We start from the raw sequence: 57,487 nt of genomic DNA on the forward strand, positions 1-57,487 counted from the left end.
CGAAAAGGCCGCGCCGGGCGCCGTGATTGCGGAATGCGCCAGCTTGGCCGAGGTTCAGGCGCGACTGATCGAGGGCGCGACGGATCTGCTGTTGCTGGACCTGAAGCTGTCGGACAGCGAGGGGATGGCGGGCCTGACTCGCATCCGCGCCGAGCACCCGGCCGTACCCGTGGCGGTGGTCTCCGCCAGCGAGGAGCCGCCGACCGTGCGTCGCGCCCTGGCGCTGGGGGCGTCGGGCTTCATTCCCAAATCGGCCGCCCTGCCCGAAATGGTCGAGGCCATCGCGGCCATGCTGGAGGGCGAGACCTGGGCCCCCGAGGTCGGGCCTCCCGACCCGGAGGAGGCCGATCTCCAGGCCCGCATCGCCAGCCTGACGCCGTCGCAGCTGCGCATCCTCGAAGGGCTGAAGGCCGGGCGGTTGAACAAGCAGATCGCCTTCGACCTGGGCGTCACCGAGGCCACCATCAAGGCGCACCTGACCAGCGTCTTCCGCAAGCTGGGGGTGCAGAACCGGACCCAGGCGGTGATCCTGGCGCAGTCGCTGGATCTCTGAACCCATCTCCCTCCCCATGAAGGGGAGGGAGAAAGTCCGGTCAGCTTCTCAGGAACGCCTTCAGCGCCGCCGGCTTGACCGGCTTGGGCAGCAGGGTCGCGCCCGCCGCCGTGGCGGTGTCTTTCAGCCCCTCGCGCGTGTCGGCGGTGACCAGGGCGATGCGGCGCACGCCGCGCGCACGCAGCCAGTCGACGGCGGCCAGGCCGTCCGGCTCGTCGTCGCCCAGATGCAGGTCGATCAGGGCCGCGTCGAAGGAGCCGGCCGCGGCGCACGCGTCCGCCACGGAGCGGGCGGTGACGGCCTGGGCCCCCCAGCGGGTCAGCAGCGCCGTCAGGGCGTCCAGGATGACCGGCTCATTGTCCACGCACAGCACCCGCAGCCCCGCCAGCGGCAGGCGGCGGTCGTCGGTCGCGGTGTCGGGCTCGGGCCGGACGGCGGCGCGCGGCACGGCGACGCGGAAGGCGCTCCCGCGTCCGACGCGCGAGGCCAGGGACAGGGGGTGGCCCAGCAGGTCCGACAGCTTGTGCACGATGGCCAGGCCCAGGCCCGCGCCCGGCTCGTCCACCGGGGCGCCGGGCAGGCGCACGAACTCGCCGAAGACGTGGTCCCGATCCGCGTCGGCGATGCCGCGCCCGGTGTCGCAGACCAGCAGCTGGACCGTCTCGCCGTCCCGTCGCGCCCCGACCAGGACCCGGCCCTGGTCGGTGTAGCGGATGGCGTTGGCGACCAGGTTCTGCAGCATGGAGCGCAGCAGGTCCCGGTCCGAGGCGACCCACAGGCGCGACGGCACGACCGTCAGCCGCAGCCCCTTGGCGCGGGCCATGGGCGCGAACTCGCGGCGCAGGTCGGCGAACAGCCCTTCCAGGGCCAGGGGCGCCACGGCGGGCCGCACGCCGCCCGCCTCGAGTCTGGACAGGTTGAGCAGGGCGGTCAACAGGCGGTGGGCGCTGTCGATGGCGCGGTCGGCATTGGTCGCGAGGCCGCGCGCGCTGGAGCCCTCCAGCGCCGGGTCCTCCTTCAAGGCGGCGATGAACAGGCGGGCGGCGTGCAAGGGCTGCAGCAGGTCGTGGCTGGCCGCCGCCAGGAAGCGGGTCTTGGAGGCGGTGGCCTCCTCGGCCTGCCGACGGGCCTCGTCGAGGCGTCGGGTGCGGTCGGCGACGCGCGCCTCCAGCCGTTCGTTGGCCTCTTCCAGATCGCGCGCGGCGCGGCGCAGGGCGGTGATGTCGGTGTAGCTGGTGGCGTAGCCGCCGCCGGGGATGGGCGCGCCGGATGAGCGCAGGATGCGGCCGTCGGGCTGCTCGCGCTCATGGTCGTGGGGGATGCGGCGGGCCAGGGCCTCCAGCCGCCGCTCGACCCAGGCGTCGATCTCGTGAGCCGGTACGCCCGCCTCGCCGCGCTCGGCGTTCAGGCGATAGACGGCGGCGATGGGCAGGCCGACGTGGACGAAGCCGGCGGGCAGGTCGAACATCTCGACATAGCGGCGGTTCCAGGCGGTCAGGCGCAGGTCTTCGTCGACGACGCTGACGCCCTGATCGATGTTGTCGAGCGTGGTCTGCAGCAGGTCGCGGTTGAACTGGACCGCCTGGGAGGCCTCGTCGAGCATCCGCACCACGTCCTCGGGCGCGCGGCCTCCGGCGGCCAGGGCCGCAGCCAGAACGCGGCGGGCGGCGGCGGCCCCGACGGCCCCCGCCAGCATCCGCTCGGCGGCGCGGGCCAGCGTCGCGTCGGCGGGATCGGCGTCCTTGAGCCTGATATCGGTTTCGCGCGCCCAGGCGGCGAAGGCGCGCTCGGCCCGCTCGTCGCCGATGAAGCGGGCGACCAGGGCGCGCAGGTCGCCGACCGAGGCCCCGGCCGAGCCGCCGCGCCCCTCCATCCAGTCCGGTCCCAGGCGGTCGACGAAGGCGCGGGCCTGGACCCGGTCTATCAGGCGCGGCGGCCGCGCCCGCGACACCAGGACGAAGACGCCGAGGTTCAGCGACAGGCTGAGGAAGACGCCCGCCGCGAACGGGTCTTCCAGCCCCAGCATGGCCGGGACGTTCAGGCCGAAGCCGGGCGCCAACTGCGGCGCGGCCAGCAGCACGGCCCAGACCGCCATCCCCGCCGCCAGGCCCGCCAGGGCGCCGCCGGCGCGCCCGCCGCGCCACAGCACCGCTCCGAACAGGGCGGGCGCCAGCTGGGCCAGGGCGGCGAAGGACACCAGGCCCATGGCCGCCAGCCCGCTGGTCCGGTCCATCGCCAGATAGTAGAGCCAGGCCAGCAGCAGCAGGGCGACGATGGCCAGGCGGCGGATGTTCAGCAGGGTCCGCGCCATGTCCGGCGGCGCCGCGCCGCGCCGCCGTCCGGCGCCCATCAGCGGCAGGACCAGGTTGTTGGACACCATGGCCGACAGGGCCACGGCCTCGACGATGACCATGGCGGTGGCGGCCGAGAAGCCGCCGACGAAGACCACGGCGGTCAACAGGCTCTGCCGCGCGCCGAGCGGCAGGGCCAGCACCAGCAGGTCGGGGTTGGTCCGGGGCGTGAACAGTCCGCCCGCCGCCACCAGCGGCAGCACCGCCAGACTGGTCAGCAGCAGATAGACGGGGAAGATCCAGCGCGCCCGGCGCACCTGGGCCGGGTCGCCGCCTTCGACGAAGGCGACGTGGAACTGACGCGGCAGGCAGAAGATGGCCAGGGTCGCCACCAGGGTGATGGCCATGAAGCGGGCGTCGATCCGGGGCCAGGCGCCCAGCTGGCCCAGGCTGTCGACCACGGCCTGCCGCGACGGCGAGGCGGCCAGCAGGAAGACGGCGAAGACGGCGACCGCCAGCAGGGCGGCCAGTTTGACAATGGACTCGATGCCGATTGCCTGGATCAGGCCACGGTTGTGCTCCGTCAGGTCGGGGCGTCGCGCGCCGAACAGGATGGCGAAGCCCGCCAGCACGGCCGCCATGACCAGGACGGTCAGGCTCTCGGACCCGGCGACGGGGGTGCCGGCCGTGATCATCTCCCCGGCCATCGACAGGGACTTGAGCTGCAGCGCGATGTAGGGGACCGAGCCCAGGATGGCGACGCCCGCCACCGCCGCGCCCAGGGCCGGGCTCTTGCCGTAGCGGGAGGAGATGAAGTCGGCCATGGAGCCGACGTTCTCGCGCCGCGCGGCCGAGGCGACGCGCCGCCACAGCGGCAGCAGCAGGGTCATGCCCAGCACAGGGCCGATGTAGATGGGCAGATAGTCCCACCCGTCGCGCGCCGCCGTCCCCACCGCGCCGTAATAGGTCCAGGAGGTGCAGTAGATGGCCAGCGACAGGGCGTAGAGCGACGGACCCAGCATCCCGCCGCGCGCCTTGATCTGCGGCCGTTCGTACCACCAGGCGATGGCGAACAGGGCGGCCATGTAGAGGGCCGTCAGGGCCAGGGTGGCGAGGCTGAACATGGGCGTCATCTGGGCCGGGCGCGATCGCGCGGGCAAGTGAAAAAAGGGCGGCCCGGCCGAAGCCGGACCGCCCTCGGGTTGGCGAAAGTCACAACCTTTCCTTCCCCTTCATGGGGAGGGTGGTCGTAGCGAAGCGGAGAACGGGTGGGGAGGGCTTGGCGATCCTGGCCTCGGCGCCTGAATAGCCTGGCCGCCCCACCCGGCTTCGCCCTGACGGGTTCAGCCACCCTCCCCATGAAGGGGAGGGAGAGCGTCGCGCCTCAGTCGTGGATGTTCACGTCCTTGCCTTCCTTCACGAAGAGGACGCCCACCACCAGGGTCAGCACGGCGATGACGATCGGATACCAGAGGCCGTTGTAGATGTTGCCCGAGGCCGCGACCATGGCGAAGGCCGTGGTCGGCAGGAAGCCGCCGAACCAGCCGTTGCCGATGTGATAGGGCAGGGACATGGAGGTGTAGCGCACCTTGGTCGGGAACATCTCGACCAGGGCGGCGGCGATCGGGCCGTAGACCATGGTCACATAGAGGACCAGCAGGAACAGGATGCCGATCACCATGGGCTTGTTGACCAGGGCGTTGTCGGCCTTGGCCGGATAGCCGGCCTCGGTCAGGGCGGCGGTCAGGCCCGCGTCCCAGGTCTTCTTCTGCGCGTCGAAGTCGGCCTTGGCCAGCACCTTGCCGTTGAAGGACTCCACCACCCGGTCGCCGATGCGGACCTGGGCGACGGTTCCGGCGGGGGCGGCTTCATTGACGTAGGTGACGCCGGCCTTGGCCAGGTGGGTCTTGGCCAGGTCGCACGAGCTGTTGAAGACGGTCTTGCCGACCGGGTCGAACTGGAAGTGGCAGTCGGCCGGGTTGGCGACGACGGTGACCGGCGCCGAGGCCACGGCGGCGGCGAGGCGCGGGTTGGCCGCGACCGTCAGCCCCTGGAACAGCGGGAAGTAGGTCAGGGCCGCCAGCAGGCAGCCGGTCAGGATGATGGGCTTGCGGCCGATCTTGTCGGACAGCCAGCCGAAGATGACGAAGAAGGGCGTCGCCAGCGCCAGGGCGGCGGCGATCAGGATGTTGGCCAGGGCCGGATCGACCTTGAGCGTCTTCTCGAGGAAGAAGAGGGCGTAGAACTGGCCCGTGTACCAGACCACGGCCTGACCGGCGGCGAGGCCGAACAGGGCGATCAGCACCAGCTTCAGGTTCGGCCACATCAGGAAGCTGTCCTTCAGGGGGGTGGTCGAGCCCTTGCCCTCGGCCTTCATGCGTTTGAACGCCGGGCTTTCCGACAGCTTCAGGCGGATCCACAGGGACACGCCCAGCAGCAGGATCGAAACCAGGAAGGGGATGCGCCAGCCCCATTCGACGAAGGCGTCCTCGCCCACGGTGAAGCGCACGCCCAGGATCACCATCAGGCTGAGCAGCAGGCCCACGGTGGCGGTGATCTGGATGAAGGAGGTGTAGAAGCCGCGCTTGCCGTTGGGAGCGTGCTCGGCGACGTAGGTGGCGGCGCCGCCGTATTCCCCGCCCAGGGCCAGGCCCTGGATCAGGCGCATCAGCACCAGGGTGATCGGCGCGGCGATGCCGATGGCGGCGTAGGGCGGCAACAGGCCGACCACGAAGGTCGAGATGCCCATCAGCAGCATGGTCACCAGGAAGGTGTTCTTGCGCCCCCACAGGTCGCCCATGCGGCCGAAGACGACGGCCCCGAACGGCCGGATGGCGAAGCCCGCGGCGAAGGCCATCAGGGCGAAGATGAAGCCGGTGGTCTCGTTCACGCCCGAGAAGAACTGGGCGGAGATGATCGCGGCCAGCGAGCCGTAGAGATAGAAGTCGTACCATTCGATGACGGTGCCGACGGAGGAGGCGAGAATCACCAGCCGGTCGTTCTTGTCGACCGTGTGCTCCACGCCCTCCGCCGCATCCATGGTGCGGTCGGTCATGGGCAGTCCCTTCCTGTGCAGCCGCGAGGCGCGGCGCTTTCCCTCGCGCCCGGCGTGCTTTGCGCCGAGCGTCGGAAGGGAGAGTGACAGCAGGAAACCGGGTTTGCGGAGAGCGACCTTGGTCGAATAATCCGGCTTGGGAGCCCTCTCCCGGCGGGAGAGGGATCAAAGACCCATGCAGAGATACTTGATCTCCAGATAGTCCTCGATGCCGTGGCGGGAGCCTTCGCGGCCGAGGCCCGATTGCTTGACGCCGCCGAAGGGGGCGCCCTCGGTGGAGATCAGGCCGGTGTTGACGCCGATCATCCCCGTTTCCAGCGCCTCGGCGACGCGCCAGACGCGGCTCAAGTCGCGGGCGTAGAAATAGCCGGCCAGGCCGAAGACGGTGTCGTTGGCCAAGGCGATCCCTTCCTCCTCGGTCTCGAAGCGGACGACGCCGGAGACGGGGCCGAAGGTCTCCTCGCGGCACATCTGCATGTCCTGGCTCACGCTCGACAGGACCGTCGGCTGGAAGAAGGTTCCGCCCAGGTCGTGGCGCCCGCCGCCGGTCAAAAGGGTCGCGCCCTTGGCCAGGGCGTCGGCGACGTGGGCCTCGACCTTCTTCACGGCCTTTTCGTCGATCAGGGGGCCGATCTGGACGCCGTCGTCCAGGCCGTTTCCGACCTTCAGCGCCTGCGTGGCCTTGGTCAGCTTGGCGACGAACTCGTCGTGGACGGCAGACTGCACATAGAAGCGGTTGGTGCAGACGCAGGTCTGGCCCGCGTTGCGATATTTGGAGGCGACGGCGCCCGCCACGGCGGCGTCCACATCGGCGTCGTCGAAGACCAGGAAGGGGGCGTTGCCGCCCAGCTCCAGGCTCATCTTCTTGATGGTCTGCGACGACTGTTCCATCAGCAGGCGGCCGATCTCGGTCGAGCCGGTGAAGCTGATCTTGCGCACCGTTTCATTCGACGTCAGCTCGCCGCCGATGGCCGAGGCCGAGCCGGTGACGACGTTGAACAGACCGGGCGGCAGGCCCGCCTCTTCCGCCAGAACGGCCAGCGCCAGAGCCGACAGCGGCGTCTGGCTGGCCGGCTTCAGCACCACGGCGCAGCCGGCGGCCAGGGCCGGGCCGACCTTGCGGGTGATCATGGCGGCGGGGAAGTTCCACGGCGTGATCGCCCCCACCACCCCGACCGGCTGGCGCAGGGTCACGATCCGCTTGGCGGCGTCATGGGAAGGGATGACCTCGCCATAGGTGCGTTTGCCCTCCTCGGCGAACCATTCGATGAAGCTGGCGGCATAGGCGATCTCGCCCCTGGCCTCGGTCAGGCTCTTGCCCTGCTCGCGGGTCAGCAGGCGGCCCAGCGCCTCCTGCTCGCTCATCATCAGGTCGAACCAGCGGCGAAGGATGCGGGCCCGTTCGCCCGCCGTCCTGGCGGCCCAGGGCTTCATCGCGGCCTCGGCGGCGGCGATAGCGCGGCGGGTCTCAGGGGCGCTCATGTCGGGCACGGTCGCCAGCACCTCGCCCGTGGCGGGGTTGGTCACGTCGAGGGTTCCGCCGCCGTCGGCGTCGATCCAGCGGCCGTCGACATAGGCCTGATGACGCAGCAGGCGGGCGGGGTCGGACATGGGGGCTCCTGGGAAGGCGGGGGCGGGAAGCCCGCATAACGCGCCGAGGGCGGCCCGGCTGCAAGACGGCGAAACGCCCGGGCGCCGATCCTAGGCCAGCATCAGCCCCATGCGGACCAGGGCCGACAGGCTGTCGGCCTCCATCTTGGCCATGACCTTGGCGCGGAAGACCTCGACGGTGCGCGGGCTGATCTTCAGCTCCAGGGCGATCTCCTTGTTGGAGGCGCCGGCGACCAGGGCGTCGAAGACCTGGCGCTCGCGCGGGGTCAGGCGGCCGAGCCGCAGCCGGGCGGCCTGGCGCGCCTGCTGCCGGGCGTCGAGGTCGCTGAGGCGGGCCAGGCAGCCGCGCACCACCTCGACCAGGCGGACGGGATCGAAGGGCTTTTCGATGAAGTCGACGATGCCCGCCTTCATCATCTGCACGGCCATGGGCACGTCGGCGTGGCCGGTGATGACGATGACCGGCCACGCCTCGCCGCGCAGCTCGGCCAGACGCCGCACGACCTCGGCGCCGTCCATGCCGGGCATGCGCACGTCGGTGATGACGCAGGCCGCGGGGTCCTCGGGCAGGCCGGCGAAAAACTCCGAGCCGCTGGCGAAGCCGCGCGCGCGCACGCCCCGACCGCGCAGGACGCGCAGCAGGGAATCGCGCACGGCGGAGTCGTCGTCGATGACGAAGACGGAATGGTCGCTCATGCGGCGCGGGCCTCCTCGTCCCGCGGAAGGGTGAAGTAGAAGGCGGCTCCGCCCAGCATCTCGCTGCGGCCCGCCTGCAGGCCGGCGCGGTGCCGCTCGACGATGGTGCGCGTCACCGAAAGCCCCAGGCCCAGGCCGCCCGCCTTGGTGCTGGTCATGGGCTGGAAGATGCGGTCGAGTTGATCGTCGGACACGCCCGGCCCGTTATCCTCGACGCTGAGCCGATAGCCGTCGGCGTCGGCGCGGCCCAGGACGCGCACCTCGGCCCCTGCGCGGCCCGCCGCCGCCTCCACGCCGTTGCGGACCAGATTGACCACGGCCTGCTGGAACTGGATGCGGTCGGCCTGCACCTCGTCGTCCTCGGCCGCGACCTCGATGCGGAGCGCCACGCCTCGGGCCCGGCCGATCATGGCCAGCACCTCGCCCAGGTCCTGGACCATGGCGGCGGCGCGCTCGCGGCTCAGGCCGCCCGTCTCCTGGGTCAGGAAGGCGCGCATGCGGCGGATGATCTGGCCCGCGCGCAACAACTGGCCCTGGGCCAGGTCCAGGGTGCGGCCGGCGCTGTCGCCCAGGGGGCCGGCCTTTTCCATGTCGACCCGGCTGGCGTGCAGATAGGCGGTGGCCGCGCTGAGCGGCTGGTTCAGCTCATGGGCCAGGGTGGCGGCCATTTCGCCCAGGGAGTTCAGCCGCCAGACGGTGTTCAACTGGGCGTGCAGTTCCCGCGCCTGGGCCTCGGCGGCGTGGCGCAGCGTCAGGTCGATCAGGCCCAGGGCCAGGTGCTCGTCGTCCGGGGCGCCGGGGGCCAGGCCGAAGCGGATGGCGAGGGGAAAGGTCGCGCCGTCGGAGCGGCGTCCCGTCCAGTGGCCGCCGGGGGGCTGCAACTGGCCGGTCTCGACGCCGGCGGCGGCGACCGCCGCCACGTCGAAGCCGGGAACCAGGTCCGCGAAGGGACGGCCGCGCACGGCCGTCTCGGCGACGTCGAACAGGGCGGCCGCCGCGCTGTTCAGCCGTCGGATCGCTCCATCGCGCGTCAGCGTCAGCGCCGGGGTCGACAGGAAGGCGGCGTTCAGCATGGCGTCGCGGGCGGCCAGCCTGTCCATCAGCCGACGGGCCTGCACCCACGCCAGGATCAGGGCCGCCGTCGCCGCCAGCACCAGGACCAGGGCCGCGACCGCCAGCGGCCGGGGCGCGAGCGGCGTGGCCACCGCCAGGATCAGGACCCCAGAGGCGCAGACGGCGCAAAGCACGGCCGTCGCCGCCGCCAGGGGGCGGCGGCGCGACAGGACGTCAGGCGCGCAACGGTCCAATACTGAGTAAATCGAACTCTCCCTCGGCGCCTTGCAGATCAGGAGCCGAGTCCTCCCGTGGCGTCACCGTCAGAACCCAGACGAGGGCGCGTCTTTAAATAGTTCTTCCTGGCCATGCAATTGTCGCTTTCAGTCACTGGTCGATGACAAAAAGCAAGGTTTCTGTCGTAACGACGATATCTGTGAGGGTCGGCGGCATGGTTACTTCACTGTTAAGCTTAAGTCCTTGAATGGCTAAGCTTGAGACCTGCGCGGCGGGAGCGCTTCGTTCCAGTGCGGGTTTCTACGTATGGCCGAATTTACGATTGCCTACCCTTGTTCCGACCAGAAGGGGGCAGTCTCAAAGAGGTCTGAATGTCCTTTAGTTCAATCGCCCGGCGCCAGAAGAGCGGCCGAGCGCTTCTCCGGCCGGCCCTGGCCGGTCTGGCGTTCGTCCTGTCGGCGGCCGTCGCCGCGCCGGCCGCGGCTCAATCCCTCGGCGTCCAGCTGGGCGTCGCCAGCGAATACATCGGCAAGGGCGCGGGCAAGAGCGCCGGGGATCCCAGCGTCAACGGAACCGTGGAGGTGTCTCAGGGCGCCTTCTACGGCAGCGTCTTCGCCTCGACGGCCAAGCTGTCGCAAGGCTCGGACGCCGAGATCATCGCCGCCCTGGGCTGGCGGCCCAAGGCGGCGGGATTCGCCTTCGACCTGTCGGTGATGAACCGGGACCTGCCCGGCACGCGCGCCGGCGTGGACGCCAACTACTGGGAATATCAGGCCGACGCCTCGCGCAAGCTCGGGCCGGTCGCCACGCGCCTGAGGGTCAACTATTCGCCGGACGGCTTCGCCGCGACCCGTGAGGCCTGGTGGGTCGAGCTGCAGGGCGCGGTGGCCGTCGGCCCGCGCACGCGCCTGTCGGCGGCGATCGGCGACCGCAGCGCCGACGGTGGCGCCGACTACGCCGCCTGGAACCTGGGCCTGAAGCATGGCTTGGCGGAGGGTCTGGCGGTCGACCTGCGCTGGTACGACACCGATCGTCATGACCTGGGCGCCAGCTATGACGGCCGCCTGGTCGGCGCGCTGACCTTTTCATTCTGAGGCGCGCCGTCGCGGCGCCGGCCTCAAGACTAAATTCACGCGGGAGGGGGATAGATGGTCACCATGTTGAGCGACCTGAAGATCGAAAAGAAGCTGCTGGCGGCCTTCGCGGCCGTCATCTTGGCCATCGTGGCCATGGGGGGGATGGTCTTCATGCAGATCAACGCCCTGGACCGTGCCCGCATCGACCGCGCGCGCGCCTCGGCGGTTCAGCAGGAAGTTGAATCCGCTCAATTCTATCTGGCGCGCCAGGAGGCGAGCTATCGCGGCTTCCTGGTGTCCCGCGACCCCTATTACCTGGAGCGCCTGGCCGCGCACCGGAAGAATTTCGACAAGAATCTGGATCGCGTGCGCCAGCTGGATCCCGGCAGCGCCGCTGACGTGAAGGCCGCGCGCGCCGGCCTTGATGAGTGGACGCGCCAGGTCGTCGAGCCGGGCCGGACCATGGTGGCGGAACCCTCCACCTGGATGCAGGCCATCGCCGTCGTCGGCCGCGACGGCGCCGCCGACAAGCTGATCGAGCCGGCCGAGGCCGCTCTGGAGCGCCTGGAGGCCAAGAAGACGCAGGAAAGCAAGCGCCATGGCGAGAAGCAGGTCGCGGCGGCCAAGACCGCGCGGGGCGTCCTGATCGGCGGCCTGCTGCTGGCGCTGGCCATGGCCGGCGCCATGGCGGTGATGCTGGCCAACGTCCTGGCCAAGCCCCTGGTCGCCATGACCGCGGCCATGCGCCGCCTGGCCTCGGGCGACACGACCGTCGCGGTGCCCGCCGTCGGCCGCAAGGATGAGGTCGGCCAGATGGCCGCCGCCGTCCTGGCCTTCAAGGACGCCGCCATCGCCAAGGAGGGCCTGGAGGCCGAGGCCGCCGCCCAACGCCAGGCCGCCGAGGAGGAGCGCGCCCGCGTCGAGGCCGAGAAGGCCAAGGCCGCCGAAGAGGACCGCGTCGCCATCACCGCCCTGGGCGAAGGCCTCAACGCCATGGCCAACGGCGACCTGACGCATCGGATGACGGTGGCCGTCGCGCCCAAGGCCGAGCAGTTGAAGGCCGACTTCAACGCCGCCGTCAGCCAACTGGAACAGGCCATCGCCGCCGTGGCGGCCAACGTCGCCGCCATCCGTTCGGGCTCGGGCGAGATCAGCCAGGCCTCCGACGACCTGTCGCGCCGCACCGAGCAGCAGGCCGCCAGCCTGGAGGAGACCGCCGCCGCCCTGGACGAGATCACCGCCACGGTGAACCGCACGGCCGACGGCGCCCGTCAGGCGTCCGGCGTGGTGCAGCGCGCGCGCGGCGAGGCCGAGGCCTCGGGCGCGGTGGTCAGCGACGCCGTCAGCGCCATGACCGCCATCGAACAGTCGTCCAGCCAGATCGGCGCCATCATCGGCGTGATCGACGAGATCGCCTTCCAGACCAATCTTCTGGCCCTGAACGCGGGCGTCGAGGCGGCGCGCGCGGGCGACGCGGGCCGCGGCTTCGCCGTCGTCGCTTCGGAAGTGCGGGCCCTGGCCCAGCGCTCGGCCGAAGCGGCCAAGGAGATCAAGACCCTGATCACCGCCTCGGGCCGTCAGGTGGAGCAGGGCGTGGCCCTGGTCGGCCAGACGGGCGAGGCGCTCGGCCGCATCGTCGCCGGCGTGGCCGAAATCGACGGCCTGATGGCGGAAATCTCGGCCTCGGCCCAGGAGCAGGCGACCGGCCTGCAGCAGGTCAACTCGGCCGTGAACCAGATGGATCAGGTCACCCAGCAGAATGCGGCGATGGTCGAGGAATCGACCGCCGCCAGCCACTCCCTGGCTCAGGAGGCCGACGTCCTGGCCGCCTCGGTGGCGCACTTCAAGGTGGCCCAGGCGGCTGCGCCCGCCCGCGCCCCCGCCCCCGCCCGCGCCGCGACGCCGGCGCCCAAGGCCAAGCCCGTTGCGGCGCCCGCGTTCGCGCCGGCGCCGGCCGAGGCCGCCGCGCCCGCCCGAACGCCGCAGCCGGTGGCCGAGACGGTCGCCGCCCTGAAGACGATGGGGCGCGGCGGCGCGGCGCTGAAGACTGAGGTCGTCGAGGACGGCTGGGAGGAGTTCTGATGACGGCCACGGTCGTTCTGGCCCCTGTTCTGGACCTGCGCGCCGCCGCCCCGCTGAAGGCGGAGCTGATGGCCGTGCGGGGCCAGGCCCTGACGCTCGACGCCTCGGCGGTCGAGCGGCTGGGCGGGCAGGGCCTGCAGGTGTTGCTGGCGGCCATCCGCACCTGGCGGGCCGACGGCTGCGCCTTGACCTTCCTCAATGTGTCGGAGGCGCTGGCGGTGCAATGGCGCCAGTTCGGGGCCTCTCCCGACGACCTTTCCGCAGACGACCTTTCCGTTTTGGGCGAACCCGCATGATCAAGACCGTTCTGACCGTCGACGACTCGCGCACCATGCGCGAGATGCTGATGCTGGCCCTGCAGGACGCGGGCTATCGGGTGGTGCAGGCCGAGGACGGCGTCCACGGCCTGGAGGTGCTGCAGGCCGAGAGCCCGGACATCGTCATCACCGACATCAACATGCCGCGCATGGACGGCTTCGGCTTCATCGAGGGCATGCGCGCCGACCCGGCCTTCAGCGGCGTCCCCGTGCTGGTCCTGACCACTGAGAGCGACGCGGCCAAGAAGCAGCGCGCGCGCGAGGCGGGCGCCACCGGCTGGATCGTCAAGCCGTTCGATCCCGCGCGTCTGGTCGACGCCGTGCGCCGCGTGGCGGCTTAAAGGAATAGGGGCCGAGGCCAGACGATGAGCGACGATCCGTTCGAGGCGATCAAGGCGACCTTCTTCCAGGAGTGCGAGGAGCTGCTCGGCGACCTGGAGAGCAATCTGCTGGCGCTGGAGTCCGGTTCGACGGACATCGAGGTCATCAACGCCGTCTTCCGCGCCGTCCATTCGGTGAAGGGCGGGGCGGGGGCCTTCGGCCTGGAGGACCTGGTGCGTTTCGCCCACGTCTTCGAGACCCTGATGGACGAGCTGCGTTCGGGCCGGAAGGCCTGCGACGAGCCGACGGTGCGGACCCTGCTGCGGGCCGCCGACGTCCTGGCCGACCATGTGGCGGCGGCGCGCGGCGCCGGGGCGCCGGTCGATCCGGCGCGCTCGGCCGGCCTGGTCGCCGAGCTGGAGACCCTGACCCACGGCGGGGCGGCCCCGGCCGCGACGACGGACCTGGCCGAGGACGACGACTTCGGCTTCACCCCCATCGCCCTGGATCTGGCGGCGTTCGAGGCGCCAGCCGGCCTGTCTGATCTGCCCGACCTGCCGCCTCTGCCGGACCTCGCCGCCCTGGCCCCGCTCGAGGCGCCGATGGCCGCCGTCGAGGGCGGATGGAAGATCGTCTTCCGCCCGCATCCGCGCCTCTACGCCAGCGCCAATGAGACGGGCCTGCTGCTGCGCGAGCTGGCGCGCCTGGGGCCGACGCGCGTGGAATTGGACGACAGCGGCCTGCCGACGCTGGACGCCCTGGACCCGAACGACAGCCACCTGATCTGGACCATCGAACTGGACGGCGACGCCAGCGAGGCCGAGGTGCGCGACGTGTTCGATTTCGTGGAAATGGATTGCGACCTGAGCATCACCCCCCTGAACGCCGCCGCCTCGACTGAGGCCCCGGCGGCCGTCGAGGACGACGAGGAAGCCCCGGCCGAAGCCCTGGCCCAGGCGGCCGCCGCCGATCTGGACATCGCCGCCCTGCTGGCCTCGGTGGGCGCGGCCCCGGCGGCCGAGCCTGTAGCGCCTGAGCCTGCCGTTCCTGAACCTGTCGTCGCCGCTCCGGCCCCCGCGCCTGTCGCCGTTGCGCCTGTCGCGCCCGCTGCGCCTGCGGCCCCTCCGGCTCCGACTCCGACCCCTTCGGCGCCCGCTCCGGCCGCCGCTGCGCCGGTGACCATCCGCGTCGACCTGGAGCGGGTGGACCGGATGATCAACGCCGTCGGCGAGCTGGTCATCCAGCAGGCCATGCTGGCCCAGCGCGTGACCGAGAGCGGCCTGGCCCGCTCGTCCGACATCGCCCTCGGCCTCGAAGACCTCGAACTGCTGACGCGCGAGATTCAGGACAGCGTCATGGCCATCCGCGCCCAGCCGGTGAAGTCGGTGTTCCAGCGGATGCCCCGCCTGGTGCGCGAATGCGCCGAGATGACCGGCAAGAAGGTGCGTCTGGTCACTTCGGGCGAGGACACCGAGGTCGACAAGACGGTGATCGAACGCCTGTCCGAACCGATCACCCACATGCTGCGCAACGCCATCGACCACGGGCTGGAAGGCCCCGACGAGCGGCTGGCGGCGGGCAAGCCGGCCGAGGGCACGGTGCGCCTGGCGGCCCTGCACCGCTCGGGCCGGATCGTCATCGAGATCGCCGACGACGGCAAGGGCATCAACCGCCAGCGCGTGAAGGGCATCGCCGTCGAGCGCGGCCTGATCGCCGAGGACGCGGCCCTGTCGGACGAGGAGATCGACAACCTGATCTTCATGCCCGGCTTCTCGACCGCGACCGAGGTGTCCGACCTGTCGGGACGCGGCGTCGGCATGGACGTGGTGCGCCGCTCGATCCAGTCTCTGGGCGGCCGCATCTCGATCAGCTCGGTTCCCGGCAAGGGCTCGACCTTCACCCTCAGCCTGCCGCTGACCCTGGCGGTGCTGGACGGCATGGTGGTGGGGGCCGCCGAACAGACCCTGGTCGCGCCCCTGGCCGCCATCGTCGAGAGCCTGACGCCGGACGCGGCCGACATCCATCACGTGGGCGGCGTCGATCCGGTGCTGCGCTTCCGCGAGGCCTTCCTGCCCCTGGTCGACGTGGCCTGGTGCATGGGCTTCAGCGACCAGCCGACCGCGCTCAAGGGCGGGGTGGTGATGATCGTCGAGACCGAGAGCGGCCAGCGCGCCGCCCTGCTGGTCGACGCCATCCACGGCCAGCGCCAGGTGGTCATCAAGAGCCTGGAAGCCAACTATCGCCACGTCGAGGGCGTGGCCGCCGCGACCATCCTGGGCGACGGGCGCGTGGCCCTGATCCTGGACATCGACGCCCTGGTCTCGACCGGGCGCGCCCGATCCCCTTCTCGAGCCGAAATGCAGATGGCGAGCTGACCATGACCCACTCCGTCACCCCCAATGTCGCCGGCGCCGACCGCGAACTGATCGCCTTCCGCATCGGCGAGCAGGAGTTCTGCGTCGACATCATGAGCGTGCGCGAGATCCGCGGCTGGAGCCCGGCTACGCCCCTGCCGCGCTCGCCCGCCTATATGAAGGGCGTTATCAACCTGCGCGGCGCCGTCCTGCCGATCATCGACCTGGGCGCGCGCTTCGGCCTGAAGACCGGCGAGCCGACCGAACGGCACGTCATCATGGTGGCTCATGTGGGCTCGCGTCTGGTCGGCCTCCTGGTCGACGCGGTGTCGGACATCGTCCAGCTGTCGGACGCGGCCATCCAGCCGACCCCCGACGTGGCCAGCGACCAGGTGAAGTCCTTCGTGAAGGGCATCTTCGCCGTCGAGGGCGGCCGCATGATCAGCCTGATCGACCTGGACCACGTCCTGCCGGAAGGCGAGGCCGAAGCGGCATGACGAACGTCGCCGGACGGGAGGCCCTGGTCGAAGGCGAGTTCGTCTTCACCGCCGAGGACTTCCGTCACATCGCCCAGACCCTGCACGCGCACGCGGGCATCGCCCTCAGCGAGGGCAAGGCGGCGCTGGTCTATTCGCGCCTGGCCAAGCGTCTGCGCCTGCTCGGCCTGCGCAGCTTCCGCGACTATTGCGCCCTGATCGACGGGGCCGAGGGCGTGGACGAGCGCCAGGCGATGATGGCGGCCCTGACCACCAACGTCACCCGCTTCTACCGCGAGCCGCACCACTTCGATCACCTGCGCGATCGGGTCATGCCGGAGCTGGCCGCAAAGGCGCGGGCGGGCGGGCGCGTGCGCCTGTGGTCCGCCGCCTGCTCGAACGGGCAGGAGCCTTACTCCATGGCCCTGACGGTGCTGGACGTCCTGCCCGAGGCTGCTGATCTGGACGTGCGCATCCTGGCCACCGACATCGACCCCAACATGGTCGCCGAGGGCGCGGCGGGCGTCTATGCCGAGGAGCTGCTGAACCCGGTTCCGGCGGCGTCGCGCAAGCATTTCGAGCCGGTCGCCGGCGCGCCCGGCCGCTTCTCGGCCGACGCGACCCTGCGGCGGCTGGTGACGTTCAAGGAGCTGAACCTGATCGGCGACTGGCCGATGCGCGGCCGCTTCGACGTCATCTTCTGCCGCAACGTCGTGATCTATTTCGACGACGTGACCCAGGCGCGGGTCTGGAGCCGCTTCACCCCGATCATGAACCCCGGCGGGGTTCTATACATCGGTCATTCCGAGCGCGTGACGGGGCCGGCCGCGGCCGAACTGCAGCCCGCCGGCCTGACCACCTACGTCAAGGGAGCGGCGGCATGAGCGCGGTCTCGGTCCTGGTGGTGGACGACAGCGCCACCATGCGCAGCCTGATCAGCGCCGTCCTGCGGCGCGATCCGGAGATCAACGTGGTCGGCACGGCCGCCGACCCGCTGGAGGCGCGCGCCAAGATCAAGGAGCTTAATCCCGACGTCATCACCCTGGACGTCGAGATGCCCAACATGAACGGGCTGGAGTTCCTCGAGAAGATCATGCGGCTGCGGCCCATGCCGGTGGTCATGGTCTCGACCCTGACACAGGCGGGAACCGACGTGACCCTGGCGGCGCTGGAGGTCGGGGCCGTCGACGCCGTGGCCAAGCCCGCGCCGGGCGTGCCGGCCCAGGAGGCTTTCGGCGACCTGGCGGAGAAGGTGAAGATCGCCGCGCGCTCTCGTGTTCGCCCGCTGGAAGCCCGCGCGGCCCAGGGGCATGAGGGCGCCTATCACGCCGATCCGAACCATGTGCTGGCCATCGGCTCCTCCACGGGCGGGGTCGAGGCCCTGCTGACCATCCTGTCGGCCTTCCCCGCCGACTGCCCGGCGACGGTCGTCACCCAGCACATGCCCGCCAGCTTCACCAAGAGCTTCGCCGCCCGCCTGAACAAGGCTTCGGCCGCCCAGGTCAGCGAGGCCGAGGACGGGGCGCCGCTGAAGCCCGGCCATGTCTATATCGCCCCGGGCGGAGACGCCCACCTGGCGGTGTCGGGCGGACGCTGTCGCCTGGTCGCGGCCGATCCGGTCAACGGCCACCGTCCGTCGGTCGATGTGCTGTTCGGCTCGGTCGCCCAAATGGGGCGGCCGATGACGGGCGTGATCCTGACCGGCATGGGCAAGGACGGGGCCAAGGGCCTGCTGGCGATGCGCCAGGCCGGCGCCCGCACCCTGGGCCAGGACGAGGCCTCCTGCGTCGTCTATGGGATGCCCCGCGCCGCCTTCGAAGCGGGCGCCGTCGAGCGCCAGTTGCCCCTGTCCCGCATGGCCCCGGCCATCCTCGAATCTTGCGCCGCCCGCTCGGCCGCGCCCCAGTCAGTCGCGTAAGGACGCCCATGCCCGCCGCTTCCGCCATCCGCACCCTTGTCGTCGACGACCAGCTGACGATGCGTTCCCTGGTCCGCGCCAGCCTGCATCAAATCGGCATGCGCGAGATCGACGAAGCGCCCGACGGGGAGGCGGCCCTGCGCTTCCTGCTGGCCCAGCCGGTCCATCTGGTGATCTCGGACTTCAACATGCCCAACCTGGACGGGCTGAGCCTGTTGCGCGCCATCCGCGCCCACCCGCCCCTGTCCAAGACGGCCTTCATCATGCTGACGGGCCGGGCCGACCGCGAACTGGTGCAGCGCGCCGTGCAGTTCGGCGTGAACAACTATCTGGTGAAGCCCTTCACCACCGCCCAGCTGAAGGACAAGCTGGAAGCGGTCTTCGGCCCGCTGACGTGACCGACGCGGCGGTCCAGGAGCCGGTCGAGCGGCGCGTGCACGTGGGGCAGGGCGAACACCATGTGTCGTCCGATCCCGACGTCGTGCTGACGACCATCCTGGGCAGCTGCGTCGCCCTGTGCCTGCGCGACCCCGTGGCCGGGGTGGGCGGCATGAACCACTTCCTTCTGCCGGAAGGGGCGGGGACCGGCGAAACGTCCGGCACGGGCGCGGGCCGCCGCTACGGCGCTTATCTGATGGAAATTCTGATCAACGACGTGCTCAAGGCCGGCGGGCGCCGTGACCGGCTGGAGGCCAAGCTGTTCGGCGGCGGCCGCATGTTCGACGTCCTGACCGACGTGGGCGCCGCCAACGTCGAATTCGCCGAACGTTTTCTGGCCGACGAGGGCATTTCCGTGCTCGGCGGCAGTTTGGGGGGCGTCGGGGGGCGCCGACTACACTATTGGCCGGTCAGCGGCCGGGCGCGGCAACGCGTGGTGACCGATCGGGCGGCCCTGCCGCCCTCGACGCCGCCGCCGCCTCCGGCGGCCGGAGAACTGGAGCTCTTCTGAAATGGGCGAGAACGACAATCGCGACCTGCTGGCCGCCATGGCGGCGGAACTGGCCGACATCCGCGGCGAGATCGAGGTGGCCGGCGGACTGGTGTCCGAGGTCCTGCGCCTGCTGCCGCCCGAAACGCGGCTGGGGTATCTGACGCGCAGTCAGACCTTCGACGTCCTGGTCCAGCGGGTCGAGGCCCTGGCGGGCCTGGCCCAGGCCGTGGCCGACGACCAGCCCATGGACACCGCCCTGGCGGCCCTGCCCCTGGCCGAGATGGCCGAGCGGATGCAGGAGACGGCCCACCGCGCCCGTCCGGCGACCGCCGCCGCCGACCCCGCCGACGACGCGCCCGCCGCAGCGGCAGGCGTGCTGCACCTGTTCTGAGCGTATGGCCGAAGACCGCGTCAATCTGGAGCAGTCGACGGTTCTGCTGGTCGACGACAACCCCCAGGCCCTGGACATGCTGAGCTCGGTCTTCCTGGGCTTCGGCGTCAAGGAGCAGATCAAATGCGCCTCGGCCGTCGAGGCGGTGAAGGTCGTCCAGAAGCGCCAGATCGACCTAGTGGTCATCGACTGCGGCGACCCGGAGATGGACAGCTACGCCTTCACCCGCTGGCTGCGTCGCGAGACGCCGGCGCCGCTGCGCTACATCCCTGTCATCCTGCTGACCGGCCACGCCTCCCAGGCCAAGGTGCAGGAGGGGCGCGACTGCGGCGTCAGCTTCGTCGTGACCAAGCCGCTGACGCCCGCCGTGCTGCTCAAGCGCATCCTGTGGCTGGCCGGCGACGAGCGCGAGTTCGTCGAAGCGGCCAGCTATGTCGGGCCGGATCGCCGGGTGCGTAATTTCGGCCCGCCGATCGGCGTGCCGGGCCGCCGCAAGGGCGACCTGTCCACCCACGTCGGCGCCGCGGTCGAAGCCAATATGGATCAGGCCGACATCGACATGCTGCTCAAGCCCATGAGGGTCTCGCTGTGACCACGACGCCGGAAGCCCGCACCCTGAAGATCAAGACCTCCCTGGCGCGGCAGATGGCCCAGCCCGGCGGCCGGACCCTGGCCGACGTCGAGCGCCGCGCCAACGATCGCCTGGGCCGCCACAAGGCCGAGGTCATGGCCGAGATCGAGGCCGCCGTGGCCGGGCTGGAAGGGCTGTGCGCGGCGCGTCCCGACGCCCCCGCGGCCGAGGTCTATCGCCTGGCCTCGCGGGTGCTGGACCTGGCCGGCTTCTTCGACACGGGGCCGCTCTACGAGGCGGGCTACAGCCTGGCCGACGTCGCCGACCGCATGGCGGCGGCCGGCGCCTGGGACTGGCCTCCGGTGCTGGTGCACGTCCAGGCCCTGCGCCTGATCCTGAAGGCGGGCTGCGAACGCAACGCCGCGACCGACCACCTGCTGGCGGGATTGAAGGCCGTGGCGATCAAGGCGCGGACATAAGACCCTTCTCCCCTTGTGGGAGAAGGTGGCAGGCGGAGCCTGACGGATGAGGAGTTGCGGGACCTGGGCCTGGCAACCCTTCGTCCGATTTCGGAGAGACCCCTCATCCGGCCCTGACGGGCCACCTTCTCCCACAAGGGGAGAAGGAAGCGGTCAGCCGTAGCGGGCGATGCCCAGGTCCGCCGTCTCGATGTCGGGCGTGCGGCCGTCGATGAGGTCGGCGATGACGCGGGCCGAGCCGCAGGCCATGGTCCAGCCCAGCGTCCCGTGGCCGGTGTTCAGGAACAGGTTGTCGATCGGGGTCTTGCCGATCACCGGGGTGCCGTCCGGCGTCATCGGGCGCAGGCCCGACCAGAAGCTGGCCGCCTTCAGGTCGCCCGCGCCGGGGAACAGCGAGCCGACCGAATGCTCCAGCGTGTTGCGGCGCTGCGCCGGCAGGACGTTGTTGTAGCCCGAGATTTCGGCCATGCCGCCGACGCGGATGCGGTCGCCCAGGCGGGTGATGGCCACCTTGTAGCTCTCGTCCATGATGGTCGAGACGGGGGCGGCGGGTTCGTCGATGATCGGAGCGGTGATGGAATAGCCCTTCACCGGATAGACCGGCAGGGTCATGCCTAGCGGCTTGACCATCTGCGGCGAATAGGAGCCCAGGGCCAGGACATAGGCGTCGGCCGTGACCACGCCCTTGTCGGTCTTCACCCCGGTGATGCGGCCGCCCTCGGCGATCAGCCCCTGGATGGTTGTTCCGTACTGGAAGGTCACGCCGTTCGCGGCGGCCACGTCGGCCAGGGCGTTGGTGAATTTGAAGCAGTCGCCGGTCTCGTCCTTGGGCAGGCGCAGGCCGCCGACGAACAGGTCGCGCGTGGCCTTCAGACCCGGCTCGGCGCGGATGCAGCCGTCCTGATCCAGCACCTCGAAGGGGACGCCGCCTTCGCGCAGGACCTCGGTGTCCTTGTAGATGCCGTCCAGCTGCTTCTGGGTGCGGAACAGCTGCAGCGTCCCCTGGGTGCGGTGGTCGTAGTCGAGGCCCAGCTCTTCGTTCAGCGCCGTCTGCACCACCTGGCTGTAGTCGGCCAGGCGCACCATGCGCGCCTTGTTCAGCGCATAGCGGGCCGAGGTGCAGTTGCGCAGCAGGGCCAGCAGCCAGCGCATGGTGGCCGGGTTCACCTGCGGCTGCAGGATCAGCGGGGCGTGGCGCATGAACAGCCACTTCACCGCCTTGGCGGGAATGCCGGGCGCGGCCCAGGGCGAGGAATAGCCGGGCGAGATCTCGCCCGCGTTGGCGAAGCTGGTCTCCAGCGCCGGACCGCCCTGGCGGTCGATGACGGTCACCTCATGCCCCTGGCGCGCCAGGTAGTGGGCGGTGGTCACGCCGATGACGCCGGCGCCGAGGATTGCGATCTTCATTGGTCTTGACCTTACGCGAGACAGACGCGTCGGCTCCCTAGACCAGATTTTGCGCGGGTCGCGCAAGTCGCAGTTTGTGTGCGCTGCAATATGGGCGACGCTTAAAAGGACCGGCCCGGATCGCGCGATCCGGGCCGATTATTTGCTCATTTAATGAAGCGGGCCTCGACGGGGGCGTAGCGGTCCCACACCGCCTTGTCCGCCAGGGAGCGCAGCAGCTTGAGATATTCCGCGTGTGTCCAGGCCAGGGGCGTGGCCGAGTTGGTGCCTTCCCCCATCGTCTCCTTGTGCCAGGTTGGATGGCCGACGCCGTCCCAGACCTGTTCGGGCAACAGCAGGCCGGCGTTGGCGAACCGCTCCATGCCGCGCACATAGGTCTGGCGGATGGCGTTCAGGGACGCGTCGTCGGCGGCCCCGGCCTGCAGGGCGCGGGCCAGTTCATAGTGGCCGCGTTCGCCGGTGAAGAAGGGCCAGACCCGGCCGCGCTGGCCCGGCGCCATGACGCCGCCGACGCCGTAGCCCTTGCCGTCCGAGACGTCCTCGCCGTAGCCGTCGACGCCGTAGCGGCGCCAGCCCGGCGTCTGGTCGCCCGCCGGGCCGAAGTCGTAGCGGACGCGGACCATGTCCTCGCGCGCCGTGTCGTCGTATTCGCCCAGCGTCGCGACGACGTGCTCGTCGTTCGCCGCGCGCACGCCGTAGCGCACCAGTTCCAGGAAGCCGCCGTCGATCACGTGATCCTCGGGCGGGGCGATCTGGCCGTTGGCCGTTCCGATCGGGGCCTTGTCGTTCGGGTCGGTGTTGCGGGTGATGCGGACGTAGTAGCGCCCGTCGCCGAAGTCGCCGTTGGTGGTGAACATCGTCGCCTCGATGGCGGCGGCGTAGCGGTCGGCGGCGGCCTGATAGCGCTCCGCGCCGGCGGCGTCGCCCGTCGCCCGCGCCATCTCGGCGGCCACGGTCAGGCCGGCCACCACGGCGGCGGTGGTCGAGGGGGAATAGCCCTGTTGCTCCTCCCAGCGTTCCTGCTGGGTGAAGGGCGGGCGGATCTCGTTCTGGTTCCAGTCGATGTCGACCTTGCCGCCGTCGACCAGGAAGTCGGCCGCGGGCTTGAGCATCCTGGCGTACATCTCGGCCATGTCGGCGTCGGTCAGCCAGCCCAGGGTCCACAGGCGATGGCCCAGCATCAGCGGCATGGCCGTCTGGTCCAGCTGGACCGCCATCCACTCCAGCGTGCCGTCGACGTGGGTCTTCTGCAGGAACCAGCCGCCGGCGCCCTTGTTGCCCGGCGTGTCCGGCCCGACCTGGACCTGGGGCAAATAGTGGAAGGCGGCCAGGGGCGTCGCCTTGTCGCCCAGCGCCGCGAAGGCCATGGCCACCTGATAGAAGTCGCGCGGCCAGACGGCCTTGTAGCCGGTCGAAGGCTTGGACGCGTCCACCGTGTCGCCCCAGGGGTTGGACAGGGAGGCGATCAGGGCGCCGGCGTAGGTGTGGTCCTCCAGCGCCTTGATCATCAGGGCCGAGGAATAGGCCAGCTTGCCGCCGTCGGTTCCCTGCGCGGCCAGACGCGGCAGGTCGGTCAGCGAGGCGATGTAGTCCTCCCAGCCAAGGCGCTCGCCCTCGCCGTTGAAGCGTTTCAGCACCTCGTCGAGGCCGGTGGCGAAGGCGGCGTCGGCCTGGGCTTCCGCCGCCACGCGGCTGTCGCCGAAGCCGATGACGAAGTCGCGGCTGACGCTCTGGCCCTGCTCCAGACGCGGCAGGGCGCCGGTCAGCATGATGTTGCCGCTCGCATCCCCGGTGGTCGTATAGGCGGGCAGGGCGCCGGCCTTCAGGCCCGTCAGGCCGTCAGACACGTCCATGAAGCCGACGCTGGCGGCCTCGAACGGGGCGCTGGGGCGCAGGGCCAGGTGGACGCTGCCTTCATGGGCGAACAGGCCGGTCTTGGCCGCCTCGCCCCGGTCGTCCACGCCGGTGTTGGCCATGTGCGGCTCCAGCAGGACATAGGGGGTCACGCCGCCCTTCAGCGCCCGCACGGTGACGCGCAGGATCAGGGCCTGGCCGTCTGGGTCGGTGAAGACCTGCTTGTCGATGGCGAAGCGCCCGGCCCTGTCCGTCGTCGTCACACGATAGGCGGGCGACAAGGGGCGGCCCTCCGCATCCTTGTGCAGGTAGTCGACGGCGAAGTCGGTGTCCGTCCCCTCGACCGCCAGGCCGCTGTCGGTCATCACGGCCAGGCGCAGCTGCTTGATCTGGGCTTCGTGGATCAGGCCGTACATGGTCTCGGTCAGGACGCCGTCGGCGATGGAGAACCAGACTTTAGACACGGTCCCGGTCGGCCCGCCGTCGCGATAGGCGCCGTCGACATAGGCCTCATAGGCCGTGCCCGCGCCCACCTTGGCGGCATAGGCCCAGGTCGGGGGCTCGCCGGGGGCGCCGGGCGCGACCTGGGCGTTGGCGGTCCCCGCCAGGACGGAGGCGGCGGCGCCGGCCAGGATCAGGCTCTTGAAGAGACGCATGGAGAAACCTTTCACTCAGGCGGGCGTCAGCAGGAATTTCAGCGGCACGTCGAGGCGGCCGTTCCACGACGCCTCATTGTGCCGATGGCCGGGGAAGACCAGGGTCTGGAAGTCGCGCGGGCCGTAGCCCTTCTCGCGGAAGACGGCGTCGATGCGGCTCTGGAAGGTGGCGTAGAACTGGTCCAGCGTCTCGTCGCCGCGATCGAAATAGAAGCGGTGCGATCCCGGCGCGGGCAGGCCGTTCGCCACCACCCCGGTCCAGGCCCCGACCACCTTGTCGCGCCAGACGGCCAGGGCGGCCGGATCGTCCAGACCGTCGATGCGCAGCGGCCAGTGGGTCGACAGGCAGGCGGCGGCGCCGAAGACCTGCGGATGCTTCATCACCGCATAGAGGGAGATCAGCCCGCCCATGCTGGAGCCGCTGACCATGGTGTCCGACGGCCCGGTCAGGGTGCGGTAGCTCTGGTCGATGAAGGGCTTCAGCTCCTCGACCAGGAAGCGCAGGTAGCCGTCCGACAGGGGCGCGCCGCCATAGATGGCCTGAACGTCGTCGCGGACGTCGGCGGGCAGGGCGGCGATCAGGTCGGCGGGCACGTATTCGCGCAGGCGCAGCGGCGTGTTCCAGACGCCGACCACGATGGGGGCGCGCACCTGGTCGTTGGCGATCAGCCGGCCCAGATGCTCGTCCACGCCCCACTCGCCGAAGGGGGCCTTGGCGGCGTCGAACAGGTTCTGGCCGTCGTGCATGTAGAGGACGGGATGGCGACCCGACCCCGCCTCATAGCCGGGCGGCAGCCAGACGGTGACGTTGCGGGGCCGGACGTGGCTTGATGCAAAGTCGGGGTGTTCGACCAGCGTCCCGTCGACGGGGATGTCGGCCATCGCTTTCCCCGCGAAGGGCAGGGCGGCCAGCAGGCCGAGCGTCATGCGGCGCGACAGGCTCATCCTTTATGCTCCCGCACGAACAGGGCCGAGACGGCGGCGATGAAGAAGCTGACGCCGCCGATGATCAGGGCGTAGATCGCCTGACCCTCGAACAGGTGGCGCAGGATCAGGCCGAGGATGGTCGCGGCCAGCAACTGGGGCACGACGATGAAGATGTTGAAGACGCCCATGTAGACGCCCATCTTCCGCCCCGGCAGGGCGCCCGCCAGGATGGCGTAGGGCATGGACAGGATCGAGGCCCAGGCGAAGCCCACCCCGATCATCGGCAGCCACAACAGGGCTGGATCGCGGATCACGGCGACGCCGATCAGGCCGAGACCCCCCAGCACCAGGTTGATCGCATGGGCGCCGCGCCGCCCCGTCCTTTTGGCGACGACCGGGATCAGGAAGGCGGCCAGGGCGGCGACGCCGTTATAGACGCCGAACAGCACCCCGACCCAGTCGGCCCCGGCGTTGTAGGCCGCGCTGGTCGGATCGGAGGAGCCGTAGTGGACCGCCGTCACCGTGGCGGTGGTGTAGATCCACATTGCGAACAGGGCGAACCAGCTGAAGAACTGAACCACGGCCAGGCCCTTCATGGCAGCGGGCATGGCGAAGATGTCGTCGAGGATCTCGGTCAGGCCGTTGGTCCGCTCGGCCCGGCGGAAGGCGGCGACGGCCAGTTGCAGGGCGCCGAACACGGCCAGCGCGCCAGCCAGAATATAGAGCTCCTTCTCCCAGCCCGAGGCCAGGACCAGGGCGGCGACCGCCACGCCCAGGCCCAGGAAGGTCAGGCCGCCGAGGCCGTAGAGGCCCGCCCCGCGCTGAGGCGAGGCCGGGGCCGGGTCGTTCTCGGCCAGGCCGTCGAAGGCGGCGATCTCGGCCGGGCTGTATTCCTTGGTGGTGAACACGGTCCACAGCACCGCGCCCAGCAGGCCCGCCGCCCCGACGTAGAAGGCGATCTTCACCGACAGGGGCACGGCCCCCTCCGCCGCCGTCGAGGCGACGTGGAAGACGTTGGACAGCAGCCACGGCAGGACCGAGGCGAACACCGCCCCCGCCCCTATAAAGAAGCTCTGCATCGCATAGCCCGTAGTGCGCTGCTCCTCGGGCAGGTTGTCGCCGACGAAGGCGCGGAACGGCTCCATGGTGACGTTGATCGAGGCGTCCATGATCCACAGCATGGCGGCGGCGAACCACAGGCTCGGGCTGTTCGGCATCAGCACCAGGGCCGCCGAGGTCAGCAGGGCTCCGACCAGGAAGTAGGGCCGGCGACGGCCCAGCCGCCCCCAGGTCTTGTCGCTGAAATGGCCGATGATCGGCTGGACCAGCAGGCCCGTGACCGGCGCGGCGATCCACAGGATGGCCAGGCTGTCGATCTCGGCGCCCAGGGTCTGGAAGATGCGGCTGGTGTTGGCGTTCTGCAGACCGAAGCCGATCTGGATGCCGAAGAAGCCGACGCACATGTTCCAGATCGCCCACATCGACAGGCGAGGCCGCGTGGCGCGCGGCGTCTGGCTTTCAGCGGACAGGACGGGGGCGGCGTCTTTCATCAGCGCGGTTTCCTTCCCAGCGGCACGAAGCGGATGGCCTGGCCGCCGCCGGGGGCCAGGTTCAGCGTCAGCGTATCAGCGGCCGTGACCTCGCGCTGCTCGATGACGATGTCCTCGCGCTTGCCGCGATAGTCGGCGTCGGGGCCGTCGCGATAGATTTCGGCGCGATAGCGGCGGCCGGCGTCCAGGAAGGTCAGCGGCGCGGCCAGGCTGCGCGGATGCTCGTCGGTGACGGCGCCCAGAGCCCAGACGTCGGAGTTGCGGTCCTTGCGGGCGATGGTGACGAAGTCGCCGATCTCGCCGTTCAGCACGCGGGTCTCGGCCCAGTCGACCGGCACGTCCTTGATGAACTGGAAGGGGCCAGGGTTGGCCTCGTAGTGGACCAGCAGGTCGGCGGCCATCTGCAGCGGGCTGTAGATGACGACATAGAGGGCCAGCTGCTTGGCCCAGGTGGTCTGGATGCCGCCGGGACTGCGCGTCTCCATGCCGAAGATGCCGGGGGTGTAGTCCATCGGCCCGGCCAGCAGGCGGGTGAAGACCAGGTTGGCCTCGTGCTCGGGCGGGTTGCCCGGCTGGCCCCAGGCGCTGAACTCCATGCCGCGCGCGCCTTCGCGGGTAATCATGTTGGGATAGGTGCGGCGCAGGCCCGTGTCCTTGAACGGCTCGTGAGCGTTGACGGCGATCTGATGTTTCGCCGCCGCCTCGATGACGCGCATGTGGTGCTGGGCCAGGGGCTGGCTCTCGTGCCAGGCCATGACCGAGCCGCCGCCCGGCGCGGCCACCCGCGCGCCGCCGGCGTCGGCGACATAGCCGGTTTTCACCGAATGCATGCCCAGCCGCTGATAGAGGGCGAAGCCCGCCTCCATCTGCTGCTCATAGTGGTAGGCGTTGCCGCCGGTCTCGTGGTGGCCGATCAGCTGGACGCCCTTGGAGCGGGCGTGGGCGGTGACGCGCTCGATGTCGAAGTCGGGATAGGTCTCGGTGAAGCTGTAGTCCGCGCCGTTGCCGAACCAGTCGCCGTCCCAGCCCTTGTTCCAGCCCTCGACCAGCACCCCGCCGAAGCCGTGCCGGGCGGCGAAGTCCACGTGCTTGATGGCGTTCTCGGTGGTGGCGCCGTGCTTGGGCCCCGAGGCCCAGGACTTCAGCTCCAGGTGCATCTCCCACCAGACGCCGACGTATTTCATCGGCTTGAACCAGCTGACGTCGCCCAGCTTGTTGGGCTCGTTCAGGTTCAGGATCAGGCTGGATTCGACCAGGCCCGCGGCCGTGTCGCTGATCTGCAGGGTGCGCCACGGGGTGTGGAAGGGGGCCTGGCGTTCCACGGCGGCGTTGGTCAGGCCGGGCGTCAGCTGGGCGCGGAACTTCAGCCTCTCGGCGCGGCGCAGGTTCATCCCCGCATAGTCGATCAGGGCCGCCTCGTGGATCGAGACGTGCAGGCCGGAATCGCCGCGCACCGTCATCGGCGTCTGGGCGCTGCCGACCGCGTCGATGCGGGTGCGGTTGTAGAGGTATTCCTCGCGGTTCCATTCCCAGGCCGGGATCCACCAGGCCTCGCCGTCCTCGGCCAGGTTGAACTCGGTCAGTTCGGCGCCGATGCGGACCGTCTTCAGCCCGTCCTGCTCGGGGAATTCGTAGCGGAAGCCCAGGCCGTCGTCATACAGGCGCCAGACCACGTCGAAGCGGCGGCCGAGCGCCGTCTTCTCGACGAAGGAGACGCGCCATTCGTTGTAGTGGTTGCGCACGTAGCGGCGCTCGCCCCAGGGCTGCTCCCAGGTCTCGTCGACCGTGACCGGCCGGGCGGCGCTCAGGGTCATGTTGCGCTCCAGCATGGGCGCGTCGGTCAGCAGGAAGCCCAGCCAGGAGGCCTCGACCACCGGACGGCCCAGGCGGCTGACCGAATAGGTCGGGCGGCCGTCGTTGTCGGTGGCCATCTCGACCGTCAGCACCCCGCCGGGCGAAGAGGCGCGCACGGCGTTCGCGGACGACTGGGCCATGGCGGGCGCGCCGAAGGCGAGGGCCGAGACGGTGCCCAGGGCCAGGAAGGAGCGACGCTTCAACATCAGGGAGTGATCCTTGCACAGAGGCTCTTGTCAGGCGCCGTTTGATGGGCGCATGAGAGAGCAAGATTTGCAGCAAATTTTGCAGCATGAGATTTCGGAGTCCGCGACCCGTGAGCCGCAAGTCCACGCGACTGGAAGACCTGGCCCGGCTGGCGGGGGTGTCCATCTCGACCGCCTCGCGGGCGCTGAACGACCATCCGGCGGTCAACGACCGGACCAAGCAGCTGATCTGGAAGCTGGCGCGCGAGCACGACTATCCGTTCCGCCGCTACATGCCCGCCGGGCCGATCGGGGCCGAGGCGACCATCGCCCTGGTCGTGCCGCGCCCGCAGGGGCGCGAAGGGCGGCTCAGCGATCCCTTCTTCCTGGAGTTGCTGGCCGGGGTGGGCGAGGCGGCGCGCGAGCGCGGCTGCGATCTGATCATCAGCCACCTGGCGCCCGCCACCTATGAGGACGTGGCCGCGGCCATGACCACCAGCCGGGCTGACGGGGTCATCTTCCTGGGCCAGAGCACCCTGCACGCGGCCTTCAACCGCATGGTCGAGACCGAGGCGCGCTTCGTCGTCTGGGGCGCCGAACTGCCGGACCAGCTCTATTGCTCGATCGGCTCGGACAACATCCACGGCGGGCGCCGCGCGACGCTGCACCTGGCCCGCCTGGGCCGCAAACGCATCGTCTTCCTGGGCGACCTGGACCCGCCCGAGTCCATGCAGCGCCACCGCGGCTACCTCGAGGCCCTGGAAGGGGCGGGGCTGGCGGTCGATCCGGACCTGATCGTCGACGCCCATTTCGAGGTGGAATCGGCCGAGGCCTCGGTGGAGTCCCTGATCCGGCGCGGCGTCGCCTTCGACGGCGTGGTCTGCGCCAGCGACCAGATCGCCCTGGGCGCGGTGCGCGCCCTGCTGAACGCCGGGCGCCGCGTGCCCGAGGACGTCTCCGTCATCGGCTTCGACAACGTGCCCTTCAGCCGCTACTCGCGCCCGGCCCTGTCGACCATCGCCCAGGACACGATGAAGGCCGGGCGGCTGATGGTGTCCAAGCTGCTGGACCACGCCGGCCAGACGGTCGGCCGGTCCGAGCGGGTGCCGACCGAGCTGATCGTGCGCGAAAGCTGCGGCGGCTGACCCCACCTCAGCCCGCGTCCTTGCGCAGCAGCACGCCGCCCAGCGGGGGCAGGACGCCCGGCCGGGCCGCATCCAGATTGACCGCGTCGACGACGGCGTAGCCTTCGGGCGCGCGCCAGGCCTGCGCCTCGTGGCCCAGGTTGAAGGCGGCCAGCAGGGCCTCGTCCGCGCCCTCGCGGGTGAAGACCAGGACCGGCTCGGTCGCGAGCACCGCCATGGCGCCCGTCTTCAGCGCCGGATGGGCGCGGCGCAGGGCCAGGATGCGGCGCGCGGCGTGCAGCATGGAGGTCGGATCGGCCTCCTGGGCGTCCACCGCCATCGCCGGGTGGCGCGGGTCGATCGGCAGCCAGGGCTCGACGCTCGAGAAGCCGGCGAAGGGGGCGTCGGCCGACCACGGCATGGGGGTGCGGGCGCCGTCGCGACCCAGGGTCTGGGGCCAGTTGGCGATGGCCTCGGGGTCGACCAGCCGCTCGAACGGCACCTCGCCCTGGGGCAGGCCCAGCTCCTCGCCGTAATAGACGAAGACGTTGCCGCGCAGGCTGACCAGCAGCAGCATCAGCATCTCGGCCAGCCGGCGCTCGTCGCGGCCCTCGGCCCAGCGCGAGACGGCGCGCGGCGCGTCGTGGTTGGAGAAGGTCCAGGACGGCCAGCCCTCGCCCGCGTCGCCGGGCCACATGGCCGCGCCCGCCTGCACCAGGTCGACGACCAGCCTCTGGGCGTAGAGGTAGAGGAAGCCGTAGGCGCTGTGCAGATGACGGCCGTCGGCCGTGTATTCCTTCATCTCGCGGTCGGCGTGGTCGCCGCCGACCTCGGCCACGGTGAAGCGGCCGTCGCCGTAGCTGTCGGTCAGGGCCCGCACCCGCTCCAGGAACAGGATGATGTCGGGGTGGGACTGGTTGTAGATCTTGTCCTGGAAGTCGAACGGCCGTGTCCGCTTGCCGCCCGCCGGGAAGGCCGGATTGTCCTTCAGCGACGGGTCGTTGATCATGAAGTTGACGGCGTCCAGGCGGAAGCCGTCGACGCCCCGGTCCAGCCAGAACTTGCCGGCGGCCAGAAGCGCGTCCTGCACCGCCGGATTGCGGCCGTTCAGCTGCGGCTGCTCGGGCAGGAAGTTGTGCTGGTAGTACTGGCCGCGCCGTGCGTCCCAGGTCCAGCCCGGCCCGCCGAAGACGGACTGCCAGTTGTTCGGCGGCGAGCCGTCGGCCTTGGCGTCGGCCCAGACGTACCAGTCGGCGTAAGGGTTGGCGCGGTCCTGACGGCTGGCCTTGAACCATTCGTGCTGGTCCGAGGTGTGCGACCAGACCTGGTCGACGATGATCTTCAGCCCCAGAGCGTGGGCCTTCTCCACCAGCCGGTCGAAGTCGGCCAGGGTCCCGAACACCGGATCGACGTCGCAGTAGTCGGCCACGTCATAGCCGAAGTCCTTCATCGGCGAGGTGTAGAAGGGCGAGATCCACACCGCATCCACGCCCAGGGAGGCGATGTGGTCCAGGTGCGCCGTGACGCCGTTCAGGTCGCCGACGCCGTCGCCGTCGGTGTCGGCGAAGCTGCGCGGATAGACCTGATAGACGACGGCGCCGCGCCACCAGTCCTGATGGGCCTGGTCGGGAGAGGGGACGACGGGGAGGGTCGCGAGGGTCACTTACTGGGCGCCTTTGGAAACGCAGATCATGTAGTCGAGCGGCGGCACGCTGACGCGGACGACGCCGGGGGCGACGGATTGGGCGGGGCAGGCGCCGCGGCTGGCGCTCCAGCCGGTCGAGGCCGGATCGACCGCGACATTGGCGGTCAGGGGCGTCGTGCCGGTGTTGAACACCACCAGGGTTTCGCCGGCCTGACCCGCTTCGGCGCGGGTGAAGGCGAACAGGCCGGGTTCCTCGGCGGCGGCGCGCACCGTCTGCAGGCCGCGACGCAGGGCCGGGTCGGCGGCGCGCAGCCGCGCCATCTCGGCGATGGCCTGGTAGAGCGGCGCCTGGCGGTCATAGGGATCGCGCAGGCCGCCGATGCGCTGTTCGGCGCGGTAGCTGGGAACCTGGCCGTCCCACATGTCCTGGCGTCCGCCGCCGTAGCCGCCGCCGCCGGCGAAGCCCTGCTCGTCGCCGTAGTAGAGGGTCGGCACGCCCCGGCTGAACATCATCAGGGCGTGGGCCAGGGTCGTGCGGGCCAGAAGTTCCTGATCAGAGGCCTGCGGGTGGGCCTTGAGCACGAAGCCGCCGATGCGGCCCATGTCATGGTTGCCCAGGAAGGTCGGCAGGTGCAGGGCGGCCTCGGCCCCGCCTTCGTACAGGGCGTCGGCGGCGAACATCGTCGCCAGGGCGTCCGGCGCCTTGGCCCCGTTGGCCACGTCGGTGGCGACCGACTGGAAGGCGAAGTCGAGGACGGCGGGCAGCTTGTCCACCCGCGTGTGCCGCGCCAGCGCCGCCGGGTCGTGATCATAGACCTCGCCGAAGACGTGGAAGTTGGGGATGCCGCGCGCCTTGGCCCGCTCCATGATAGCCGGGACGAAAGCCTGCCAGAACTCGGGGTTCACGTGCTTGGCGGTGTCGATGCGGAAGCCGTCGATGCCGTAGTCGTCGATCCAGTCGCCGAAGATCTCGATCATGCCCTGAACCACGCGCGGGTTCTCGGTGAACAGGTCGTCCAGCCCGGCGAAGTCGCCGTGGGTCGAGCTTTCGCCGCGGAAGGTGGAGTCGCCCCGGTTGTGATAGAGCAGCGGATCGTTCAGCCAGGCGGGGACTTTCACCGTCTCCTCGCCCGCCGGGATGTAGGGGGTGTAGGCCCAGGTCGGATCGGTCAGCTTGGCGAAGTCCTCGGCGCCGCCGTCGCCCCGGAAGCCGTCGTTGATCGGCGCGCCGTCGACCCCGCCCTTGCGGGTCCAGGGATAGTCGGCGACCGAACGGTAGGCGCAGTCGTTTTCCGGGCATTCGCGATACTGGATCACGTCGGCCGTGTGGTTGGTGACGATGTCCAGATAGACCTTCATGCCGCGCGCATGGGCGGCCTCAACCAGGGCCTTCATCGTCTCCGGCTCGCCGAAGTGCGGGTCGGGGCGGGTGAAGTCGGTGATCCAGTAGCCGTGAAAGCCCGCCATGGGGCGGCCGACCGTGGGCTGCACCGGCTTGTTCTTGAAGATGGGGGCCATCCAGATGGCCGTGGCGCCCAGTCCCTGGATGTAGTCCAGCTTCTGGATGATCCCGGCCAGGTCGCCGCCGTGGTAAAATTCTGGATTGGCCGGGTCGAAGCCGCTGACCAGGCGGTCGGGGGCGTAGCCGCCGTGATCATTGGCCGCATCGCCGTTGGCGAAGCGGTCGGGCAGCAGGAAGTAGATCACCTCGTCCTGCGGCGGACGCTGGCGGAAGGCCTCGGCAGACGCAGGCGCGGCGACGGGACGGGCGGAGGCGGTCGGGGCGGCGATCAGGCCCGGGGCCAGGCCCGCGATCAGGAGCGTCAGGGCCGAAGCGGCGCCGGACAGGCGACGTTGGCGGCGAGATATGCGGGCCATGACGGTCCCCTCCCATGTCCTGCCGAGGCGATGCGCTGCCGCCTCAGTCTATTTGCAAGTTTTTGCAGCCCATGTTCAGGCCTGTCAACCGTCTCATGATCCGGGTTTCCTTGCGCTTTCGGCCATGTTGCGCCGCAACGCGGGCGGACTAGAGGCTCGCAGGCGGCGTGGCGGAGGGGTTTCGGATATTACCGGCTTGCCAGCTTGTCACAGATTTGCATAGATTTGCGCGATCGCTCCCGCAGAGGGGCGACGACCCATTGGGAGGATGAGATGAATCCTGGCTTCACCCGGCGCGCGCGCCTCATGTCCGGCGGCGCGCTCGGCGTCGTCCTCACCCTGGCCCTGGGCGGCGTCGCCCAGGCGCAAAGCACGGCGCCGCGCGACGAGCAGGCGACCCAGGTCGACGAGATCGTCGTCACCGGCATCCGCCGCTCGATCGAGGCCTCGATCTCGGCCAAGGCCAACAACACCTCCATCGTCGAGGTCGTCTCGGCCGAGGACATCGGCAAGCTGCCGGACGTCTCCATCGCCGAATCCCTGGCGCGCCTGCCGGGCGTCACCTCGCAGCGCCTGGACGGGCGCAGCCAGCTGATCTCGATCCGCGGCCTGGGCCCGGACTTCACCACCGCCCTGCTGAACGGGCGCGAGATGGTCACGACCGGCGACAACCGCGGCGTCGAGTTCGACCAGTTCCCCTCGGAAATGATGGCCAGCGTCGTGGTCTATAAGACCCCCGACGCGGCCCTGATCGGTCAGGGCCTGGCCGGCACGGTCGACATGCGGACCATCCGCCCGCTGGACTACGGCCGCCGCGCCATCGTCGCCAACGCCCGCTATGAGTGGAACGACATCGGCGCCCTGAACGCGGGCACCACCGACCACGGCCAGCGCTACACCCTGAGCTATGTCGACCAGTTCGCCGACGACACCATCGGCGTGGCCCTGGGCTATGCCCATATGTCGTCGCCGTATCAGTCCGAGCGCTTCAACGCCTGGGGCTATCCGACCTACAGCGACGGCAACCTGCTGACCGGCGGGGTCAAGCCCTACGTCATGTCGTCGGAGCTGGAGCGCGACGGCTACATGGGCGTGCTGGAATGGCGCCCGAACGACCGCTTCCATTCGACGATCGACGCCTTCTATTCGGAGTTCAAGAACACCCAGGTTCTGCGCGGCATCGAGTTCCCGCTGGCCTGGGGCGGCATGGCCGAGAGCCCGAACCGCGATCCGGGTGCCACGCCGCCGGTTCTGGGCGGCTGTGAGATCACCGGCAATGTGCTGACCCCGAACGTCTGCCGTCCCGGCCCGTCGCTGCGTCCCGGCTACACCGTCGAGGACGGCCTGATCGTCGCCGGCACCTGGGACAACATCAAGGGCGTGGTCCGCAACGACCTGAACAAGCGCGACAGCAACATCACGGCCATCGGCTGGAACACCGCGTTCGTCGCCAACGACGACTGGTCGTTCAACCTGGACCTGAACTACTCCAAGGTCGAGCGCAGCGACGTCATCCTGGAGACCAACGCCGGCACCGGCCGCAACATCAACGGCGCGCTGGACACCCTGGGCTTCGAGCTGACCAGCGACGGGGTGACGCGCTTCACCAGCCAGCTGAACTACGCCGATCCGAACCTGATCAAGATCACCAGCCCGCAGGGCTGGGGCGGCGACGTCATCCCCGGCGGCCAGGCCGGCTACATGAACACGCCGTCCATCGAGGACGAGATCAAGGCCGCCCGCTTCGCCGGCCGTCGTGAGCTGCACCAGAGCCCGTTCGGCTCGATCGACTTCGGCGTGAACTACTCCCAGCGCCAGAAGACCTTCGACAACAACCAGTTCTATCTGGCCGTGCCCGGCGGCGGCGACCTGGCCATCCCGGCCGAATTCCTGCTGGCGCCGACCGACCTGGGCTACCTCGGCATCTCCCAGGTGATCAGCTACGACGCCCTGGGCGTGATCAACAGCGGCGCCCTGGCCAAGGTGCGCAACCCCAACGCCGACGTGCTGTCGGGCAACTGGGAAGTCACGGAAAAGGTCACCACCGCCTATATCCGCGCCAACGTCGACCACAACCTGTTCGGCCGACCGCTGACCGGCAACGTCGGCATCCAGGCGGTCTATACGGACCAGTCCTCGACCGGCTTCTCGGCCGAGCAGCTGGGGCAGGGCGTGGCGCGCACCACGGCCGTGTCCGGCGGGACCGACTATCTTGAGATCCTGCCCAGCGCCAACTTCATCCTGGAGACGGGCGACGACCTGTTCGTGCGCTTCGCCGTGGCCCGCACCCTCGCCCGGCCGCGCATGGACGACATGCGCGCCTCGCGCAACTACAGCTACAACCCCGCCTTTGCCCAGTCCGGCGACATCAACCGCTCGCCGTGGAGCGGCAGCGGCGGCAATCCGCACCTGAAGCCCTTCATCGCCGACGTGGCCGACATCTCCATCGAGAAATACTTCGCCAACCGGCGCGGCTATGTCTCGCTGGCCGGCTTCTACAAGCATCTGGAAAGCTATGTCTTCGGCCGCAACCAGATCTTCGACTTCACCGGCTATCCGATCGGCGCGGGCAACCCCGAGCCGGTGCTGCGCCAGGGCCTGATCCACGCGGCCGACAACGGCGACGGCGGCTGGATCAAGGGGGCGGAGTTCGCGATCTCGACCCCGTTCGACATCTTCCACCCGATGCTCGACGGCTTCGGCGCCCAGTTGAGCGCCTCCTGGACCGACAGCGAGATCCAGCCTGATCCGACCCAGGCGCCGACGACCCTGCCGGGCCTGTCGGAGACCGTGGTCAACGCGACGGTCTATTATGAGAAGGACGGCTTCCAGGCGCGCGTCTCGAACCGCTATCGCTCCGACTTCCTGGGCGAGGTGGCCGGCTTCGGCAACGGCCGCACCCTGCGTTCGGTCGCCGCCGAAAACGTGATCGACGCCCAGATCGGCTATGAGTTCCAGTCGGGTCCGGCCGAGGGGCTGTCGATCCTGGCCCAGGTCAACAACCTGACCGACGAGCCGTTCAAGACCTTCGAGAACGGCGACGAACGCCGCACCATCGACTTCCAGAAGTACGGCCGCACCTTCCTGGTCGGCGTCAACTACCGCTTCTGATCCCCTCTCTTCTGAGCGACTGGGGGCCGTGTCTTTCGGGGCCGGCCCCTTCTTTTTGCTCGGAGACCACCACGGCGGCGCGCGCCGGCTCTGGACGCCGGGCCGTTCCGCCTAGACAGTTTGGACCTCGGCCGCGTCCCTGGCGTCGCGGCCCCCTTCGGGAAGCGACCATGAGCCCATCTCAACCGGGAACGGCGACGCGCGGCACGGGCCTCGCCTTCGCCTATGTCACTAGCCTCTTCTTCGCCTGGGGCTTCGCCACCTCCCTGATCGACCCGCTGATTGCGGCGGTGCGGCGGGTGTTCGACCTCAGCTACACCGAATCCTTCCTGACCACCTTCGCCTGGTTCATCGCCTATGGCGCAGCCTCCCTGCCAGCGGCGGCGGTGCTGTCGCGCCTGGGCTACAGCCGGGCCATCCTCGCCGCCCTGCTGACCATGGTGGCCGGGTGCCTGATCGTGCCGGTCGCGACCATCGTCGACTTCTATCCGGGCATCCTGCTGGCCCTGTTCGTCATCGCCTCGGGGGTGACCCTGCTGCAGGTGGCGGCCAATCCCCTGGTGGCCGAGCTGGGCTCCAAGAAGAGCTCGCACTTCCGCCTGGTCTTCTCCCAGGCCTTCAACTCCCTGGGGGCCACGGTCGGGCCGTGGCTGGGGGCGCACGTGCTGCTGACCGGGGGCGTCTTCGCCGCGGGCGCGGTCGTCACCGTCGCCACGCGCGGGGAGTCGCTGCGCAGCATCGACTTCGCCTTCCTGGCCATGGCCGGCTTTTTCGCCCTGATCGCCGCCTTCATCTTCTCGGCTCGCAAGCAGATCAACGCCGCCGCCCCGGTGCATGACGCGGCCGAGCCGGTCGGGGCCGCCGCCATCCTGAAAGCGCTGAAGTCGCGCTGGGCCGTGTTCGGCGCCCTGGCCATCTTCGTCTACGTCGGCTCGGAAGTGGCCATCGGCAACATGCTGACCAACTTCCTGTCGGGCCCCGGCGTGCTGAACATCCCCATCGAGGCCGCGGGCAAGATGGTCGCCCTCTACTGGGGCGGGGCCATGGTCGGGCGGTTCGTCGGCTCCTGGCTGCTGACCCGCATCCACGCCGGGGTGCTGCTGTCGATCTGCACCGTCGTCGCGGCCGCCCTGTGCCTGATCGTCACCCAGACGGGCGGGACGACGGCGGCCTACGCCGCCCTGGCCGTCGGCTTCTTCAACTCCATCATGTTCCCCAGCATCTTCACCCTGACGCTGGAGCGGTCCTCGGCGCCGGCGGCCTCGACCTCGGGCCTGCTGGTGTTCGGCATCATCGGCGGGGCCCTGCTGCCGCTGGCGGCGGCCCAGGTGGCCGACCGCGCGGGCGACATGCACCTGGCCTTCTTCGTGCCGGTGGCGGGGTATGTGCTGCTGACGCTCTTCGCCGTGGCCTGCGCCCGCACCCAGGGCCGCGAGACGGCCGAGGGCGCCGCCTCGCCGCACTGACGGCGTCGCGCTTCACGCCGAACGGGCCGCGTCCGATCGTTCGGGCGCGGCCTTTTCGTTGGGGGTCAGGAAGCGCGGGTCGGGTCGGTCAGGGGCTCGCCGTAGTGGCGCTCGCCATGCAGGTTGGCGGCCAGGGGGGCGGTGGTGCGCTCGATCATGCGGTGCACGACCGGCTTGTCGGGTCCCTGATGCAGGGCGCGGATGCCCTCGCTGATCGCGGCGTCGGCGTGGGTGATGCGCTGGTTGTGGCGCACATAGTCCAGCCAGGTCGGCGTCTGATACTTCTCGACCCAGACCTCGGGCTCGGCCAGGTCGCGCATCAGCCGCCACTGGCGCGCCCCGTCGCGGCGGCGGATGCGGCGGCGCTCGTCCATCAGGGCCAGGAAGGCGTCGATATCCTCATCGCGGATGCGATAGGCGATGGAGACAATGACTGGCCCGCTGCGCGGCTCGATCGGCAGGCGGGTCTCGGGTTCGGTCCAGCGTCGCAGCAGGTCCATGTTCAGGTTTTCGGTCGAGGGCAGGGGCACCTTGAGGCCGATCAGGACGCACAGCAGCAGCACCCCCGCTGAAATCCCCAGGGCCAGGTCGACGCCATGGGCCTGGGCCAGGGCGCCCCACAGCCAGCTGCCGCCCGCCATGCCGCCGAAGGCCGCCATCTGATACAGCGCCAGGGCGCGGGCCACGACCCAGCGCGGCACCGACATCTGCACCGTGACGTTGAAGGTCGACAGGGTCAGCACCCAGCCCGCGCCGGCGACCATCAGGGCCGGCAGGGTCAGGACCAGCCAGGGGCTGTAGCCGACGCCCAGGGCGGCGACGGCGAAGGCCAGGGTGGCCGCGCGCACGATGGTCTCGGTCTCGAAGCGGGCGCGCAGCCGGCCGACGAACAGGGCGCCGCCCACGGCTCCGACGCCGAAGGCGCCCAGCAGCAGGCCGAACACCAGTGGGCCGCCGCCCACCGTATGGCGCGCCACCAGGGGCATCAGGGCCTGGACCGCGCTGGCCCCCACCCCGAACACCAGGGCGCGCAGCAGGACGGCGCTGACGCGCGGCGACAGGAAGGCGTAGCGCAGGCCTCCGGCCATGGCCGCCAGCAGGCCCTCGCGCGGCAGGGTCTGCTTGGGTCGCTCGGGCTTCCAGCGGAACAGCACGACCAGCAGGCCGATGTAGCTGAAGGCGTTGACGGCGAAGGCCGCCGCCGCCCCCGCCGCCGCCACGATCAGGCCGCCGATGGCCGGGCCGACGCTGCGGGCCATGTTGAAGCCCATGGAGTTCAGGGTCACGGCCCCAGCCAGATCCTCGCGCGGGACCATGTCGCCGACCGAGGCCTGCCACGCCGGGCCGTTGAAGGCCGTGCCGCAGCCGATCAGGAAGGTGAAGGTCAGCAGCACCCAGGGGGTGATCCACCCCATCCAGGTCATCGCCGCCAGCCCGGCCGAGACCAGCAGCATGAAAGTCTGGGCCGCCAGCATGATCTTGCGCCGGTCCACCGTGTCGGCCAGGGCCCCGGCCGCCAGCGACAGCAGCATGATCGGCAGGGTGACGGAGGCCTGCACCAGGGCCGTCATCTGAGCCGAGGCGATGGAGGTCATCATCCAGGCCGCGCCGACCGACTGGATCAGGCCGCCGAAATTGGTCACCAGGCTGGTGATCCACACCGCCCGGAAAATGGGATGCCGCAGCGGCGCCAAGGCCGAGGGGCGCTCAGGAGGTGCGGAAGGCGGCGTGGGAGAGGGGGAGGCGTCGGCGCTGGAACTCATGCGTGGCGCGTCCTCGCATGGACGATGCGGGGTGAAGGGGAACCGACGACGACCATGGGGCCAATCCACACGTCTTCGGCGCCGGACGCAAGCAAGGACGGGGTCACTCTCGGTTCCACATTATTGGCGTCGCGAGGCGCCGCGCCCGCCGCTATAGGAAGGCGGTGATCGACCCTGCCGTTCCCCCGATGCCGCCCTTCACCGTGGCCGCCCTCTACCGTTTCGCCCCGGTGGCCGATCCGGCGGCGCTGCGCCTGCACCTGCTGGACCTGTGCGGGACCGAGGTGCGCGGCACCCTGCTGGTGGCGCACGAGGGGATCAACGGCACAATCGCCGGGCCACAGGCCGCGATCGCTCGCGTCATCGACGGGGTGCGCGCCCTGGCGGGCTTCGACTGGCTGGAGCTGAAGTATTCGACGGCCTCGGTCATGCCCTTCCACCGCATGAAGGTGCGGGTGAAGGCCGAGATCGTCACCATGGGCCAGCCCGACATCGACCCGGTCGAGGGCGTCGGGACCTATGTCTCGCCCCAGGACTGGAACGCCCTGATCGCCGATCCCGACACCGTCGTCATCGACACCCGCAACGACTACGAGGGCGAAATCGGCGCGTTTGCGGGCGCGGTCCAGCCCAACACCCGCACCTTCCGCGAGTTCGCCGACTGGTTCCGCACAGAGGGCCGCGCCCTGCTGGACCGGCCGACGCCGCCCAAGGTGGCCATGTACTGCACCGGCGGCATCCGCTGCGAAAAGGCCACCGCCTTCCTCAAGGCCGAGGGGGTGCGCGACGTCCACCACCTGGAGGGCGGCATCCTCAAATACCTCGAGACGGTGCCTGAGCCGGAGAGCTTGTGGCGCGGCGAATGCTTCGTTTTCGACGAGCGGGTGGCCGTGGGGCACGGACTGGTCGAGGGCGACCACAGCCTGTGCCGGGGCTGCCGCATGCCGGTCAGTCCCGAAGGCCGACGCTCGACGCGCTATGTCGAGGGCGTGTCCTGCGACCGCTGCTGGGACGACCGCGACGCGGCCCAGCGCGAAGGCTACGCCGAACGGCATAAGCAGGTGGAGATCGCCCGCGCCCGGGGCGTGGCGCACGTGGGGGCGACCTTAGCCAACCCTCTCCCGGCGGGAGAGGGCTTGAGCGCACGAGAGCACAGCGATCGTTCTGGCGCGAAAGGGTGAGGGGCTTGTCTCCTCAGTCGGCGTAAGCCGTAGCGCGACTTCTTCAAGCGCGAACCCTCACCCTTTCGCCTTGGCCAATCGCCTTCGGCTCTTGGAGGCTCAAGCCCTCTCTCATCGGGAGAGGGTCGCCGCCGTGGCCCGCCCGTGCCATCCTTCTGGCTCAGCCAGGAGGTCCGCCATGTCCGCCTTTCGTCCCGTCGAGCGGCTCGACACCCATGAGGTGACCAACCAGCCCCCGCCGCTGGAGGACGTCGACCTGTTCAGCGGCGACAAGGCCCTGGCCCAGGCCGTGCGGCATTGGGGCGGGGAGGGCCATTCCGAACGGCTGGAGGACCTGGGCCGTCGCTGCGGCTCGGCCGAGGTGATCGACTGGGGCGTCCAGGCCAATCGCGTCCCGCCGGTGCTGGACACCCACGACCGCTACGGCCGCCGCATCGACGAGGTGACCTTTCATCCCGCCTATCACCAGCTGATGGACTTAGGGCTGGGGGCGGGGTTCGCGTCGAGCGCCTGGGACGGGACGCCGAACGGCCATCTGCTGCACGCCGCGATCCTGTTCCTGACGGGGCAGGCGGATTCGGGGACCAGCTGTCCCATGACCATGACCTACGCCTCGGTCGCGGCGCTTCAGGCGGATCCGGCGGCGGGCGAGCCGTGGATCAGAGGCGTCCTGTCAGGCCGTTACGACCCGGCCGTGCGCCCGGCGGGCGAGAAGGCGGGCGTGACGATCGGCATGGCCATGACCGAGAAGCAGGGCGGCTCGGACGTGCGCGCCAACGCTGCCCGCGCCGAGCCGGTCGGCGAGGACGGCTGGTATTCCCTGACCGGGCACAAGTGGTTCTGCTCGGCCCCGATGTGCGACGCCTTCCTGACCCTGGCCCAGGCGCCGGGCGGGCTGACCTGCTTCATCCTGCCGCGCTGGCTGCCGGACGGGACGCGCAATGCGGGGTTCCGCGTCATGCGGCTGAAGGACAAGATGGGCGACCGCTCCAACGCCTCGTCCGAGGTGGAGTATCACGGCGCGCTGGCCCAGCGGCTGGGCGAAGAGGGGCGCGGCGTGGCGACCATCATCCGCATGGTCCAGCACACGCGGCTGGACTGCGTGGTCGGCTCGGCGCTGCAGATGCGCGGGGCGCTGGCCCAGGCGGTGTGGCACGCAGGCCACCGCACCGCCTTCCAGAAGCGGCTGATCGACCAGCCGATGATGGCCGCCGTCCTGACCGATCTGGCGGTCGAGAGCGAGGCGGCGACGGCCTTGTCGATGCGGCTGGCGGCGACCTTCGACGCCGACGACGCCGTGGGGCGTCTGCTGACGCCGGTGGCCAAATACTGGGTCTGCAAGCGCGCGCCGAACATGATCTATGAGGCGATGGAGGCCTTGGGCGGCGCCGGATATGTCGAGACCGGCCCGATGGCGCGCCTGTTCCGCCAGTCGCCGCTGAACGCCATCTGGGAGGGCTCGGGCAACGTCATCGCCCTGGACGTTCTGCGCGCGGCGGGGCGGGAGGCGGAGGCCGTCGAGGCCCTGCATGACTGGCTCGCGTCGCAGGCGGGGAAATCCGCCGACTACGACCGTTTCATCGCCGGACTGCGGGCCGCTTCAAGCGAGGCGAGGGCGCGGCTGGCGGTCGAGCGGCTGGCCCTGGCGGCCCAGGCGGCGGCCCTGCTGGAGATGGGCAGCCCCTCGGCCGAGGCCTTCATCGCCCTGCGTCTGCGCCCGCGCGGCATGGCCTATGGGGCCTATGAGGCGCAGGTGGATCAGCGGGCGGTGCTGGACCGGGCGATGCCGATGTGAGTGCTGTTCGCTGTCCGCTCCCTTCCCCCTCGATGGGGGAAGGGTCGGGGATGGGGGTGAGCACGCGACGCGGATGAATTGACGCATGAGGCGTCAGCGTCTCCTTGCTTCACACGATCAAGCCGCCTGCCGACATCCCCACCCAACCCTCCCCCATCGAGGGGGAGGGCTCAGGGCGCGCGCAACTGATGTCTAGATAGGACGAAGGCCTCGCGGGGGCTCCGCGAGGCCTTCGATGGTGGAGCTAAGCGGAGTCGAACCGCTGACCTCTTGAATGCCATTCAAGCGCTCTACCAACTGAGCTATAGCCCCAGGCCGTTCGGCTTGGTTATGTGACCGACCGTTTTCGGGCTCAAGCGCCTGGAAAGGACGAAGGCCCCGCGGCGTTCCGCGAGGCCTTCGATGGTGGAGCTAAGCGGAGTCGAACCGCTGACCTCTTGAATGCCATTCAAGCGCTCTACCAACTGAGCTATAGCCCCGAACCTTTCGGTCGGTCCCGCCGGGGAGTGAGAATGTCGCCCCCCGGCGAGGCGCGGAAACTAGGTCAGGCCGTTTTGAAGATCAAGCGGGTCTGGCAGTTTTTTTTCCGCTTATTTTTCCGACTCTTGGTCCTTAGTCATCGTCGCGCGACGGCTTGGCCAGCTCTTCGTCGAGGCCGTCGTCGTCCTCGTCCTCGATGAAGGGCACGGAATCGTCGTCGTCGTCGTCGAGGACGTCGTCGTCATCGTCGCCGTCGGCCGAGCCCATGCCGGCGTCGTCCGCGCCCGGCTCGCCGTCGTCGTCGTCCGGGGTCAGGATCGGCTCGTGGCCTTCCTGGTCGATTTCGGGGGTGGAGCCTTCGGCGTCCTCCTCGTCCTCGTCGCTGTCGACCGACTTGTCGGCGACCTGATCTTCGGCCTCCTCGTCGTCAGCGGCATAGCCGGCGCCGCGGCGCACGCGGCGGCTGCGGACGGCTTCTTCCATCGGATCGAACTCGGTTTCGCACTTCGGGCAACGGGCCGGGCGACGGTTCAGATCATAGAATTTGGCCTGGCAGTTCGGGCAGAGCTGCTTTTGGCCCAGTTCGGGATTGGCCACGGGCATAAACCTTCGGCGGGGGTTGATTGAAACGCGGGAAATCGGGCGGCTCCCTTGCCACCCGCCGGGGCCGCTGTCAAAAGCCTTCTTTTCCGCGCCTGCCGCGGCTTTCCTGACATTCGGAGCCTGCATCAGGGTGAGCACTCCCCAGACCCTTACCGCGTCTCGTGTTTCCGGCCTCAAGGGGCGGGTCCGCGCGCCGGGCGACAAGTCGATGTCGCACCGCGCGCTGATCTTCGGCGGCATGGCCGAAGGCGTGACCGAAATCGAGGGTCTGCTGGAGGGCGACGACATCCTGGCCACCGGCCGCGCCATGCAGGCCTTCGGCGCCTCGGTAGAGCGGATCGGCGAGGGGCGCTGGCGGGTCGAGGGGGCTGGGACGCTGCGCTCGCCCGACGCGGTCATCGACTGCGGCAACGCCGGAACCGGGGTGCGCCTGCTGATGGGCGCGGCGGCGGGCTATGACCTGAGCGCGACCTTCGACGGCGACGCCTCCCTGCGCAAGCGGCCGATGAAGCGCGTCACCGGGCCCCTGGCCGAAATGGGCGCGCGCTTCGACTGGAACGCGGCCGAGGACCGGGTGCCCCTGACCCTGCACGGCGGCGGGCTGAAAGGGCTGACCTTCGTTCAGAGCGTCGCCTCGGCCCAGATCAAGTCGGCCATTCTGCTGGCCGGGCTGAACGCGGACGGCGAAACCATCGTGGTCGAGCCCGAGAAGAGCCGCGATCATACCGAGCGGATGCTGCGCGCCTTCGGCGCCGAGGTCGAGGTGACGGAAGAGGGCTCCGGCTGGCGTATCCGCCTGCCGGGCGGCCAGACGCTGAAGGGAACCCACGTGGCCGTGCCGGGCGATCCGTCCTCGGCGGCCTTCCCCCTGGCGGCGGCCCTGGTGGCGCCGGGCTCGGAGGTGACGGTCGAAGGCGTGATGCTGAATCCGCTGCGCACCGGCCTGTTCCAGACCTGGATCGACATGGGCGCGGACCTGACCATCGCCAACCGCCGCCAGGCCGGGGGCGAGGAGGTCGGCGACGTCACCGCCCGTCATTCGGCGCTGAAGGGGATCGTGGTCCCGGAAGACCGCGCCGCCTCCATGATCGACGAATACCCGATCCTGGCCGCCACGGCCGCCTTCGCCGAGGGCCGCACCGTCATGCGCGGCATCGGCGAGATGCGCGTCAAGGAAAGCGACCGCATCGCCCTGATGGTCGCGGGCCTGTCGGCCTGCGGCGTCCAGGTGGAGGAGGAGCCGGAAGGCTTCATCGTCACCGGCGGCCCGGTGAAGGGCGGCGCGACCGTCGCGACCGCCCACGACCACCGTATCGCCATGAGCCACCTGGTCCTGGGCCTGGCCGCCGAACAGCCCGTCTCGGTCCGCGACCCCGAGATGATCGCCACCAGCTTCCCCGGCTTCGTCGAACTGATGAACGGGCTTGGGGCGGATATCGTCGCGGGAGGCGCGGCATGAACCTGGTGATCGCCGTCGACGGCCCCGCCGCCTCGGGCAAGGGCACCATCGCCGCGCGCCTGGCCGCCCACTACGGCCTGCCGTATCTGGACACCGGCCTGCTGTATCGCGCCGTGGGTCTGGCGGTGCTGGACGCGGGCGGGGACCTCGGCGACGCCGAGGCCGCGGCCGAGGCGGCGCGGGCGCTGGACCTGACGACCCTGAGCGACAATCCGCGCCTGACCGGGCGCGGCGCGGGCGAGGCGGCCAGCCGCGTGGCCAGCTATCCGGGCGTGCGCGCGGCCTTGCTCAAGCTGCAGCAGGACTTCGCCGCGCAAGCCGGCGGGGCGGTGCTGGACGGCCGCGACATCGGCACGGTGATCGCGCCCGAAGCCCCGGCCAAGCTCTATGTCGCCGCCACGCCCGAGGTGCGGGCCGAGCGCCGCTGGAAGCAGCTGACCGCGCGCGGCGAGGTCATCGCCTTCGAGGACATGCTGGAGGATATCCGCCGCCGCGACGCCCGCGACGCCGGCCGCGACGACGCCCCGATGGTCCAGGCCGAGGACGCCGTCTTGCTGGACACGACCGATCTGGGTATAGAAGCTGCCTTCGATGCGGCCCGCCGTATCGTCGAGGCGGCGCGAGCCAGGGCCGGGATCTGATCCCGCCGGGCGAATCCAACGCTCCGATCCCCTCGACGGCCGCGGGCGTCCTGGCTTCTGTTTCCGCGCCTTGCAGCGCGTCTCGCCTCGCCTCGTGACGACCTGACTTCCCCTTTTGCACCCCATTCGCGCATGTCCGCTCGGCCGTGCGCGTTTCGCCTTCCATCAACCTCAAGAGTTTCCATGACCGAAACCCTCAACCCCACTCGCGACGATTTCGCCGCGCTCCTCGACGAACAGCTGCAAGGCCGCGACCTTGGCGAAGGCCAGGTCGTTCACGGCCGCGTCGTCGGCATTGAAAAAGACATCGTCATCATCGACGTCGGTCTGAAGACCGAAGGCCGCATCGCCATGCGCGAATTCGGCCAGGGCGACGGCGCCGTCCTGCCCAAGGTCGGCGACAACGTCGAAGTCTATCTGGAGCGTGTCGAGAACGCCCTGGGCGAGGCCGTCATCAGCCGCGACAAGGCTCGTCGCGAAGAAGCCTGGACCCGTCTGGAAGCCGTGTTCGCCGAAGGCCAGCCGGTCAACGGCGCCATCGTCGGACGCGTCAAGGGCGGCTTCACCGTCGACCTGGGCGGCGCCTCGGCCTTCCTGCCGGGCTCGCAGGTCGACATCCGTCCGGTCCGCGACGTCGGCCCGCTGATGGGCAAGGAACAGCCCTTCGCCATCCTGAAGATGGACCGTCCGCGCGGCAACATCGTCGTCTCGCGTCGCGCCATCCTGGAAGAAGCCCGCGCCGAACAGCGCACGGAGCTGGTCGGCCAGCTGCAAGAGGGTGAAGTCCGCGAAGGCGTCGTCAAGAACATCACCGACTACGGCGCGTTCGTCGACCTGGGCGGCATCGACGGCCTGCTGCACGTCACCGACATGTCGTGGAAGCGCGTGTCGCACCCGTCGCAGGTCCTGGCCGTCGGCGACACCGTCAAGGTCCAGATCGTCAAGATCAACCCGGACACCCAGCGCATCTCGCTCGGCATGAAGCAGCTGCAGTCGGATCCGTGGGACGGCGTCGAAGCCAAGTACCCGGTCAACGCCAAGTACACCGGCCGCGTCACCAACATCACCGACTACGGCGCCTTCGTGGAGCTGGAGCCGGGCGTTGAAGGCCTGGTCCACGTGTCGGAAATGTCCTGGACCAAGAAGAACGTCCACCCGGGCAAGATCGTCTCCACCTCGCAGGAAGTGGACGTCATCGTCCTGGACGTCGACAGCGCCAAGCGTCGTATCTCGCTGGGCCTGAAGCAGGCTCAGAACAACCCGTGGGAGGCCTTCCTGGAGGCTCACCCGGTCGGTTCGACCGTCGAGGGCGAAGTCAAGAACGCCACCGAGTTCGGCCTGTTTGTCGGCCTGGACAACGACATCGACGGCATGGTCCACCTGTCGGACCTGGACTGGAACGTGTCGGGCGAAGAAGCCATCCAGCGCTACCGCAAGGGCGAGACGATCAAGGCCAAGGTCCTGGACGTCGACGTCGAGAAGGAGCGCGTCTCCCTGGGCGTCAAGCAACTCGGCGGCGACCCGATGGAAGGCGACACCTACAAGCGCGGCCAGCAGATCACCGTCACCGTGACGGCGATCGAGACCGGCGGCATCGAGGTGAAGTTCGGTGAGGACGACGCGCCGGTCACGGCCTTCATCCGCAAGTCGGACCTGTCGCGCGACCGCAACGAGCAGCGCACCGAGCGCTTCGCCGTGGGCGACCGCGTCGACGCCATGATCACCGCCGTCGACAAGGCCACGCGCCGCGTCTCGGTCTCGATCAAGGCCCTCGAGATGAAGGACGAACAGGAAGCCATCGAACAGTTCGGGTCGTCGGACTCGGGCGCCTCGCTGGGCGACATCCTGGGCGCCGCGCTCAAGAACGCGGGCAAGGAATAAGTTTCCTCACCCGACGGGAAACGGGGCGGCCGGAGCGATCCGGCCGCCCTTTTTCTTTGGGCGCCCGTCGGCCCTCTCGTGATGGGAGAGGGGCGTGATTGTCTTGGCGGGCGCAGCGCCGGCCGGCGTTTTTTCTTCCGCTCGAGGCCCTCCGGCGGCGAAACCTGTCGCCCTCGAAAGCAAGAAACCTTCACGGCGATACGTTTTGTCTCTTTCTTCCTGCGGCGACAGACGGTTAGGGTGTCTCCCCGGACGGTGAAGCCAAGGCGGGGGCCTGAATGATCAAGTCTGAACTGATCGAGAAGCTGGCGGCGGAGAATCTGCATCTCACCCATGCGGAGGTGGAGCGGGTCGTGAACGTGATCCTGGGCCGCATGACCGAAGCCCTGTCGGACGGCGGTCGGGTCGAGCTGCGTGGCTTCGGCGCCTTCTCGGTGCGCAGCCGCCCGGCGCGGACGGGGCGCAACCCCCGCACCGGCGAGACGGTCGAGGTTCCGGCCAAGGCCGTGCCCTTTTTCAAGAGCGGCAAGGAACTGCGCGAGCGCCTGAACGCGTCCGGCGACGCCTGACAGCCACGAGAGAGACCGACGCCATGAGCCTGCTGACCGAGTTTCGGGAATTCGCCGCGCGCGGCAACGTCGTCGACCTGGCGGTCGGCGTCATCATCGGCGCCTCGTTCGGCAAGATCGTCACCAGCCTGGTGGACCAGGTGGTGATGCCGCCGATCGGCCTGCTGCTGGGCAAGGTGGACTTCGCCCATCTGGAATGGGTGCTGAAGCCGGCCGACGCCGCCGCCGGGGTCGAGAAGGTGGCTATCCAGTACGGCGCCTTCATCAACACCCTGATCCAGTTCCTGATCGTGGCCTTCGTCGTCTTCCTGGTGGTCAAGATGATCAACAAGCTGCGCCGCGATCAGGCGGCCGCGCCGGACGCCGGCGCGCCGACGCCGACCGAGGCCCTGCTGGCCGAGATCCGCGACGAACTGAAGGCGCGCCCGCGCGCCTGACGGCCTGTCCGGCGGCTCGAACGGGCGCCGGCCGGATCGACATTCAGGCGCTTCCTCACGACGAAAAACGACGCTTGTGGAGGCTTCCCGCAAGAAGCGTGACGGGAGGTCGTGGCGTGCAATAGGCGAGCGATTGCGCCCCCTCCGCGGCGGCATCACGGCCCTGCGTCGTCCTTAACGCTTGTTTGCAATGGCTTGGCGTGCTGTTTCTCGGTCTTGGGGCGCCCGTCGGGGGCGCAAGATAAGTGGAGCTTGCCGTTGAGCACGACGGATGGAGGGGGCGCGCTGTCGGCGACGCCTCGCAAGACCTTTCTGGGTCACCCGCGGGGGCTGGTGATCCTGTTCTTCACGGAGATGTGGGAACGCTTCTCCTACTACGGAATGCGGGCGCTGCTGGTCATGTACCTGACCCAGCACTTCCTGTTCGGTCCGGCCGAGGCGCAGGGCATCTACGCCGCCTACGCCGCCCTGGTTTACCTGATGCCCGTGCTGGGCGGCATGATCGCCGACAAGTATCTGGGCGCGCGCAAGGCCGTGGTCATCGGCGCCGTCCTGCTGGTGGCCGGTCACTTCACCATGGCGTTCGAGGGTTCGGGCGGTAAGGAAAGCCTGACCATCGGCGAGAGCACCTATCAGATCGAGGTCGTCGGCCGCGATCAGAACCGCACCATGTTCGCCGTCAGCGGCGACGAGCGGGTCCAGATCTCCATCACCCCGGAAGGCGTGTCCAAGGTCGGCGCCGAGCCGGCGGCCGCTCAGGCCGCCGACGCCGCCGTGGTCGCGGCGGCGAGCGAGGGCTTCCCGGCCTTCACCCCCGCGGGCGGCTACAAGGTCGAGACCAAGCGCGACACCGCCTTCGGCGAGCCGGTCCTGTTCCTGGCCCTGTCGCTGATCATCATGGGCGTGGGCTTCCTGAAGGCCAACATCTCGACCGTGGTGGGCGCCCTCTATGAAGAGAACGATCCCCGTCGCGACGGCGGCTTCACCATCTTCTACGTCGGCATCAACCTGGGTTCGCTGCTGGCCACGGCGGCCTGCTCCTACCTGGGTTTCACCTACGGCTGGTCCTACGGCTTCGGCCTGGCGGGCTTCGGCATGCTGATGGGCCTGCTGACCTTCCTGATGGGCGCGCCTTGGCTGGAAGGCCGCGGCGGACCGCCGGTTCCGCTCAAGGGCCGCACCATCGTCGGCGTGCCGGTCGAGGCCTTCTTCTGGATCGCGGGCATCGTCGCCGTCGTTCCGGTGTGGCTGCTGATGCAGCGCCACGAGATCGTCCAGACGGTGCTGATCCCCATCGCCGTTCTGACCTTCGCCGGCGTGGTCGGCTTCACCGTGTTCAAGCTGAAGGGCGCCGAGCGCTCCCGGATGCTGGTCGCCCAGGTGCTGATCTTCTTCTCGGTGCTGTTCTGGGCCCTGTTCGAGCAGGCCGGGTCGTCCCTGACCCTGTTCGCCGACCAGTCGACGGAAATGCCGAGCTGGTTCAACGCCGGCTACACCCAGATGTTCAACCCGGGCATCATCGTCATCGGCGGCCCGATCATGGCGGCCCTTTGGGTCTGGCTGGGCAAGCGCAACCGCGAACCCTCGACCCCGGTCAAGTTCTCGGCGGCCCTGGTCTTCGTCGGCGCGGGCTTCCTGCTGCTGTCGTGGGCGGCGGCGAACAACTTCAACGAGTCGTTCCGCGTCCCGCTGATGATCCTGTTCCTGACCTACGCCTTCCACACCATCGGCGAGCTGTGCCTGTCGCCGGTCGGCCTGTCGATGATCACCAAGCTCTCGGTGGCGCGCGTGGTCGGCTTGATGATGGGCGTGTGGTTCCTGTCGTCGTCGGTGGCCCACATCGTCGCCGGCTGGATTGCCGCCGCCACCGCCACGGACACCGTGGCCGGCGTGGTGACCAACCCGCAACTGGCGCTGCAGACCTATGGCTCGATCTTCGGGACCATCGGCTGGACCGGCGTCGGCGTGGGCGTGGTCCTGCTGGCCCTGTCGCCCATCCTCAAGAAGGGCATGGCGGGCATCCACTGATCGCCTGATCGGTTGCTGACAAGGAAGGGGCGGCGTCTCGCAGGAGGCGCCGCCCTTTTCAGTTGTTGTCGGAGGAATGGCCCCGGTTGGTTCCGGTGCGCGGTTTGAAGCCTCAGAAGGTCTTGCGCAGGCGGATCTGATAGAAGGTGCGCGGGTCGATGTAGCGGTTCTCGACGAAGGCGACGGCGCGCGTCTCGCGGTCGGCGAAGATGGTGCGCTCGATGGTGAAGTCGTCCCACAGGGTGACCTGGCCGCGGATCGACAGGGTCGGCGTCGGCTTATACTCCGCCCACAGATCGTAATAGTCGTGGCCGCGCCAGACCCGGGTCTCGTCGGGCTGGAAGTTCTTCTCGCCCAGCAGGGGGAACCAGGCGACGCCCCATTGCAGCTTCCAGCTGGTGATGTCCTGCCGGAAGCTGAGGCTGGCGTGGGTGGGGCGAACGCCGGAGATCGGGCGCGATTCGCCGGTGGTCGGATCGGTGACGCGGGTGTGGTTCCAGGTGTTCTTGAAGCTGAACTTGCCGCCGGAAATTCCTACGGTGTCGGTGGGGATGGTCACGTTCAGGGCCAGCTGGTCCAGCGTCCCGTCGCCGATATTGCCGATCCCGGTGGTCTGCTCGTCCAGCGGCAGCAGATCGATGACGTCCGAAATCTCGTCGTGGCGCAGGCCGACGCTGACGATGCCTTCGCCCCAGAAACGCTGCTCGAAGGTCAGTTCGCCGATCCAGCGCTGCTCGGGCTGCAGGTCGACGTTGCCGCCGAAGACATTGTCGTTGGCCAGTTCGGCCGAGGCGGCGAAGTCGCCGAAGTCCAGCTGCCCCACGGTCCGCTCCAGGCGCAGGCGAAGCTGGGTGTTGGCCGTCGGCGTCCAGGTCGTCAGCAGGCGCGGCTTGGCGTAGAAGAAGCTCTTCTCGTGCTCGGCGTCGCCGGCCTGGCTGATGGTCGAGGATTCCAGCCGCAGGCCGCCCTCCAGAGTCCATTGGGGCGTGAGGCGCCAGGTCGCCTTGCCAAACAGCTCGCCGCGCGTCTCTTCGACCTTGACCGAGGCGGACTGCACGGGCTGGGGCACGCCGCCGATCAGATAGCTCTGGTCGACCTTGAGCATGTTGTAGGCGATCTCGCCGCCGCCCTCGAACTCCACGGCCGCCGAGCGCTCGAAGCGCAGCAGGCCGCGCAGGATGGTCTCGGACGACTGGCCCTCGCCGCCGAAGCGCTTCTCGGCCGCCTCGACGCCGCCGTCGCGGTCGCGCAGGACCGCCACCTCATCGAAGTCCTCGAACTCGTGGATGAAGCGGCTTTCCAGCTTCAGCCGGGGCGACAGCGGCCGGGTGAAGACGACGCCCAGTTCGCCGCTCTTGGTGTCGTTGTCCGCCAGGGTCTCGCGCAGGACGTCGGGGGCGGTCTGGCGGTTGATCCCGTGCCAGTCGTTGATCCCGTAGCGGGCCGTCAGGTCGATCTTGCCGCCCATCAGCGGGCCGGCGTAGTTGCCGCGGATCGAATTCCCGCCGCCGTAGCCGTCGCTGTAGTAGTCTTCGGCGCGCAGCAGTTCGCCGTTCGGGCCGACCCGGCGCAGCGGCCCGGCGCCGTTGGAATCGCTCATGGAGATGCCGTCGCCGAGGGTCACGCCCCAGGTGCGGTCGCCCTTGCGCTCGGTGAACTGGTAGGAGCCGCCGTAGAGGTCCTGGCCCCCCTCGAACAGATTGGCGTTGAAGCTGGCGATGTGCTCGCGGCTGACCGTGTTCTTGAGGATGACGTTGGCCACGACGGAATAGCCCTGCATCTCGATGCCCGGGGCGCCGCCGCGAATCAGCTCGATGCGCTCGACCTGGCTGGCCACGGTGCGGCCCAGGACGTTGGAGCCGGTGTCGTTCTTGGAGGCCGGGCGGGCGCCGTTGATCAGGACGTTGCCGACCGCGCCCTCGAAGCCGCGCGCCCCGTCGCCGTCGTTGATCGAGAAGCCCGGCACCCGGTTGACCATGTCCAGCGCCGTGTTCGGCCGGGCGTCGGCGAAGAAGTCGGGGGTGAAGACCAGCACGGCCTGGTCGCCGGCGGCGGCGGCCTGGCGAGCGGGCGCGGCGGGCGCCTCGGCGGCCAGGGCCACGGCCGGCGCGGCGGCGGCCAGCATCAGGGCGGTGGTCGCCAGCAGGGCGCGCTTGGTGTTCATCTCGTCCTCTCCCTCGGTGTCGGCAGAGGTGTGGCGGCGTATACGGACGATCGCCAGTTACAAGCGGGACAGGTGTATTAAATTGCGGACATCATTACGGAATAGTCACGTGTGACGACTTTTCGGGACGCTAGGGTGCGGGCATGAAAGCTCGTCTTCTGCCGGTCGCCCTGTCCGCGTTTCTCGTCGTCTCGGCGGCGACCGCGACGGCGGCCTACGCCGCTCAGGACCAGGCCGAGGCGGCGACCCGCGTGGACGAGGTGGTCGTCGCCGCGCGGCGGGCGGGCGCGCCCATGTGGACGGTGCGGCGCGACGGCGAGGGGGTGATGATCCTGGTCGGCGCCATTGAGGAGGCGCCGCGCGGGTTCGAATGGCGAGCCCAGGCGTTGGAGGACGCCGCCGCCCGTTCCGACCGCATCCTGTTCCCGCAGCGGGGCCGCGCCTCGCCCGCCGACGTCCTGCGTCTGATCTGGCGCATCCGCACCATCGGCTGGCTGCCGCAGGGCGCGACGACGGCCGACTATCTGAGCGCCGAGGATCAGGCGCGGCTGGACGTCCTGATGGCGGGCGAGAAAAACGACCAGTGGCGACGTTACAGCATGCTGATGCTGGCCATAGACCTGATCCAGGGCAAGGCGGGCGAAAAGGACGCCCGGCCGGTCGGGGCCGCCGACGCCGTGCGCCGCGCCGCCCGAAAGGCGCGCGTGCCGATCCGCTCCATCGGCGTTGTGCGCGGGGCCGACGTTGTGGAAAGCCTGATCACCGCCCCGCCTGAAACTCATCGCGAATGCCTGCGCGCCGCCATGTCGGCCGCCGAACTGGGGCCGGACGCCGTGCGCCTGCGCGCCGAGGCCTGGCGCGGGCTGCGGGTGGCCGAGGCGCTGGCCTCGCCGGTCGATCAGGCCGTGGACCGCTGCTGGCCCTGGGGCGACCCGCAGATCGGGCAGCAGTTGCGTATGGAGTGGACCGACGCGGTCGCCCAGGCCCTGACCCAGCCCGGCCTGAGCCTGGCGGTCGCCCCCTTGCGCACCCTTGCCGAGCCCGGCGGCGTCCTGGACGCCCTGGAGGCCCAGGGCTTCGAGCTGGACGGTCCGGAATGGAAGCCCGCCACGCACGAAGGCGGTTGACGCGCGGCGTGCTAAGGAGGACGCGGGGGCATGAGCGACATCGAACCCCGACTGACCTCCCTGGCCCACGGCGGCGGCTGCGGCTGCAAGATCGCGCCCGACGTGCTGCAGTCCATCCTGGCCTCGACCCCGCGCACGGCGGCCTTCGCCGATCTGATGGTGGGAACCGAGACCTCGGACGACGCGGCGGTCTGGCGGCTGAACGACCAGCAGGCCCTGGTGGCCACGACCGACTTCTTCATGCCGATGGTCGACGACCCGTTCGACTTCGGCCGGATCGCGGCGGCCAACGCCCTGTCCGACGTCTACGCCATGGGGGCGACGCCGATCTTCGCCCTGGCCATCGTGGGGATGCCGGTCGGCAAGCTGTCGCCGCAGACCATAGGCCGGGTGCTGGAAGGCGGCGCGTCCGTCTGCGCCGAGGCGGGCGTGCCCGTGGCGGGCGGCCATTCGATCGACAGCCTGGAGCCGATCTACGGCCTGGTCGCCCTTGGCCTGACGCACCCGGACCGGGTGCTGACCAATCGCGGGGCGCGGGCGGGCGACGCGCTGATCCTGACCAAGGGGTTGGGCGTCGGCGTGTTGAGCGCCGCCTACAAGCAGGGACGGCTGGAGGCGGGCGGCTATGAGGCCCTGATCGGCTCGACCACCCGACTGAACACGCCGGGGCCAAAGCTGGCGGCGATGGACGGCGTCCACGCCGTCACCGACGTGACCGGCTTCGGCTTGCTGGGCCACGCGCTGGAGATGGCGCGCGGCGCGGGCCTGACGGTCGAGATCGACGCCGACGCGCCCGTCTTACTCGACGGGGCGCCCGCCCTGGCCAAGGCCGGGGTGCGGACGGGCGCCTCGGTGCGCAACTGGGCGGCCTATGGCGGGGCGGTGACGCTGGACGCCGAGCTGCCCGAATGGCGGCGCGACCTGCTGACCGATCCCCAGACCTCGGGCGGCCTCTTGATCGCCGTCGCGCCCGAGGCGGCGGAGGCGGTGATGGCGCTGGTTCAGGATCTGGGCTTCGCCTCGGCGCGCCGCGTCGGCCGGGTGCGCGAGGGCGAGCCTGCGGTGATCGTGAAGGCGGGGGCCTGATGGTGCGGCTGACGGCGGACGTTTCGCTTGCGGCTCTGGCCCGCTACGACGCCGTCATCGACGTGCGCAGTCCCGGCGAGTTCGCCGAGGACCACCTGCCCGGCGCGATCAACCTGCCGGTGCTGGACGACGCCCAGCGCGCCGAGGTGGGGACCCTCTACGTCCAGACCTCGAAATTCCTGGCCCGTCGCCTGGGCGCGGCCCTGGTGGCGCGCAACATCGCCGCGCATCTGGACGGGGCGCTGGGGCACCGCGACGGCAGCTTCCAGCCCCTGGTCTATTGCTGGCGCGGGGGGCAGCGCTCCACGGCCATGACCACGGTGATGGATCAGGTCGGCTGGCCCGTCACGCGGCTGGAGGGCGGCTATCAGACCTGGCGCCGGACGGTGGCCGCCGCCCTGCATGAGCTGGAGACGGCGCCGCCGCTGAAGCTGGTCCTGCTGGACGGCCTGACCGGCAGCGGCAAGACGGCGGTCCTGGCCCGCCTGGCCGACCACGGCGTCCAGAGCTTGGACCTGGAGGGGTTGGCGGCGCATCGCGGCTCCCTGTTCGGGCGCACGGGCGTGGAGCAGCCGTCGCAGAAGCTGTTCGAAAGCCGTCTGTACGCCGCCCTGTCCGCCCTCGACCTGAGCCGTCCCGTGGTTGTCGAGGCCGAGGCCAGCCGCATTGGCCGCCTGACCGTGCCGCCAGCGCTGTGGGCGGCGATGAAGGCGGCGCCCGCATTACGCCTGTCGGCCCCGTTCGAGGCGCGGGTCGAGCGGGTGCTGCGCGACTATCAGGCGGCGACCGACGATGCGGCCGTGCGCGACGCCCTGCTGGCGCGGATGCCCCGCCACCATAGCCGCGAGCGGATCGCGGAGTGGCGCGCCCTGTCGCAGGCGGGCGACCTGCGCGCCCTGGCGACGGCCCTGATGCGCGATCACTACGACCCGGCCTACCGCCGCGCCTCGGCTGGAGCGCGCGACCTAGGCGAGATCGCGATGGACGGCGGCGCCGAGGCCGATCTGGACCAGGCGGCGGAAGCGATAACTGCCTCCCTCTCCCGATGGGAGAGGGCTTGAGCGCACGAGAGCGCAGCGATCGTTCTTGCGCGAAAGGGTGAGGGTTCGAGGGTGAAGAGGTCGCGCCACGGCTGACGCCGACGGACAGGACAAGCCCCTCACCCTTTCGCCTTAACCAATCGCCTTCGGCTCCTGGAGGCTCAAGCCCTCTCCCGCCGGGAGAGGGTGTGGTTAGACCGCCGTGCCGCCGACCGTCAGGCCGCCGATCTTGAGGCTGGGCTGGCCGATGCCGACGGGGACGCCTTGCCCGGCCTTGCCGCAGGTGCCGACGCCGGGGTCGAAGGCGAAGTCGTCGCCGATCATCTGGATCTGGGTCAGGGCCGTGGCGCCGTCGCCGATCAGGGTGGCGCCGCGCACAGGCGCGGTGATCTTGCCGTCCTCGATCAGATAGGCCTCGGTGCACTGGAAGACGAATTTGCCGTTGGTGATGTCCACCTGGCCGCCGCCGAAGTTGGCGGCGTAGAGGCCGCGCTTGGTCGAGGCGATCATGTCGGCCTGCGAATCCTTGCCGCCTTCCATGAAGGTGTTGGTCATGCGCGGCATCGGCGTATGGGCGAAGGACTGGCGCCGGCCGTTGCCGGTGGCGTTCGCGCCCAGCTGGCGCGCCGACAGCCGGTCGTGCATCAGGCCGACCATGATGCCGTCCTCGATCAGCACGGTGCGCGAGGTCGGGGTGCCTTCGTCGTCGAACGACAGGGAGCCGCGACGCCCGGCGATGGAGCCGTCATCCACGACCGTCACGCACGGCGCGGCGACGCGCTTGCCCATCATGCCGGTGAAGACCGACGAGCCCTTGCGGTGGAAGTCGCCCTCGAAGCCGTGGCCGACCGCCTCGTGCAGCAGGACGCCGGGCCAGCCGGCGCCCAGAACCACGTCCATCTCGCCCGCCGGGCAGTCGACGGCCTCCAGATTGACCAGGGCCTGACGCAGGGCCTCGTCGACCTGGGCCTGCCAGCGTTCGGGGGCGATCCATTCCTCGAAGCCCGCGCGGCCGCCGGCGCCGGAGGAGGCGCTTTCGCGCTTGCCGTCCTTCTCGACGGTGACGGAGACGTTCAGCCGCACCAGCGGGCGCAGGTCGCTGAGCAGCCGCCCGTCGCCGCGCAGGATGTCGATGGCGCGGCGCTCGCCGACCAGGGAGGCCGA

At 69.9% G+C, this 57,487-nt stretch carries 44 protein-coding genes and 2 tRNA genes (2 of these 46 cut by a window edge); 28 read left to right on the plus strand and 18 right to left on the minus strand.

Annotated features, from left to right (window positions below; all coding sequences use genetic code 11):
• Window positions 1-553: the 3' portion of a response regulator transcription factor gene (locus D8I30_RS07645; protein ID WP_121482215.1), read on the plus strand. Its footprint begins 62 nt before the window's first position; 553 of the gene's 615 nt are visible here — the last part of the coding sequence; its start codon lies beyond the left edge, outside the window; the stop codon is at window positions 551-553.
• Between the two features lie 40 nt (window positions 554-593).
• Here D8I30_RS07645 and D8I30_RS07650 read toward each other — a convergent pair whose 3' ends face one another.
• From D8I30_RS07650 to D8I30_RS07670, 5 genes are all read right to left on the minus strand, one after another.
• Window positions 594-3,968: a hybrid sensor histidine kinase/response regulator gene (locus tag D8I30_RS07650; protein ID WP_121482216.1), complete on the minus strand. Its 3,375-nt coding sequence runs from the start codon at window positions 3,966-3,968 to the stop codon at window positions 594-596.
• Between the two features lie 260 nt (window positions 3,969-4,228).
• A complete protein-coding gene (locus D8I30_RS07655; RefSeq protein ID WP_162938922.1) occupies window positions 4,229-5,884 on the minus strand; it encodes an MFS transporter in 1,656 nt (551 codons plus the stop codon).
• A gap of 180 nt (window positions 5,885-6,064) precedes the next feature.
• The gene (locus D8I30_RS07660; protein WP_121482218.1) at window positions 6,065-7,510 is read right to left on the minus strand and encodes an NAD-dependent succinate-semialdehyde dehydrogenase; all 1,446 of its coding nucleotides are present in this window, start codon (window positions 7,508-7,510) and stop codon (window positions 6,065-6,067) included.
• 90 nt (window positions 7,511-7,600) lie between these two features.
• Window positions 7,601-8,206 (minus strand): response regulator transcription factor, encoded by a 606-nt coding sequence (locus D8I30_RS07665; RefSeq protein WP_121482219.1) that lies wholly within the window; start codon window positions 8,204-8,206, stop codon window positions 7,601-7,603.
• Window positions 8,203-9,513, minus strand: a complete 1,311-nt coding sequence (locus D8I30_RS07670; protein WP_240387175.1) for a sensor histidine kinase — start codon at window positions 9,511-9,513, stop codon at window positions 8,203-8,205. Before D8I30_RS07670 ends, D8I30_RS07665 begins: the two co-directional genes overlap by 4 nt.
• 354 nt (window positions 9,514-9,867) lie before the next feature.
• On the opposite strand from D8I30_RS07670, the gene D8I30_RS07675 reads away from it, so the two are divergent.
• The 13 genes from D8I30_RS07675 to D8I30_RS07735 are packed head-to-tail and all read left to right on the plus strand — an operon-like array spanning window position 9,868 to window position 20,412.
• Window positions 9,868-10,590 carry a TorF family putative porin gene (locus D8I30_RS07675; RefSeq protein ID WP_121482220.1) on the plus strand — a complete coding sequence of 241 codons (723 nt, stop codon included), beginning with the start codon at window positions 9,868-9,870 and terminating at the stop codon, window positions 10,588-10,590.
• A gap of 54 nt (window positions 10,591-10,644) precedes the next feature.
• Window positions 10,645-12,654, plus strand: a complete 2,010-nt coding sequence (locus tag D8I30_RS07680) for a methyl-accepting chemotaxis protein (protein ID WP_121482221.1) — start codon at window positions 10,645-10,647, stop codon at window positions 12,652-12,654.
• Window positions 12,654-12,950 carry an STAS domain-containing protein gene (locus tag D8I30_RS07685; RefSeq protein WP_121482222.1) on the plus strand — a complete coding sequence of 99 codons (297 nt, stop codon included), beginning with the start codon at window positions 12,654-12,656 and terminating at the stop codon, window positions 12,948-12,950. Before D8I30_RS07680 ends, D8I30_RS07685 begins: the two co-directional genes overlap by 1 nt.
• Complete coding sequence (locus D8I30_RS07690; RefSeq protein WP_121482223.1) at window positions 12,947-13,312, plus strand: response regulator; 366 nt, start codon at window positions 12,947-12,949, stop codon at window positions 13,310-13,312. The genes D8I30_RS07685 and D8I30_RS07690 overlap by 4 nt, the downstream gene beginning before the upstream one ends.
• A 24-nt stretch (window positions 13,313-13,336) precedes the next feature.
• Window positions 13,337-15,667 carry a chemotaxis protein CheA gene (locus D8I30_RS07695; protein ID WP_121482224.1) on the plus strand — a complete coding sequence of 777 codons (2,331 nt, stop codon included), beginning with the start codon at window positions 13,337-13,339 and terminating at the stop codon, window positions 15,665-15,667.
• Window positions 15,668-15,669: 2 nt separating this feature from the next.
• Entirely contained in the window at window positions 15,670-16,143 is a 474-nt protein-coding gene (locus D8I30_RS07700) for a chemotaxis protein CheW (RefSeq protein WP_121482225.1), read from the plus strand.
• On the plus strand, window positions 16,140-17,006 hold the full coding sequence (locus D8I30_RS07705) for a CheR family methyltransferase (RefSeq protein WP_121482226.1): 867 nt from the start codon (window positions 16,140-16,142) through the stop codon (window positions 17,004-17,006). Before D8I30_RS07700 ends, D8I30_RS07705 begins: the two co-directional genes overlap by 4 nt.
• The gene (locus D8I30_RS07710; RefSeq protein WP_121482227.1) at window positions 17,003-18,040 is read left to right on the plus strand and encodes a protein-glutamate methylesterase/protein-glutamine glutaminase; all 1,038 of its coding nucleotides are present in this window, start codon (window positions 17,003-17,005) and stop codon (window positions 18,038-18,040) included. Before D8I30_RS07705 ends, D8I30_RS07710 begins: the two co-directional genes overlap by 4 nt.
• Before the next feature lie 8 nt (window positions 18,041-18,048).
• Window positions 18,049-18,438, plus strand: a complete 390-nt coding sequence (locus tag D8I30_RS07715; RefSeq protein ID WP_121482228.1) for a response regulator — start codon at window positions 18,049-18,051, stop codon at window positions 18,436-18,438.
• Window positions 18,435-18,989, plus strand: a complete 555-nt coding sequence (locus D8I30_RS07720; RefSeq protein WP_121482229.1) for a chemotaxis protein CheD — start codon at window positions 18,435-18,437, stop codon at window positions 18,987-18,989. Before D8I30_RS07715 ends, D8I30_RS07720 begins: the two co-directional genes overlap by 4 nt.
• A gap of 1 nt (window position 18,990) precedes the next feature.
• Window positions 18,991-19,362 (plus strand): hypothetical protein, encoded by a 372-nt coding sequence (locus tag D8I30_RS07725; protein WP_121482230.1) that lies wholly within the window; start codon window positions 18,991-18,993, stop codon window positions 19,360-19,362.
• 4 nt (window positions 19,363-19,366) lie between these two features.
• Window positions 19,367-19,954: a response regulator gene (locus tag D8I30_RS07730; protein ID WP_121482231.1), complete on the plus strand. Its 588-nt coding sequence runs from the start codon at window positions 19,367-19,369 to the stop codon at window positions 19,952-19,954.
• Window positions 19,951-20,412, plus strand: coding sequence for a chemotaxis protein CheE (locus tag D8I30_RS07735; protein ID WP_240387176.1), 462 nt, complete (start codon window positions 19,951-19,953; stop codon window positions 20,410-20,412). Before D8I30_RS07730 ends, D8I30_RS07735 begins: the two co-directional genes overlap by 4 nt.
• Window positions 20,413-20,565: 153 nt before the next feature.
• On the opposite strand, the gene D8I30_RS07740 is transcribed toward D8I30_RS07735, so the two are convergent.
• The 5 genes from D8I30_RS07740 to D8I30_RS07760 form a co-directional block, all read right to left on the minus strand.
• Window positions 20,566-21,819 (minus strand): D-amino acid dehydrogenase, encoded by a 1,254-nt coding sequence (locus D8I30_RS07740; protein WP_121482232.1) that lies wholly within the window; start codon window positions 21,817-21,819, stop codon window positions 20,566-20,568.
• A gap of 146 nt (window positions 21,820-21,965) precedes the next feature.
• On the minus strand, window positions 21,966-24,329 hold the full coding sequence (locus tag D8I30_RS07745) for a glucan 1,4-alpha-glucosidase (RefSeq protein WP_121482233.1): 2,364 nt from the start codon (window positions 24,327-24,329) through the stop codon (window positions 21,966-21,968).
• Window positions 24,330-24,344: 15 nt separating this feature from the next.
• Window positions 24,345-25,274, minus strand: coding sequence for an alpha/beta hydrolase (locus tag D8I30_RS07750; protein WP_121482234.1), 930 nt, complete (start codon window positions 25,272-25,274; stop codon window positions 24,345-24,347).
• Window positions 25,271-26,806, minus strand: coding sequence for an MFS transporter (locus tag D8I30_RS07755; protein ID WP_121482235.1), 1,536 nt, complete (start codon window positions 26,804-26,806; stop codon window positions 25,271-25,273). Before D8I30_RS07755 ends, D8I30_RS07750 begins: the two co-directional genes overlap by 4 nt.
• A complete protein-coding gene (locus tag D8I30_RS07760; RefSeq protein ID WP_121482236.1) occupies window positions 26,806-28,866 on the minus strand; it encodes a glycoside hydrolase family 97 protein in 2,061 nt (686 codons plus the stop codon). The genes D8I30_RS07755 and D8I30_RS07760 overlap by 1 nt, the downstream gene beginning before the upstream one ends.
• An 86-nt stretch (window positions 28,867-28,952) precedes the next feature.
• On the opposite strand from D8I30_RS07760, the gene D8I30_RS07765 reads away from it, so the two are divergent.
• Window positions 28,953-29,990, plus strand: a complete 1,038-nt coding sequence (locus D8I30_RS07765) for a LacI family DNA-binding transcriptional regulator (protein WP_121482237.1) — start codon at window positions 28,953-28,955, stop codon at window positions 29,988-29,990.
• A 7-nt stretch (window positions 29,991-29,997) separates the two neighbouring features.
• Here D8I30_RS07765 and D8I30_RS07770 read toward each other — a convergent pair whose 3' ends face one another.
• Both D8I30_RS07770 and D8I30_RS07775 read right to left on the minus strand, forming a co-directional pair.
• Complete coding sequence (locus tag D8I30_RS07770) at window positions 29,998-31,632, minus strand: alpha-glucosidase (RefSeq protein WP_121482238.1); 1,635 nt, start codon at window positions 31,630-31,632, stop codon at window positions 29,998-30,000.
• Window positions 31,633-33,492, minus strand: a complete 1,860-nt coding sequence (locus D8I30_RS07775; protein WP_121482239.1) for an alpha-amylase family glycosyl hydrolase — start codon at window positions 33,490-33,492, stop codon at window positions 31,633-31,635.
• A 273-nt stretch (window positions 33,493-33,765) separates the two neighbouring features.
• On the opposite strand from D8I30_RS07775, the gene D8I30_RS07780 reads away from it, so the two are divergent.
• Together D8I30_RS07780 and D8I30_RS07785 are read left to right on the plus strand one after the other, a co-directional pair.
• The gene (locus D8I30_RS07780; protein ID WP_121482240.1) at window positions 33,766-36,603 is read left to right on the plus strand and encodes a TonB-dependent receptor; all 2,838 of its coding nucleotides are present in this window, start codon (window positions 33,766-33,768) and stop codon (window positions 36,601-36,603) included.
• Between the two features lie 170 nt (window positions 36,604-36,773).
• Entirely contained in the window at window positions 36,774-38,069 is a 1,296-nt protein-coding gene (locus tag D8I30_RS07785; RefSeq protein ID WP_121482241.1) for a sugar MFS transporter, read from the plus strand.
• Between the two features lie 65 nt (window positions 38,070-38,134).
• Here the strand turns inward: D8I30_RS07785 and D8I30_RS07790 are convergent, their stop codons facing one another.
• Window positions 38,135-39,832: an MFS transporter gene (locus D8I30_RS07790; protein ID WP_205570676.1), complete on the minus strand. Its 1,698-nt coding sequence runs from the start codon at window positions 39,830-39,832 to the stop codon at window positions 38,135-38,137.
• 188 nt (window positions 39,833-40,020) lie between these two features.
• On the opposite strand from D8I30_RS07790, the gene D8I30_RS07795 reads away from it, so the two are divergent.
• Together D8I30_RS07795 and D8I30_RS07800 are read left to right on the plus strand one after the other, a co-directional pair.
• Window positions 40,021-41,013 carry a rhodanese-related sulfurtransferase gene (locus tag D8I30_RS07795; protein ID WP_121482243.1) on the plus strand — a complete coding sequence of 331 codons (993 nt, stop codon included), beginning with the start codon at window positions 40,021-40,023 and terminating at the stop codon, window positions 41,011-41,013.
• A 178-nt stretch (window positions 41,014-41,191) separates the two neighbouring features.
• On the plus strand, window positions 41,192-42,808 hold the full coding sequence (locus D8I30_RS07800) for an acyl-CoA dehydrogenase family protein (RefSeq protein WP_121482244.1): 1,617 nt from the start codon (window positions 41,192-41,194) through the stop codon (window positions 42,806-42,808).
• A 236-nt stretch (window positions 42,809-43,044) separates the two neighbouring features.
• On the opposite strand, the gene D8I30_RS07805 is transcribed toward D8I30_RS07800, so the two are convergent.
• The 3 genes from D8I30_RS07805 to D8I30_RS07815 form a co-directional block, all read right to left on the minus strand.
• Window positions 43,045-43,120, minus strand: a tRNA-Ala gene (locus D8I30_RS07805).
• A gap of 91 nt (window positions 43,121-43,211) precedes the next feature.
• A tRNA-Ala gene (locus tag D8I30_RS07810) sits at window positions 43,212-43,287 on the minus strand.
• A gap of 133 nt (window positions 43,288-43,420) precedes the next feature.
• Entirely contained in the window at window positions 43,421-43,885 is a 465-nt protein-coding gene (locus D8I30_RS07815) for a TIGR02300 family protein (RefSeq protein ID WP_121483444.1), read from the minus strand.
• A 136-nt stretch (window positions 43,886-44,021) separates the two neighbouring features.
• Here D8I30_RS07815 and aroA point away from each other — a divergent pair, with 136 nt between their 5' ends.
• The 6 genes from aroA to D8I30_RS07845 all read left to right on the plus strand — a co-directional run bounded on the left by aroA (window position 44,022) and on the right by D8I30_RS07845 (window position 50,906).
• Complete coding sequence (aroA, locus tag D8I30_RS07820) at window positions 44,022-45,350, plus strand: 3-phosphoshikimate 1-carboxyvinyltransferase (protein ID WP_121482245.1); 1,329 nt, start codon at window positions 44,022-44,024, stop codon at window positions 45,348-45,350.
• Window positions 45,347-45,991, plus strand: coding sequence for a (d)CMP kinase (cmk, locus tag D8I30_RS07825; RefSeq protein WP_121482246.1), 645 nt, complete (start codon window positions 45,347-45,349; stop codon window positions 45,989-45,991). The genes aroA and cmk overlap by 4 nt, the downstream gene beginning before the upstream one ends.
• 183 nt (window positions 45,992-46,174) lie before the next feature.
• Window positions 46,175-47,872 (plus strand): 30S ribosomal protein S1, encoded by a 1,698-nt coding sequence (gene rpsA, locus D8I30_RS07830; protein WP_121482247.1) that lies wholly within the window; start codon window positions 46,175-46,177, stop codon window positions 47,870-47,872.
• Window positions 47,873-48,150: 278 nt separating this feature from the next.
• Complete coding sequence (locus D8I30_RS07835; protein ID WP_121482248.1) at window positions 48,151-48,441, plus strand: integration host factor subunit beta; 291 nt, start codon at window positions 48,151-48,153, stop codon at window positions 48,439-48,441.
• Window positions 48,442-48,464: 23 nt separating this feature from the next.
• Window positions 48,465-48,878, plus strand: a complete 414-nt coding sequence (gene mscL, locus D8I30_RS07840; RefSeq protein ID WP_121482249.1) for a large-conductance mechanosensitive channel protein MscL — start codon at window positions 48,465-48,467, stop codon at window positions 48,876-48,878.
• A 258-nt stretch (window positions 48,879-49,136) separates the two neighbouring features.
• Entirely contained in the window at window positions 49,137-50,906 is a 1,770-nt protein-coding gene (locus tag D8I30_RS07845) for a peptide MFS transporter (RefSeq protein WP_162938834.1), read from the plus strand.
• Between the two features lie 112 nt (window positions 50,907-51,018).
• Here the strand turns inward: D8I30_RS07845 and D8I30_RS07850 are convergent, their stop codons facing one another.
• Window positions 51,019-53,070: a TonB-dependent receptor plug domain-containing protein gene (locus D8I30_RS07850; RefSeq protein WP_121482251.1), complete on the minus strand. Its 2,052-nt coding sequence runs from the start codon at window positions 53,068-53,070 to the stop codon at window positions 51,019-51,021.
• 143 nt (window positions 53,071-53,213) lie between these two features.
• On the opposite strand from D8I30_RS07850, the gene D8I30_RS07855 reads away from it, so the two are divergent.
• Genes D8I30_RS07855 through mnmH form a run of 3 tightly spaced genes read left to right on the plus strand, consistent with a single transcriptional unit; the run spans window position 53,214 to window position 56,344 of the window.
• The gene (locus D8I30_RS07855) at window positions 53,214-54,197 is read left to right on the plus strand and encodes a TraB/GumN family protein (protein WP_121482252.1); all 984 of its coding nucleotides are present in this window, start codon (window positions 53,214-53,216) and stop codon (window positions 54,195-54,197) included.
• A 30-nt stretch (window positions 54,198-54,227) separates the two neighbouring features.
• Window positions 54,228-55,283, plus strand: a complete 1,056-nt coding sequence (selD, locus tag D8I30_RS07860; protein ID WP_121482253.1) for a selenide, water dikinase SelD — start codon at window positions 54,228-54,230, stop codon at window positions 55,281-55,283.
• Entirely contained in the window at window positions 55,283-56,344 is a 1,062-nt protein-coding gene (gene mnmH / locus D8I30_RS07865) for a tRNA 2-selenouridine(34) synthase MnmH (protein WP_162938835.1), read from the plus strand. Before selD ends, mnmH begins: the two co-directional genes overlap by 1 nt.
• Before the next feature lie 171 nt (window positions 56,345-56,515).
• Here the strand turns inward: mnmH and tldD are convergent, their stop codons facing one another.
• Window positions 56,516-57,487, minus strand: partial view of a metalloprotease TldD gene (tldD, locus tag D8I30_RS07870; protein ID WP_121482254.1) — the 3' portion only. Its footprint extends 459 nt past the window's final position; the window shows 972 of its 1,431 coding nt (coding positions 460-1,431); its start codon lies beyond the right edge, outside the window — the gene reads right to left on this strand; the stop codon is at window positions 56,516-56,518.

The organism is Brevundimonas naejangsanensis, assembly GCF_003627995.1.
GTDB classification, from domain to species: domain Bacteria; phylum Pseudomonadota; class Alphaproteobacteria; order Caulobacterales; family Caulobacteraceae; genus Brevundimonas; species Brevundimonas naejangsanensis_B.

What these genes read in the sequence shown, in the direction of transcription:
- D8I30_RS07660 (WP_121482218.1), bottom strand. Translation starts at nt 7,510, where the DNA reads ATGTCCGACCCCGCCCGCCTGCTGCGTCATCAGGCCTATGTCGACGGC.
- mnmH (WP_162938835.1), top strand. Translation starts at nt 55,283, where the DNA reads ATGGTGCGGCTGACGGCGGACGTTTCGCTTGCGGCTCTGGCCCGCTAC.
- D8I30_RS07695 (WP_121482224.1), top strand. Translation starts at nt 13,337, where the DNA reads ATGAGCGACGATCCGTTCGAGGCGATCAAGGCGACCTTCTTCCAGGAG.
- D8I30_RS07785 (WP_121482241.1), top strand. Translation starts at nt 36,774, where the DNA reads ATGAGCCCATCTCAACCGGGAACGGCGACGCGCGGCACGGGCCTCGCC.
- D8I30_RS07650 (WP_121482216.1), bottom strand. Translation starts at nt 3,968, where the DNA reads ATGTTCAGCCTCGCCACCCTGGCCCTGACGGCCCTCTACATGGCCGCC.
- D8I30_RS07750 (WP_121482234.1), bottom strand. Translation starts at nt 25,274, where the DNA reads ATGAGCCTGTCGCGCCGCATGACGCTCGGCCTGCTGGCCGCCCTGCCC.
- D8I30_RS07740 (WP_121482232.1), bottom strand. Translation starts at nt 21,819, where the DNA reads ATGAAGATCGCAATCCTCGGCGCCGGCGTCATCGGCGTGACCACCGCC.
- D8I30_RS07745 (WP_121482233.1), bottom strand. Translation starts at nt 24,329, where the DNA reads ATGCGTCTCTTCAAGAGCCTGATCCTGGCCGGCGCCGCCGCCTCCGTC.
- D8I30_RS07700 (WP_121482225.1), top strand. Translation starts at nt 15,670, where the DNA reads ATGACCCACTCCGTCACCCCCAATGTCGCCGGCGCCGACCGCGAACTG.
- D8I30_RS07850 (WP_121482251.1), bottom strand. Translation starts at nt 53,070, where the DNA reads ATGAACACCAAGCGCGCCCTGCTGGCGACCACCGCCCTGATGCTGGCC.
- D8I30_RS07800 (WP_121482244.1), top strand. Translation starts at nt 41,192, where the DNA reads ATGTCCGCCTTTCGTCCCGTCGAGCGGCTCGACACCCATGAGGTGACC.
- rpsA (WP_121482247.1), top strand. Translation starts at nt 46,175, where the DNA reads ATGACCGAAACCCTCAACCCCACTCGCGACGATTTCGCCGCGCTCCTC.
- D8I30_RS07835 (WP_121482248.1), top strand. Translation starts at nt 48,151, where the DNA reads ATGATCAAGTCTGAACTGATCGAGAAGCTGGCGGCGGAGAATCTGCAT.
- D8I30_RS07680 (WP_121482221.1), top strand. Translation starts at nt 10,645, where the DNA reads ATGGTCACCATGTTGAGCGACCTGAAGATCGAAAAGAAGCTGCTGGCG.
- selD (WP_121482253.1), top strand. Translation starts at nt 54,228, where the DNA reads ATGAGCGACATCGAACCCCGACTGACCTCCCTGGCCCACGGCGGCGGC.
- D8I30_RS07705 (WP_121482226.1), top strand. Translation starts at nt 16,140, where the DNA reads ATGACGAACGTCGCCGGACGGGAGGCCCTGGTCGAAGGCGAGTTCGTC.
- D8I30_RS07725 (WP_121482230.1), top strand. Translation starts at nt 18,991, where the DNA reads ATGGGCGAGAACGACAATCGCGACCTGCTGGCCGCCATGGCGGCGGAA.
- mscL (WP_121482249.1), top strand. Translation starts at nt 48,465, where the DNA reads ATGAGCCTGCTGACCGAGTTTCGGGAATTCGCCGCGCGCGGCAACGTC.
- D8I30_RS07665 (WP_121482219.1), bottom strand. Translation starts at nt 8,206, where the DNA reads ATGAGCGACCATTCCGTCTTCGTCATCGACGACGACTCCGCCGTGCGC.
- D8I30_RS07765 (WP_121482237.1), top strand. Translation starts at nt 28,953, where the DNA reads ATGAGATTTCGGAGTCCGCGACCCGTGAGCCGCAAGTCCACGCGACTG.
- D8I30_RS07790 (WP_205570676.1), bottom strand. Translation starts at nt 39,832, where the DNA reads ATGAGTTCCAGCGCCGACGCCTCCCCCTCTCCCACGCCGCCTTCCGCA.
- D8I30_RS07690 (WP_121482223.1), top strand. Translation starts at nt 12,947, where the DNA reads ATGATCAAGACCGTTCTGACCGTCGACGACTCGCGCACCATGCGCGAG.
- D8I30_RS07675 (WP_121482220.1), top strand. Translation starts at nt 9,868, where the DNA reads ATGTCCTTTAGTTCAATCGCCCGGCGCCAGAAGAGCGGCCGAGCGCTT.
- D8I30_RS07760 (WP_121482236.1), bottom strand. Translation starts at nt 28,866, where the DNA reads ATGTTGAAGCGTCGCTCCTTCCTGGCCCTGGGCACCGTCTCGGCCCTC.
- D8I30_RS07780 (WP_121482240.1), top strand. Translation starts at nt 33,766, where the DNA reads ATGAATCCTGGCTTCACCCGGCGCGCGCGCCTCATGTCCGGCGGCGCG.
- D8I30_RS07775 (WP_121482239.1), bottom strand. Translation starts at nt 33,492, where the DNA reads ATGGCCCGCATATCTCGCCGCCAACGTCGCCTGTCCGGCGCCGCTTCG.
- D8I30_RS07855 (WP_121482252.1), top strand. Translation starts at nt 53,214, where the DNA reads ATGAAAGCTCGTCTTCTGCCGGTCGCCCTGTCCGCGTTTCTCGTCGTC.
- D8I30_RS07715 (WP_121482228.1), top strand. Translation starts at nt 18,049, where the DNA reads ATGCCCGCCGCTTCCGCCATCCGCACCCTTGTCGTCGACGACCAGCTG.
- D8I30_RS07685 (WP_121482222.1), top strand. Translation starts at nt 12,654, where the DNA reads ATGACGGCCACGGTCGTTCTGGCCCCTGTTCTGGACCTGCGCGCCGCC.
- cmk (WP_121482246.1), top strand. Translation starts at nt 45,347, where the DNA reads ATGAACCTGGTGATCGCCGTCGACGGCCCCGCCGCCTCGGGCAAGGGC.
- D8I30_RS07755 (WP_121482235.1), bottom strand. Translation starts at nt 26,806, where the DNA reads ATGAAAGACGCCGCCCCCGTCCTGTCCGCTGAAAGCCAGACGCCGCGC.
- D8I30_RS07655 (WP_162938922.1), bottom strand. Translation starts at nt 5,884, where the DNA reads ATGGATGCGGCGGAGGGCGTGGAGCACACGGTCGACAAGAACGACCGG.
- D8I30_RS07730 (WP_121482231.1), top strand. Translation starts at nt 19,367, where the DNA reads ATGGCCGAAGACCGCGTCAATCTGGAGCAGTCGACGGTTCTGCTGGTC.
- D8I30_RS07795 (WP_121482243.1), top strand. Translation starts at nt 40,021, where the DNA reads ATGCCGCCCTTCACCGTGGCCGCCCTCTACCGTTTCGCCCCGGTGGCC.
- D8I30_RS07710 (WP_121482227.1), top strand. Translation starts at nt 17,003, where the DNA reads ATGAGCGCGGTCTCGGTCCTGGTGGTGGACGACAGCGCCACCATGCGC.